General features: G+C 58.0%; 56 protein-coding genes and 3 pseudogenes (1 of these 59 cut by a window edge). 41 read left to right on the plus strand and 18 right to left on the minus strand.

Annotated elements, in window-relative coordinates; translation table 11 throughout:
• Positions 1-208 precede the first annotated feature (208 nt).
• A complete protein-coding gene (locus VD17_RS25420; protein ID WP_046056223.1) occupies positions 209-1,180 on the minus strand; it encodes an AraC family transcriptional regulator in 972 nt (323 codons plus the stop codon).
• A gap of 179 nt (positions 1,181-1,359) precedes the next feature.
• Between VD17_RS25420 and VD17_RS25425 the strand changes: the two genes are divergently transcribed.
• Together VD17_RS25425 and VD17_RS25430 are read left to right on the plus strand one after the other, a co-directional pair.
• Positions 1,360-1,629: a DUF4242 domain-containing protein gene (locus VD17_RS25425; RefSeq protein WP_033060295.1), complete on the plus strand. Its 270-nt coding sequence runs from the start codon at positions 1,360-1,362 to the stop codon at positions 1,627-1,629.
• Between the two features lie 37 nt (positions 1,630-1,666).
• The gene (locus VD17_RS25430) at positions 1,667-2,479 is read left to right on the plus strand and encodes a class I SAM-dependent methyltransferase (protein WP_046056224.1); all 813 of its coding nucleotides are present in this window, start codon (positions 1,667-1,669) and stop codon (positions 2,477-2,479) included.
• Between the two features lie 135 nt (positions 2,480-2,614).
• On the opposite strand, the gene VD17_RS25435 is transcribed toward VD17_RS25430, so the two are convergent.
• Entirely contained in the window at positions 2,615-3,541 is a 927-nt protein-coding gene (locus VD17_RS25435) for a universal stress protein (protein ID WP_046056225.1), read from the minus strand.
• Positions 3,542-3,680: 139 nt separating this feature from the next.
• Positions 3,681-5,306 (minus strand): methyl-accepting chemotaxis protein, encoded by a 1,626-nt coding sequence (locus tag VD17_RS25440; RefSeq protein WP_046056226.1) that lies wholly within the window; start codon positions 5,304-5,306, stop codon positions 3,681-3,683.
• 485 nt (positions 5,307-5,791) lie between these two features.
• Here VD17_RS25440 and VD17_RS32735 point away from each other — a divergent pair, with 485 nt between their 5' ends.
• Positions 5,792-6,298 (plus strand): hypothetical protein, encoded by a 507-nt coding sequence (locus VD17_RS32735; protein ID WP_080932069.1) that lies wholly within the window; start codon positions 5,792-5,794, stop codon positions 6,296-6,298.
• A gap of 208 nt (positions 6,299-6,506) precedes the next feature.
• On the opposite strand, the gene VD17_RS25450 is transcribed toward VD17_RS32735, so the two are convergent.
• Together VD17_RS25450 and VD17_RS32325 are read right to left on the minus strand one after the other, a co-directional pair.
• A complete protein-coding gene (locus tag VD17_RS25450) occupies positions 6,507-7,154 on the minus strand; it encodes a helix-turn-helix domain-containing protein (protein WP_046056227.1) in 648 nt (215 codons plus the stop codon).
• Entirely contained in the window at positions 7,151-7,312 is a 162-nt protein-coding gene (locus VD17_RS32325; protein WP_008156931.1) for a hypothetical protein, read from the minus strand. Before VD17_RS32325 ends, VD17_RS25450 begins: the two co-directional genes overlap by 4 nt.
• Before the next feature lie 293 nt (positions 7,313-7,605).
• Between VD17_RS32325 and VD17_RS25455 the strand changes: the two genes are divergently transcribed.
• From VD17_RS25455 to VD17_RS25480, 6 genes are read left to right on the plus strand one after another with little or no spacing between them, the layout of a single operon-like run.
• A complete protein-coding gene (locus VD17_RS25455; protein WP_046056228.1) occupies positions 7,606-8,694 on the plus strand; it encodes an AMP-binding protein in 1,089 nt (362 codons plus the stop codon).
• Between the two features lie 9 nt (positions 8,695-8,703).
• Positions 8,704-9,504: an ABC transporter ATP-binding protein gene (locus VD17_RS25460; RefSeq protein WP_046056229.1), complete on the plus strand. Its 801-nt coding sequence runs from the start codon at positions 8,704-8,706 to the stop codon at positions 9,502-9,504.
• 2 nt (positions 9,505-9,506) lie between these two features.
• Positions 9,507-10,388: a branched-chain amino acid ABC transporter permease gene (locus tag VD17_RS25465; RefSeq protein WP_046056230.1), complete on the plus strand. Its 882-nt coding sequence runs from the start codon at positions 9,507-9,509 to the stop codon at positions 10,386-10,388.
• A gap of 22 nt (positions 10,389-10,410) precedes the next feature.
• Positions 10,411-11,478: a branched-chain amino acid ABC transporter permease gene (locus VD17_RS25470; protein ID WP_046056231.1), complete on the plus strand. Its 1,068-nt coding sequence runs from the start codon at positions 10,411-10,413 to the stop codon at positions 11,476-11,478.
• 52 nt (positions 11,479-11,530) lie between these two features.
• Positions 11,531-12,862, plus strand: coding sequence for an ABC transporter substrate-binding protein (locus tag VD17_RS25475; protein WP_046056232.1), 1,332 nt, complete (start codon positions 11,531-11,533; stop codon positions 12,860-12,862).
• Positions 12,863-12,868: 6 nt separating this feature from the next.
• Complete coding sequence (locus VD17_RS25480; RefSeq protein ID WP_046056233.1) at positions 12,869-13,651, plus strand: ABC transporter ATP-binding protein; 783 nt, start codon at positions 12,869-12,871, stop codon at positions 13,649-13,651.
• On the opposite strand, the gene VD17_RS25485 is transcribed toward VD17_RS25480, so the two are convergent.
• The gene (locus VD17_RS25485; protein ID WP_311132811.1) at positions 13,648-14,127 is read right to left on the minus strand and encodes a hypothetical protein; all 480 of its coding nucleotides are present in this window, start codon (positions 14,125-14,127) and stop codon (positions 13,648-13,650) included. The genes VD17_RS25480 and VD17_RS25485 overlap by 4 nt on opposite strands.
• 266 nt (positions 14,128-14,393) lie before the next feature.
• On the opposite strand from VD17_RS25485, the gene VD17_RS25490 reads away from it, so the two are divergent.
• From VD17_RS25490 to VD17_RS25500, 3 genes are all read left to right on the plus strand, one after another.
• Positions 14,394-14,603, plus strand: coding sequence for a hypothetical protein (locus VD17_RS25490; RefSeq protein ID WP_033058718.1), 210 nt, complete (start codon positions 14,394-14,396; stop codon positions 14,601-14,603).
• Positions 14,604-14,926: 323 nt separating this feature from the next.
• On the plus strand, positions 14,927-16,081 hold the full coding sequence (locus VD17_RS25495; RefSeq protein ID WP_046056234.1) for a hypothetical protein: 1,155 nt from the start codon (positions 14,927-14,929) through the stop codon (positions 16,079-16,081).
• 74 nt (positions 16,082-16,155) lie between these two features.
• Positions 16,156-17,274, plus strand: coding sequence for a glycosyltransferase 61 family protein (locus tag VD17_RS25500; protein WP_046056235.1), 1,119 nt, complete (start codon positions 16,156-16,158; stop codon positions 17,272-17,274).
• Between the two features lie 32 nt (positions 17,275-17,306).
• Here VD17_RS25500 and VD17_RS25505 read toward each other — a convergent pair whose 3' ends face one another.
• Positions 17,307-18,524 (minus strand): DUF3422 domain-containing protein, encoded by a 1,218-nt coding sequence (locus VD17_RS25505; RefSeq protein WP_046056280.1) that lies wholly within the window; start codon positions 18,522-18,524, stop codon positions 17,307-17,309.
• 123 nt (positions 18,525-18,647) lie between these two features.
• Positions 18,648-20,327 (minus strand): thiamine pyrophosphate-binding protein, encoded by a 1,680-nt coding sequence (locus VD17_RS25510; RefSeq protein ID WP_046056236.1) that lies wholly within the window; start codon positions 20,325-20,327, stop codon positions 18,648-18,650.
• Between the two features lie 298 nt (positions 20,328-20,625).
• Here VD17_RS25510 and VD17_RS25515 point away from each other — a divergent pair, with 298 nt between their 5' ends.
• From VD17_RS25515 to map, 4 genes are all read left to right on the plus strand, one after another.
• Positions 20,626-21,207, plus strand: coding sequence for a TetR/AcrR family transcriptional regulator (locus tag VD17_RS25515; protein ID WP_046056237.1), 582 nt, complete (start codon positions 20,626-20,628; stop codon positions 21,205-21,207).
• 137 nt (positions 21,208-21,344) lie between these two features.
• Entirely contained in the window at positions 21,345-22,595 is a 1,251-nt protein-coding gene (locus VD17_RS25520; protein WP_046056281.1) for an MFS transporter, read from the plus strand.
• Between the two features lie 82 nt (positions 22,596-22,677).
• Positions 22,678-22,944 (plus strand): ParD-like family protein, encoded by a 267-nt coding sequence (locus VD17_RS25525; RefSeq protein ID WP_046056238.1) that lies wholly within the window; start codon positions 22,678-22,680, stop codon positions 22,942-22,944.
• Positions 22,941-23,732 (plus strand): type I methionyl aminopeptidase, encoded by a 792-nt coding sequence (gene map / locus VD17_RS25530; protein WP_046056239.1) that lies wholly within the window; start codon positions 22,941-22,943, stop codon positions 23,730-23,732. The genes VD17_RS25525 and map overlap by 4 nt, the downstream gene beginning before the upstream one ends.
• Before the next feature lie 13 nt (positions 23,733-23,745).
• Here map and VD17_RS32330 read toward each other — a convergent pair whose 3' ends face one another.
• Positions 23,746-24,090 carry a hypothetical protein gene (locus VD17_RS32330; protein WP_046056240.1) on the minus strand — a complete coding sequence of 115 codons (345 nt, stop codon included), beginning with the start codon at positions 24,088-24,090 and terminating at the stop codon, positions 23,746-23,748.
• On the opposite strand from VD17_RS32330, the gene VD17_RS31855 reads away from it, so the two are divergent.
• From VD17_RS31855 to VD17_RS25590, 12 genes are all read left to right on the plus strand, one after another.
• Positions 24,071-24,316, plus strand: a complete 246-nt coding sequence (locus tag VD17_RS31855; protein ID WP_440130584.1) for a hypothetical protein — start codon at positions 24,071-24,073, stop codon at positions 24,314-24,316. The two genes, VD17_RS32330 and VD17_RS31855, sit on opposite strands and share 20 nt — an antisense overlap.
• 148 nt (positions 24,317-24,464) lie before the next feature.
• Positions 24,465-25,376, plus strand: coding sequence for a LysR family transcriptional regulator (locus VD17_RS25540; protein ID WP_046056241.1), 912 nt, complete (start codon positions 24,465-24,467; stop codon positions 25,374-25,376).
• A gap of 219 nt (positions 25,377-25,595) precedes the next feature.
• Entirely contained in the window at positions 25,596-26,405 is an 810-nt protein-coding gene (locus VD17_RS25545) for a transporter substrate-binding domain-containing protein (RefSeq protein WP_046056282.1), read from the plus strand.
• A 53-nt stretch (positions 26,406-26,458) separates the two neighbouring features.
• Complete coding sequence (locus VD17_RS25550; protein ID WP_311132812.1) at positions 26,459-27,280, plus strand: amino acid ABC transporter ATP-binding protein; 822 nt, start codon at positions 26,459-26,461, stop codon at positions 27,278-27,280.
• 11 nt (positions 27,281-27,291) lie between these two features.
• Positions 27,292-27,963, plus strand: a complete 672-nt coding sequence (locus tag VD17_RS25555; RefSeq protein ID WP_046056242.1) for an amino acid ABC transporter permease — start codon at positions 27,292-27,294, stop codon at positions 27,961-27,963.
• Positions 27,964-27,973: 10 nt separating this feature from the next.
• Positions 27,974-28,639: an amino acid ABC transporter permease gene (locus VD17_RS25560; protein ID WP_046056243.1), complete on the plus strand. Its 666-nt coding sequence runs from the start codon at positions 27,974-27,976 to the stop codon at positions 28,637-28,639.
• A gap of 37 nt (positions 28,640-28,676) precedes the next feature.
• Positions 28,677-29,558 carry a dihydrodipicolinate synthase family protein gene (locus VD17_RS25565; RefSeq protein ID WP_046056244.1) on the plus strand — a complete coding sequence of 294 codons (882 nt, stop codon included), beginning with the start codon at positions 28,677-28,679 and terminating at the stop codon, positions 29,556-29,558.
• A 59-nt stretch (positions 29,559-29,617) separates the two neighbouring features.
• Positions 29,618-30,661, plus strand: coding sequence for a 4-hydroxyproline epimerase (locus VD17_RS25570; RefSeq protein WP_046056245.1), 1,044 nt, complete (start codon positions 29,618-29,620; stop codon positions 30,659-30,661).
• Entirely contained in the window at positions 30,658-31,956 is a 1,299-nt protein-coding gene (locus tag VD17_RS25575; RefSeq protein ID WP_046056246.1) for an NAD(P)/FAD-dependent oxidoreductase, read from the plus strand. The genes VD17_RS25570 and VD17_RS25575 overlap by 4 nt, the downstream gene beginning before the upstream one ends.
• Positions 31,953-33,434, plus strand: a complete 1,482-nt coding sequence (locus tag VD17_RS25580) for an aldehyde dehydrogenase family protein (RefSeq protein ID WP_046056247.1) — start codon at positions 31,953-31,955, stop codon at positions 33,432-33,434. Before VD17_RS25575 ends, VD17_RS25580 begins: the two co-directional genes overlap by 4 nt.
• A gap of 11 nt (positions 33,435-33,445) precedes the next feature.
• The gene (locus VD17_RS25585) at positions 33,446-34,468 is read left to right on the plus strand and encodes a proline racemase family protein (RefSeq protein ID WP_046056248.1); all 1,023 of its coding nucleotides are present in this window, start codon (positions 33,446-33,448) and stop codon (positions 34,466-34,468) included.
• 71 nt (positions 34,469-34,539) lie between these two features.
• Positions 34,540-35,250, plus strand: coding sequence for a GntR family transcriptional regulator (locus VD17_RS25590; RefSeq protein ID WP_046056249.1), 711 nt, complete (start codon positions 34,540-34,542; stop codon positions 35,248-35,250).
• A 1-nt stretch (position 35,251) separates the two neighbouring features.
• On the opposite strand, the pseudogene VD17_RS31860 reads toward VD17_RS25590, so the two are convergent.
• Positions 35,252-35,419: pseudogene (locus VD17_RS31860) on the minus strand (2Fe-2S iron-sulfur cluster-binding protein); the annotation flags it as partial.
• Between the two features lie 3 nt (positions 35,420-35,422).
• On the opposite strand from VD17_RS31860, the pseudogene VD17_RS32335 reads away from it, so the two are divergent.
• Positions 35,423-35,539 (plus strand): annotated as a pseudogene (locus VD17_RS32335) (proline racemase family protein); the annotation flags it as partial.
• Positions 35,540-35,645: 106 nt separating this feature from the next.
• Positions 35,646-36,659: a GlxA family transcriptional regulator gene (locus VD17_RS25595; protein ID WP_185753219.1), complete on the plus strand. Its 1,014-nt coding sequence runs from the start codon at positions 35,646-35,648 to the stop codon at positions 36,657-36,659.
• Positions 36,660-36,708: 49 nt separating this feature from the next.
• Here VD17_RS25595 and VD17_RS25600 read toward each other — a convergent pair whose 3' ends face one another.
• The gene (locus VD17_RS25600; protein WP_185753220.1) at positions 36,709-37,149 is read right to left on the minus strand and encodes a hypothetical protein; all 441 of its coding nucleotides are present in this window, start codon (positions 37,147-37,149) and stop codon (positions 36,709-36,711) included.
• A 641-nt stretch (positions 37,150-37,790) separates the two neighbouring features.
• Here VD17_RS25600 and VD17_RS25605 point away from each other — a divergent pair.
• Entirely contained in the window at positions 37,791-38,666 is an 876-nt protein-coding gene (locus tag VD17_RS25605; protein WP_046056251.1) for an alpha/beta fold hydrolase, read from the plus strand.
• On the opposite strand, the gene VD17_RS25610 is transcribed toward VD17_RS25605, so the two are convergent.
• Together VD17_RS25610 and VD17_RS25615 are read right to left on the minus strand one after the other, a co-directional pair.
• Complete coding sequence (locus tag VD17_RS25610) at positions 38,640-39,407, minus strand: metallophosphoesterase (RefSeq protein ID WP_046056252.1); 768 nt, start codon at positions 39,405-39,407, stop codon at positions 38,640-38,642. The two genes, VD17_RS25605 and VD17_RS25610, sit on opposite strands and share 27 nt — an antisense overlap.
• A gap of 68 nt (positions 39,408-39,475) precedes the next feature.
• Positions 39,476-40,687, minus strand: coding sequence for a diaminopropionate ammonia-lyase (locus tag VD17_RS25615; RefSeq protein ID WP_046056253.1), 1,212 nt, complete (start codon positions 40,685-40,687; stop codon positions 39,476-39,478).
• A gap of 138 nt (positions 40,688-40,825) precedes the next feature.
• Here VD17_RS25615 and VD17_RS25620 point away from each other — a divergent pair, with 138 nt between their 5' ends.
• Positions 40,826-41,302, plus strand: coding sequence for an Lrp/AsnC family transcriptional regulator (locus VD17_RS25620; protein WP_046056254.1), 477 nt, complete (start codon positions 40,826-40,828; stop codon positions 41,300-41,302).
• A 33-nt stretch (positions 41,303-41,335) separates the two neighbouring features.
• Here VD17_RS25620 and VD17_RS25625 read toward each other — a convergent pair whose 3' ends face one another.
• Entirely contained in the window at positions 41,336-42,253 is a 918-nt protein-coding gene (locus tag VD17_RS25625) for a LysR family transcriptional regulator (RefSeq protein WP_046056255.1), read from the minus strand.
• A gap of 109 nt (positions 42,254-42,362) precedes the next feature.
• On the opposite strand from VD17_RS25625, the gene VD17_RS25630 reads away from it, so the two are divergent.
• The 4 genes and pseudogenes from VD17_RS25630 (at position 42,363) to VD17_RS25645 (ending at position 46,047) form a co-directional block, all read left to right on the plus strand.
• On the plus strand, positions 42,363-43,202 hold the full coding sequence (locus VD17_RS25630; protein ID WP_046056256.1) for a HalD/BesD family halogenase: 840 nt from the start codon (positions 42,363-42,365) through the stop codon (positions 43,200-43,202).
• 151 nt (positions 43,203-43,353) lie between these two features.
• Positions 43,354-44,322, plus strand: a complete 969-nt coding sequence (locus VD17_RS25635; RefSeq protein WP_046056257.1) for an ABC transporter substrate-binding protein — start codon at positions 43,354-43,356, stop codon at positions 44,320-44,322.
• A gap of 130 nt (positions 44,323-44,452) precedes the next feature.
• Positions 44,453-45,570: pseudogene (locus VD17_RS25640) on the plus strand (S-(hydroxymethyl)glutathione dehydrogenase/class III alcohol dehydrogenase).
• A gap of 93 nt (positions 45,571-45,663) precedes the next feature.
• Positions 45,664-46,047 (plus strand): VOC family protein, encoded by a 384-nt coding sequence (locus VD17_RS25645; protein WP_046056258.1) that lies wholly within the window; start codon positions 45,664-45,666, stop codon positions 46,045-46,047.
• A gap of 175 nt (positions 46,048-46,222) precedes the next feature.
• Here the strand turns inward: VD17_RS25645 and VD17_RS25650 are convergent, their stop codons facing one another.
• The 3 genes from VD17_RS25650 to VD17_RS25660 all read right to left on the minus strand — a co-directional run bounded on the left by VD17_RS25650 (position 46,223) and on the right by VD17_RS25660 (position 48,143).
• Positions 46,223-46,621, minus strand: a complete 399-nt coding sequence (locus VD17_RS25650; protein WP_046056259.1) for a DUF488 domain-containing protein — start codon at positions 46,619-46,621, stop codon at positions 46,223-46,225.
• Between the two features lie 131 nt (positions 46,622-46,752).
• Positions 46,753-47,469: a phosphatidylcholine synthase gene (pcsA, locus tag VD17_RS25655; protein WP_008155506.1), complete on the minus strand. Its 717-nt coding sequence runs from the start codon at positions 47,467-47,469 to the stop codon at positions 46,753-46,755.
• Positions 47,470-47,717: 248 nt separating this feature from the next.
• Positions 47,718-48,143 carry a GNAT family N-acetyltransferase gene (locus tag VD17_RS25660; protein WP_046056260.1) on the minus strand — a complete coding sequence of 142 codons (426 nt, stop codon included), beginning with the start codon at positions 48,141-48,143 and terminating at the stop codon, positions 47,718-47,720.
• Between the two features lie 171 nt (positions 48,144-48,314).
• On the opposite strand from VD17_RS25660, the gene VD17_RS25665 reads away from it, so the two are divergent.
• Both VD17_RS25665 and VD17_RS25670 read left to right on the plus strand, forming a co-directional pair.
• Positions 48,315-49,040: a tellurite resistance TerB family protein gene (locus VD17_RS25665; protein WP_046056261.1), complete on the plus strand. Its 726-nt coding sequence runs from the start codon at positions 48,315-48,317 to the stop codon at positions 49,038-49,040.
• A 278-nt stretch (positions 49,041-49,318) separates the two neighbouring features.
• Positions 49,319-49,762: a hypothetical protein gene (locus VD17_RS25670; protein ID WP_046056262.1), complete on the plus strand. Its 444-nt coding sequence runs from the start codon at positions 49,319-49,321 to the stop codon at positions 49,760-49,762.
• Between the two features lie 67 nt (positions 49,763-49,829).
• Here VD17_RS25670 and VD17_RS25675 read toward each other — a convergent pair whose 3' ends face one another.
• The gene (locus tag VD17_RS25675; RefSeq protein WP_046056263.1) at positions 49,830-50,273 is read right to left on the minus strand and encodes a cupin domain-containing protein; all 444 of its coding nucleotides are present in this window, start codon (positions 50,271-50,273) and stop codon (positions 49,830-49,832) included.
• A 194-nt stretch (positions 50,274-50,467) separates the two neighbouring features.
• On the opposite strand from VD17_RS25675, the gene VD17_RS25680 reads away from it, so the two are divergent.
• The 3 genes in view from VD17_RS25680 to ligD are tightly spaced (at most 10 nt apart) and all read left to right on the plus strand, a layout consistent with a single transcriptional unit that may run on beyond the window.
• Entirely contained in the window at positions 50,468-51,853 is a 1,386-nt protein-coding gene (locus VD17_RS25680; RefSeq protein ID WP_046056264.1) for an iron-containing redox enzyme family protein, read from the plus strand.
• Positions 51,854-51,863: 10 nt separating this feature from the next.
• On the plus strand, positions 51,864-52,856 hold the full coding sequence (locus VD17_RS25685; RefSeq protein ID WP_046056265.1) for a methyltransferase: 993 nt from the start codon (positions 51,864-51,866) through the stop codon (positions 52,854-52,856).
• Positions 52,853-55,375: the 5' portion of a DNA ligase D gene (gene ligD, locus VD17_RS25690; RefSeq protein ID WP_046056266.1), read on the plus strand. Its footprint extends 69 nt past the window's final position; 2,523 of the gene's 2,592 nt are visible here — the first part of the coding sequence; its start codon is at positions 52,853-52,855; the stop codon falls past the right edge of the window. Before VD17_RS25685 ends, ligD begins: the two co-directional genes overlap by 4 nt.

Raw genomic sequence — 55,375 nt, forward strand, 5'->3', positions numbered from 1 at the left:
ACCCCAACCTGCCCCCACCGCTGAACCCTGTAGCAGCTGCGGAGCCTGCGAGGCTGCGTTCGGCTGCGCAGCAGTCGTAAACCCGGCTTGCGTGGTGTTCCTGATGCACCGCGAATTCTGATTTTACGACTGCTTCGCAGCCGAACGCAGCCTCGCAAGCTCGACAGCTGCTACACCGAACGCAGAGTTGCTACGGTTGGTGGTGCGTTCAGGCGTGGGGCCGAGACGTTACCTGATTGCGCCGCCACGCCGCCGGTGGCGCTCCATACTCTCGACGAAACGCCCGACTGAACGCCGTGTCAGTCTGGTAGCCCACCTCTTCGGCAATCCGCATCAACGAGCTGTTACTGCTGCGTAACAGGTTGGCCGCCAGTAGCATCCGCCATTGCGTCAGGTACTGCATCGGCGAACTTCCTACCAGTTGCTGGAAGCGCTCCGCCAACACCGACCTTGAAGTGCCGGCAGTGCGCGCCAGTTCATCCAGCGTCCAGGCGTGACACGGTTTTTTGTGCAACGCGTTGAGGGCGGCGCCGACAATCCGGTCGCTCACACCCGCCAACCAACCGGTGCGACCTTCGCCCTGTTCGTGCATGTACAGGCGCAGCACTTCGATGAACAGCACCTCGGCCAGTTTCGCCAGCACACCTTCGCCGCCGGGGCGGGGCGAACGCGCTTCGGCGAGCGCATAACGGACCGACGATTCCAGCCAGATACCGGCATTCGAGCCGCGCACATTGACTCGGACCACCGCCGGCAACCCGGTCAGCAACATGCCGGCCAGACGGGTATCGCACGCCAGATAGCCGCACACCAACCGTGTTACCGCGCCGCCACCGCCATAGCTCAATTGCCGTGGACGGCGCGCCAGCACCACATCCAGCCGCGCCCCGGTGGCAGGTGCGAGCCCGGGTTGAGAGCTCATGCGATGGGCATCCCCCTGAGGGAAAACCACCACATCGCCGGCCGTCAGCAGGAGCGGGGGATCATCACCCAGTTCGACATAACACTCGCCTTCGGTGATTAAGTGGAAGATCACCACGCGTTCGGCGCCGGGCTCCAGAAACGGCGCCGCCGTGTCAGCGCTGGGCGATTGGTAGCACCAGGGGGCAGTGAACCTGGCATTGATGAAAATCGCGCCGACCAGGCGGACGACGCGCAGCGTCTGGGACAGGGCGTCCATGGGTTTTTCCGTGCGGGCGGATTCTTTCGATTGTGAGCCTGTGGCTGCAAACCGTGAAATCTCCGGACGATCGGGCAGGGTTGGCCGACGATCGGGCAGGACGCCAGCGTTGCCCGGCGCGATAGTTGGCACACAGGGTCTGCCGACCCTGTCATCAATAACAAGAATGAGAGGTTGCCATGCCTAAGTTCGTTATAGAACGCGAGATTCCGGGTGCTGGAACACTGTCAGAAAGGGATTTGAAAGCGGCTTCGCAAAAGTCCTGCAGGACGTTGCGCGACTTGCCAGAGGTGCAGTGGCAGCAGAGTTATGTCACCGGTGACAAGCTCTACTGCGTGTACATCGCGCCCAACGAAGAGTTGATCAAGGAACACGCCAGGCAGAGCGGTTTCCCGGCCAACCGCATTTCCCAGGTCACGGCCATCATCGATCCCACCACGGCCGAATAAGCCGGGTTGCATTCCAGCCCGCAACGGAGCGGAATTCATGAGTACACCCATTGATCTTACTGCCTTGAAAAACCGTCAGATGGCCTCTTGGGCCAGTGGCGACTATGCCGTGATCGGCACCACTTTGCAGATCGTCGGTGAGCAGCTCGCCGAGGCCTGCGACCTGCTTTGCGATGAACTTGTGCTCGACGTGGCCGCCGGCAACGGTAACGCGACGCTCGCCGCTGCGCGCCGTGGTTGCCACGTCACCTCCACTGACTACGTGGCCGCACTGCTGGAACGCGGCGAAGACCGGGCCAGGGCAGAGCGTCTGGAAGTCACGTTTCAAGTGGCCGACGCTGAAGCCTTGCCGTTCGAGGATGCGAGCTTCGATGCCGTGCTTTCGACTTTCGGGGTGATGTTTACACCAGACCAGCCCAAGGCTGCCGCGGAACTGGCGCGGGTCTGTCGTCCCGGAGGGCGGATCGGCCTGGCGAACTGGACGCCCGAAGGGTTTGTCGGTCAGATGTTCAAGACCCTCGGCCGCCACCTGCCGCCACCGCCTGGCGCTCAACCGCCTTCGCAGTGGGGCACCGAAGCCTGGCTGCACACGCAGTTCGACGAACGTGATTTTCTGCTCCAGGTGACGCGCAGGACCTTCAACTTCCGTTACCGCTCGGCGGCGCATTTCATCAATACGTTCCGCACCTGGTACGGCCCGGTCCACAAAGCCTTTGCGGCGCTGCCTCCTGAAAGCGCCCAAGCGCTGGAAAACGACCTGACCGAACTGATCAACCGCATGAACAGAGCGGGAGAGAAATCGCTGGTGGTGCCCAGTGAATACCTGGAAGTAGTCATCACCCGGCGCTGAACTGCCAACACAAAACCCCTGTGGGAGCGAGCTTGCTCGCGATGAGGGACTTTCAGTCAACATTGATGTTGACTGAAAGTCCGCCATCGCGAGCAAGCTCGCTCCCACAGGGTTTTGTAGTGGCCGGTAGATCAATCACTCATCCAGCCGCTCGGTGTACACCACCCAAACACTGCACGGCATTTTGTACAGCAGATGCTCCACCGTACTGCCGATCAGCCGGCCCACGCCGCGATGACCAATCCGGCCCATGACAATCACGTCAACGTCATAGGCATCGACATAGCGGGTGAGGACCTTGGCCGGGTTGCCCATGATCATGTGCCGCTGCTCCGGCGCGATGCCGTTGCGCTCGGCCAAATCGTTGAAGGCATCCTCCTGGTAATCGAACACGGTCCTGGCCTTGCCCGACGAGAAAAACGCCGACCCGTTGTCGAAGCCGAATTCGTCGGCGCTGATGGATGAAAGGTCATAGGCGTAGACCACATCGAGCTCGGCATTACAGGCGCTCGCCAGTTTCGCCGCCTCGTGAAGGATCCGGTCGTTGAAGGTTTTGTAATGGTCATCGCGATGAAAGGGGTCGACCGCCGCGACGATCTTTCGCGGCAAGGCGTGCACGGCGTGGCTGACGAAATGCAGCGGCACCGGGCATTCGCGCAGCAAATGCACATCGAGCGGGGTAAACATCAGCCGCGACAGCAGCGATTCGTGCTCCAGCGCCTTGATCAGTACGTCCATCGGCTGCTCTTTGAGGTGAATCAGGATTTCCTCCAAGGGGCGTTCGACCCACGCCACTTCGGTGGTGACGTGGACCCCGATTTTGCGCAAGGGGCGGGCCTGTTCCTCAAGCCATTGGCGGTGGCGCTCGACGTAGCCCACGCGCATCTGTGCCAGAGCCTTTTCGTTGACCAGACTGGCGGTTGCCAAGCCTTCCAGATAATCGAAGGCGACGATGTGCAGCGCGGCGTCTTCGGCCTTGGCCAGTGCGGCGGCCCTGTCGAAAGCGGGGCTGTGTTCCATCAGCGGTGATGCAACCAGCATGAAGCGGGATTGACCAGACATGACGAACCTCCCGTGGATTAGCCGCCCGACGTGCGGCTCGTGCGTCGTACACCCAGTCTCTAAGTATTGACCATGATCAACCTCCCGTCCGTAAACGGGTGCAGTCTGAGGTTCGTGCTGCAGGTCCTTCCTGGATCATTTAGAAACTGAACCGCTGCAGAATAACGCCCAGTCCGTCGGACATCGCCTTGAGTTCCTGGGTGGTTCGCACGATCCCGCTTTGGGCGGCGGCGTTTTCTTCCACGCTTTGCGCCACTCTTTCGACGTTGCAGGCGACTTGCTCACTGGCGGCGCGCTGTTCCTGCAACGACAACGAAATGAAGCTGACGGCCGCAAGGGATTCGTCCAGTGCACCCTTGATCCTGCTCATGGAATCGCCTGCGCTTTCGACCAGTTTCTGGCCATGGGTCACGCGCTCGCAGCCTGCGGCCATGCTGTCTTTGGCTTTGACCATGCCGTTTTGGATGGCATTGACCAAGGCAACGATTTCCGTGGTGGATTGCGCTGTGCGGGCGGCCAGGCTGCGCACTTCATCGGCGACCACGGCGAAGCCACGACCTTGCTCGCCCGCGCGTGCCGCTTCGATGGCGGCATTGAGGGCCAGGAGATTGGTCTGTTCGGCGATGCCTCGAATTACCCCGACAATCAGGCTGATGTCGTTCGACTGAATCGCCAGTTGATCGATGTCCGATGAGCTCTGTGCAACCAGGTCGGCAATCTGTCCCATTTCCTGGATGGAGGCTTGCATCACCGCCATGCCTTCGCCAGTGATTTCGCCTGCCTTCTGCGCAGTGCTCTGGGCCTGTCGAGCATTGTCGGCGATGTGAGTGATGCTCACGGAAAGCTCTTCGACCGTGGCCGCCATGGAGGAGGCGGTCTCGCTTTGCAATGCGGCGCTGCTCAATCCCTGTTCGGAGGACGCAGACAATTGCAGCGTGGCTCCCTCGATCTGCTCGGAGGCCTGGCTGATCTTGCCAATCATGTCGCTCAGGCTGTGGCGCATGGTCTGGACGGAGTGCAGAACGCCGGTCGACGGCTGTTGCTGATCAAGCTGCGTTGCGGCCAGTTTTCCCTCGGCGATGTTCGAGCTGATGGCGGCCAGTTCTGCGGGTTCTGCGCCGAGCTGGCGGCCCAACAGCCTGGAGAAAAAGAACGTATAGGCGACGCCCGCGATCAGCGCCAATACCAGAATCAGCAGACTGGTTCTGAGGTTGGCGGTGTAGGCGATCTGGTTATGTTCGAACTGGTTCTTGGCTTCCACCAGTTGAACCTCGATCAGTTCGGAAAATTTGTCTGACAAGGGGTCAATCAGCGGATACAACTGCTCGGTCGCGAAACGTGCAAGACCCGCGTCGTCGTTCTGGCGCAGCATGCCCTGCAAGTTTTGCAATGGCCCGCGGGTGGCTTCCATCAGTGGGTTGATCTGCACGATCAGGCGCGTTTCTGCCGGAATCAGTTGCGTTGATTTATACGCTTGCCACGTCTGGTCGATCTCTCGCTGGGCCTGCTCGATCCGACTCAGTGACTCAGCTTTGGTGAAGTTGCCATTGCGCGCCTTGTGGGTGGCATCGACGATGTTCACGGCGTACAGGTCGGCGATTTTTTTCAAGTCCCGCAAGGGCACGACTCGATCGAGATAGACGGTCTCCAGGCTGCGTACCGCCGATTGCATACCAAAGAGTCCAAGTCCGCCGACACACAACAATCCGAGCAGTAACGCACTGGTGAGTAGAAGCAGATGAGTTCTGATTTTCCAGCTTTCCATAGTCCGTAATTCCTAGATCATTCTATTCAGGTGGGCAATCGAGAGGGCAGAGTCTGTGACTTCAGTGCGCAGTGAAGGCACATTGGCATCATGTTCTGTATGGACGAAAAAAGCCGCTGCGTTACCGGCGTGTATTTACGAATTTGCGACGTTCGATCATTGCCAGGATTCTGCCGAGTCACTGACATTGAGCCGCTGAACTGAAAAAACCGGATCCTGTTTAGATCGATTATTTCTTTCGGTTATTTATATAGCTGTTGTTTGCATATCCATTACCTATAAAGCCGCGTCATGGCTGTGCAGGTATTCGTGATAACAGCGGCTTGTTCGTTGTAGCAGCCATTGTTGCCCTGAAGGCCGCACTAGGGCGGTTTCAGCATCCAATTTTGCTGCTCGGTCATCATCTTGTCGCCTCTGCGTCAGTCCTTAGAATCGGCTCCATCAGCTTCGTCCAACTATTTAATGATTCAAGGAGCAACACCAAGATGAATGCCATGCCCATGCAAATGCCGATGAACACCACCCTGCCAATGATGCCGATGATGGGCATGCCGATGATGATGGCGACCATGACCTGCGAAATGATGGACGACGGCATGATGTGCAAGATGATGCCGGCGGCGGGCATGGACATGGCCATGTTCAAGAACAGCGCTGAAATGATGCAGATGATGATGAACTGCGGCATGCCGATGATGATGCATTGCGGCAACATGAGCATGATGTGTATGTCCCAGGCGAGCATGGCCATGCCGATGATGAGCACCATGATGCCAATGCCGATGATGGGCATGCCGATGCCATCGATGAAGTGCGTGATGGAATGCACGTTGATGGCCGACTGCATGATGTGCAAAATCATGCCGATGGCGGGCATGAACATGGACATGATGAAAAACTGCTGCACCCTGATGATGAAAATGATGAACGACTGCAGCATGCCGATGATGATGAGCTGCAATGGCATGCCGCTGATGTGCTGCACCTGCTGATCCCTGAAGCATAAAAAAGCCCCCGCGGTCATACAGCCGCGGGGGCTTTTGCATTCCAGCAAACACCACAGATCCCCGTGAAGAAGAGATCCCTGTGGGAGCGAGCTTGCTCGCGATAGCGGTGTGTCAGTCAATGAATATGTTGAATGTTAAGCCGCTATCGTCGGAACGCCGCCCGGAGCAAGCTCGCTCCCACAGGGGATGTGGTTCAGTCCAGGCGTTCCGGGTACGTCACCACCAGATAGGCCACCGCCTCACTGTCGGCCGGGTTGCGGTAGCGGTGGGGCTGGTCGGCATAGAACAGGATCGAGTCTCCGGTGGAGAGCAAGTAGCGTTCATCGTTGACACTGATTTCCAGCACGCCCTGCGACACCACCAGGTTTTCCTGCACGCCGGGGCCATGGCCCTCGGAGACGTCTTCGCCTAGCGGGCTCAGGCGCAGTTCGTAAAACTCCGATTGGCGCGCTACGTCGAACGGGAACAGCGCGCGGCTGACAAAGGCGCCGCTGGCACTGACCAGGCGTTTGCTCTGGCTGGCCGACAGCACCGCCACGCCTTCGAAGGCCCGGTGCTCAAGAAACGCGGCCACCGACACCTTCAAGCCCTTGGCAATTTTGCACAGCACCTTGATCGACGGCACGCTGCGCCCGGATTCGATCTGCGCCAGCATGGCCCGGCTGACACCACACTGTCGGGCGAGGGCGTCGAGGGACAGATGACGCTTGCCGCGCAGACGTTGCAGGTTCTGTGCGACCCGTTCGCAGATCGGGTCTTCTCCCAGTGGTTGCAGGTTATTCAAATCCAGCACGGGCTCGTCGGCGCTCGCCAGAAAGCGCGAGGGTTGCTGCGCGTTCATGCGTGACGCGTCTCGGTGGCTTTAGCGGCTTGCACCCACTGAAAAGCCTGTAAACCTGCATTGCGTGCATACATTTCCCACATGGCCCGCGCCCGTTGCTGAGCCTGTTTGCGTTTGCGGTAGCTGGCGAAGTCGATGAGGTTGTCAGTCGGATTCATGGGGCACTTCACTGTGGTGATGAATGACGGGATGAGCTGAGAGTACGCGGATATTTTTATAACGATAAATACTGATTTTGTATTTATTAATGCCTTTTGGTTCTTATTAAAGCGACGTATCCACTCAAGTGAACGCAAGTGTTGGTGAGGCAACAGGGTTTAGGCAGGCTGTGCTCAAGCGATACAGGGGGCTGGATCGATAGCTTCATTTAACACATTGATAAATAAGTAATTAGTGGCTGGCACGGAGGCTGCAATGGCTGTTGGCAAACAGCACTCCGAAGGATGGCCACATGACCCATACATTGCCCCAGGCCCTGTTGCTACAAGCCGAAACCCGAGGTTCGGCGATCGCCCTGCGCTACAAACGCCTGGGCATCTGGCACGTCCGCAGCTGGCGCGAACTGGCAGAGGATGTCAGGCGACTCGCCGCTGCTTTACATCAATGCGGATTCAGTCGCGGCGATGACTTGCTGATCATCAGCCAGGCACGGTCCGAAGCGTTGTTGCTGGCACTGGCCGCGCAGTGGCTGGGTGGCAGCGTCACGCTGCTGGACCCGGATCTCGACAATCGACTGCTGTTGACCCGACTGAAACCGGCCTTTGTGTTGGCCGAAGCCTTGGACGCCGTGCAGCAGGTACGCAGTATCGATACACCGCCACGGGTGTTGCTGTTCCTGGACGGGCGTGGACTGAACACGGCCGAAGATCGCGGACTGAATGCTTATGCCGAGTTGTCCGTTGGCGTAACGACGCACGCACCCACGCCGGTCAGTGATTCGGCGGCCACGGCGTTTGTTTTCCATCCCGCCAATGGTCAGCCCCAACACTTGAGCCATGGTCAGTTGCTGGAGGGCGCACGCAAATTGGTGGCGCGAGAGTCGCTGAGCGCCAGCGAAGAAGCGCTGGCGGCCCGGGTGTTTGCCGCCAGCGGTCAGGCGCGTTACTTGCTGGCGCCGTGGCTGAGCGCCGGCTTCTGCCTGAACTTCCCTGAGGCCCTGGCCACACGCGACACCGATCGCCGGGAGCTCGGGCCGACGCTGGTGCTGGGTACCCGCGAATCCTATGCCCGCCTTGAGTTCTGGACCCGGGAGCGCCTGCCGTTGCCAGGCACCTTCAGTCATCGTGTGTACCGCTGGGCGATGGTGCCGGAGGTGAACAGTGTTCGCCGCTGGCTCGCTCACTGGCTGATCCGCCGACCGTTGCTTGACGTGCTGGGCATGAGCCGCCTGCGCGTACCGTTGTTGGTCGGGCCAGCGCTGAGCCCAGAGAGCGCCGAGTTCTTTGGTGCCCTGGGCATCCGCCCAGGCAACTGGCAGGAGCCATCCACCCCTCGGGCACTGGTCGATGCGCCAGCCCACCTGATTTCTCAATCCGTCTGACGAGCCCCCATGAGCGCAATCACTGAATCCGTATTACTGCGGCTCGATGACATCTCCCTGTCGTTCAAGGGCGTCAAGGCCATTACGTCCATCAGCTTCGCTGTGAAGACCGGGGAAATCTGCGCGCTGATCGGCCCCAATGGCGCGGGCAAGAGTTCGCTGCTGAATGTGATCAATGGCGTCTACCAGGCCCAGAGCGGCAGCGTCAGCTACGCCGGGCAGACGCGTCGACGCATGCGTCCGCACCAGGCTGCCGAGCGAGGCATTGCGCGGACCTTTCAAAACATCGCGTTGTTCAAGGGCATGAGCGTGCTCGACAACGTGCTGACCGGTCGCAACCTCAAACGGCGCAGCAGCTGGGTCGAGCAGATGCTGCGCCTGGGACGTGCCCCTCGCGAGGACGACGAGCAGCGCCGCCACGCCGAAAAGGTCATCGAGTTTCTGCGCATCCATCCCTGGCGCCATGTACTGGTGGGCAAGTTGCCGTATGGATTGCAGAAGCGTGTCGAACTGGCCCGAGCCCTGGCCGCAGAACCTGAGTTGTTGCTGCTGGATGAACCGATGGCCGGCATGAACGCGCAAGAGAAGGGTGAGATGAGCCAGTTCATCCGTGACATCAACCGTGAGTTCGGCACCACCGTTGTGCTGATCGAGCACGACATCGGTGTGGTCATGGGGCTGTGCGATCACGTGGTGGTGCTCGATTACGGTCGCAAAATTGGCGATGGCACCCCTGAGCAAGTGCGCGCCAACCCCGACGTGATCGCGGCCTATCTGGGCACGCGGCGCACCCGCACGGAGCGCCACTGAGCATGGAATTTTTCTTTGAAGTACTGATTGGCGGGCTGCTGGCCGGCGTCATGTATTCCTTGGTGGCCATCGGTTTTGTGCTGATCTACAAGGCCTCCGGTGTGTTCAATTTCGCCCAGGGCGCGATGGTGCTGTTCGCCGCGCTGACCTTTGTCAGCCTGCTCGAACGCGGCTTTCCATTCGTTTGGGCTTTTATCGCCACCCTGGCGAGCATGGTGGTGTTGGCGTTGCTGGTCGAGAAAATGGTCCTGCGGCCCTTGGTCAATCGCCCGCCGATCATCCTGTTCATGGCCACCCTCGGGCTGTCGTACATGATCGAAGGCCTTGCGCAGTTTCTTTGGGGGGCTCAGGTCCACGGCCTGGAATTGGGCATTGCCGATGAGCCACTGGAAATCCGCGGCATGTTGCTCTCGCAATTCGACCTGTTCGCCGCGGGCACCGCTGCCACCCTGGTGATTGCATTGTCGCTGTTGTTCAACAAGACCCGGGTCGGTTTGTCTTTGCGGGCGGTGGCCGATGATCCGCTGGCCTCCCTGGCGGTAGGCATTCGCCTGCCACGAATCTGGGCGCTGGTGTGGGCGGTGGCGGGTTTCGTCGGGCTGGTCGCGGGGCTGCTCTGGGGCGCTCGTCTTGGGGTTCAGTTTTCCCTGTCGCTGGTGGTGCTCAAGGCGTTGCCAGTGCTGATCATCGGCGGCTTCTCCTCGATGGGTGGCGCCATTGTCGGCGGGCTGATCATCGGCGCGGCGGAAAAACTCGCCGAGATTTACCTCGGCCCGATCATCGGCAGCGGGATCGAAAACTGGGTGCCTTACGTCCTTGCGTTGCTGTTCCTGTTGGTGCGGCCTGCCGGGTTATTCGGCGAGCGGGCAATCGAGCGGGTCTGATTTTCTTTCAAGGAATACTTCCATGCTGTATCGAGAAGCCGGTCAACTGAGCACCACCTACGCGGCGCAGCGGCGCACATTTCGCTTGCGCCAGGACCGCGTGGGTCTGTGGCTGCTATTGGGCTTTGCGTTCTTCGCGGTGCCTTTGCTCGGCAATGACTATTGGTTCAGCGCGATTCTGGTGCCGCTGCTGGTGCTGTCGCTGGCGGGGTTGGGTCTGAACCTGCTGACCGGCTATGCCGGACAACTCTCACTGGGTTCGGCGGCGTTCATGGCGGTGGGAGCGTTTGCGGCCTACAACCTGCAATTGCGAGTGCCGGGGTTGCCGTTGCTGGTGAGTTTTGCCCTGGGCGGGGTGATCGCCGCGCTGGTGGCCGTGCTCTTCGGTTTGCCGAGCCTGCGGATCAAAGGTTTTTACCTGTTGGTGGCGACCCTGGCCGCGCAGTTCGTTGTCGAGTGGGTGCTGACCCGGTTCAGCTGGTTTACCAACGACAATGCCTCTGGGGTCATCACCTCGCCACCGCTGCTGATCGCCGGGCTGGATTTCAGTTCGCCCCGTGGTCGTTACCTGTTGACCCTGGCCGTGGTGGTGGCGCTGTTCTGGCTGGGCAAGAACCTGGTGCGCAGCGAGTTGGGGCGCAACTGGATGGCAGTGCGCGACATGGACACGGCCGCGGCGGTGATCGGCATTCGTCTGTTCAAAGCCAAGCTGCTGGCGTTTGCCATCAGCGGCTTCTACCTCGGTGTTGCCGGTTCGCTGTGGGCGTTCGCCTATTTGGGCACGGTGGAGCCCCACGGCTTCGATCTCAGCCGCTCATTCCAGGTGTTGTTCATCATCATTATCGGCGGCCTGGGCAGTGTGCTCGGCAACTTTCTGGGCGCTGCGTTCATCGTGCTGTTCCCGATTCTGTTGGCCAATGTCTTTGGGCTTTTGCCCTCGGGGCTGATTGATTCCGGGCAGTTGGAAAACATTCAGAAAATGCTTTTCGGCGCGCTGATCATCGCCTTCCTGATCAAGGAACCCGAAGGACTGGCGCGGCTCTGGCAGCGTTTTCGTCAACGGGCGCGGGTCTGGCCGTTGCGTTATTGACTCCTTTTATCCCTGACAAAACACCATCGATCTCACACGAGGAACTGCCCTTATGACTCACCGTAAACCGCTGCGCCGCCTGGCATTGGGCCTGGCCTTGCTGACTGCCGGGCTCAGTGCCGGCGTCCAGGCTGCCAACGAACAGTACTTTCCCTTGCAGAGCTATCGGGTCGGCCCGTACGCCGCCGGTGGCACCGGCTTCTTCGGCGGGTTTATCGATTACCTGCAATACGTCAACGCCAAGGGCGGGGTCAACGGGGTCAAGTTGACCTGGAGCGAATGCGAAACCGAGTACGTGGTGGAGAAGGGCGTCGAATGCTACGAGCGCCTTAAAGGTGGCCTCAACGGTGCGCCGGCGGCCGCGACCAATCCGCTGTCGGTGGGCATTGCCTACGCGACACTGGATCGTTCGACGGCCGACAAACTGCCGCTGATCACCATCAATCATGGCCGCACCGATTCCACCGATGGCAGCGTCTTCCCTTACGTGTTCCCGTTGCAGCTCAACCCGTATTCGGAAGTTTCGGCAATCATCAATTACATCGGCCAGCGCGAGGGCGGGGCTGACAAGCTCAAAGGCAAGAAAATCGCCGTGCTCTACCACGGCTCGCCGTATGGCAAGGAAACCAACGGCGTACTTGAAGCCCTGGCGAAAAACGCCGGTTTCGAGCTGACCCTTCTGGAAGTGCCGCACCCCGGCAACGAGCAACAATCGCAGTGGCTGAATATCCGTCGCCTCAAGCCTGACTGGGTGATCCTGCGCGGCTGGGGAGTGATGAACCCAGTGGCGCTGAAGTCGGCGCAAAAGGTCGGTTACCCGGCGGATCACATCATCGGCAATATCTGGAGTAACTCGGAAGAAGACGTGGTCCCGGCCGGTGCTGCCGCCAAAGGGTTCATCTCGATCACCACCCACCCTTCGGGCACTGATTTCCCGGTGCTGCAAGGCATCAAGCAAAACGTGGTGGACGCCGGCAAAGGCAACCTGGCCGATCCGAAGCGCTTCGGCACCGTGTACTACAACCTCGGCGTGGTGAACGGCATTCTCAACGTCGAGGCCCTGCGCCTGGCACAGGAAAAGTATGGCGATAAACCACTGACCGGTGAGCAAGTGCGCTGGGGCTTCGAGCACCTGAACCTCGACGATGCGCGTTTGCAGGCCTTGGGCGCCAAAGGATTGGTGCAGCCATTGAAGCTGTCGTGTGCCGACCATGAAGGCGGCGGCGCCGTGCGCTTTCAGCAATGGGATGGCCAGCGCTGGAACCTGATCAGCGACTGGGTCCAGGCTGATCGCGCCTTGTTGCGGCCGATCATCGAAGCCTCCGCCGCCCAATACGCCAAGGAAAAAGGCATCACCCCGCGCAACTGCAGCCAGGAGCAATAAGGTCCGATGAGCCAGAGCCTACAAGCCGACCCGCCATTGCTGAGCGTGGAGCAGGTCGAAGTTTTCTACGAACAGTCGATTCTCGCCTTGCGCGGCGTCACGCTGCAGGTCGGCAAGGGGCAAATGGTGGCCCTGCTCGGGGCCAACGGGGCGGGCAAGAGTACGACGCTCAAGGCGATTTCCAGCCTGGTGCGGGCCGAACGTGGTGAAGTGGTCAAGGGCCGAATTGTCTATCAGGGGCAAGTGATCACCGATGCCGACCCTGCCAGCCTGGTGCTGGCGGGGCTGGCCCAGGTGCTTGAAGGGCGGCATTGCTTCACCCACCTGAGCGTCGAACAGAATCTGCTGATCGGCGGATTTGTCGGGCGGCCGTCACGCAAGGTGCTGAATCAGCGTCTGGAGCGCATCTACGATTACTTCCCGCGTTTGCGCCTGCTGCGCAAGCGCCTGACTGGCTACACCTCCGGTGGGGAACAGCAAATGGTCGCCATCGGCCGGGCACTGATGTCCGAGCCGCGTCTGTTACTGCTGGATGAACCGTCCATGGGCCTGGCGCCGCAGGTGGTCGAGGAGATTTTCGAGATTCTCGCCCGGCTCAACCGCGAGGAGGGTTTGAGCCTGTTGGTGGCCGAGCAAAACATCAACATCGCCCTGGATTACGCTCAGTACGCATTTGTGCTGGAGAACGGCCGGGTGGTGGATGAAGGTTCGGCGGCCGGGTTGGCTGCGCGCGAGGATATTCAGAACTATTACTTGGGGGCCGTGGGGCAGGGCACTGTTGAACACTAACTGCACATGACGCTAACGGCCTTCGCGGCGCGTCGCAGTTCTAGTTTAACGTCGACCGGTATCCGCTGTTTCACGAGTCGTTGCTCGAGGAATGTCTGATCGCCTCGGGTATCAACCTGAGCGTCGATAGCCGCATCCTCTGCTTCTATGGTGGCCGCGTGAGCCTCTATGACCGAGTCGACTTCTGCGTCGTTCCTGGCGGCGTCGAGCGCACCAATGAGTGTCGCCACTTCGTCTTCTTCAGCCTTGCCATAGGCTTCTACAGACAGTCCGGCAGCCAATGCCCGCGCCCGGATCTCCACACCTTTGAGCGTCTGCTTGGCCTGTCCGCACAGCATTTCGTGTTTTTGGCTTTCGACGATTTTCCATTGGAAAAATCCATACATCATCGTGCCGAAAATCGCTACGGTGATACCACCGATCAGGATCCGTTTCATGGCTACAGAACGTCCGGGGATTGAGAGTTCGGTGGACATCGCTTCGTTCTCTATTCGAGGAAATGAAAGCGTAGCACCGGAACCGGCTCAGCTCCGCCCAAAGTCAATGCAACTGTAAATGCAAATACACATGCATTGGCGAGGGAGAGAACGGCGTGTCTTCAAAATTATGCCCTCGGCGATCAGCTTGGGCAACGAAACGTACCGGCGGTCAGACTGCCTGAATTTTTCCCTCCTGGCGGTACTCCACCGTCCGAGGAGCAGTCGCTCCTTAATGGCGGTGTAATCCGCCGGGGGAACACGTAATGCCATCGGTCGAAGACTTCAGAATCCAGTCTCACGCTTTCCTGATCGAGCTGGACGCCGCAACGATGGGCATGATGACGCTGGTTTCTTCCAAATGTGTTTCAGGACCCGAATGGGAAGAGGCAACCAAACGGCATCACGATGCTTACGAGATTTGGAATGCCTTCCTTAATGTCTCTACTTCAAGCACTGAGTTAGTCACTCCGTAAATTATGTTGGGCGCTGACTAAGGACGATTGTGCGGGGGACATGCCACGTCAGTTAACAGGGGCGCGACCAGGGGGTCGATCGACAATGCCATACTGACGACGCTTCTACTGAGTCTGGAATAAAAATTGGCGTCATGAAATAGACGACTGGCGCCCCCCTATGTCGCTTGCAAAGTCGCTACCTTGATCTTTACTAGTCACTGAACGTGAGAGCGCTCCTCATAAAATATATCTTTTATATCAAGGCTTAAGCACGCCTTTTGAAGTTCCGCCTTGATCTTTTTCTGATCCACCAAAAATAAAGCTCAAAGGATGACGAAGAAATGAAAAAGAACGTGGCGGAAGTTATTCGCAAACTCATATCGCCTTCAATGCGATATGAAATAAGAAACGCTTCAAACTGGTTACGAGATATTTTTGGACGTGCGTGTTTCTGGCGCTGGGAAATTGCCAGGTTCAGAGCGCAGAACGAAAGTCCTTACGAAATTCTCTATATCGGAAGGAAAAAGAAGCGGGAGATGGCCAAGCTTCTCATAAGGGGAAAGTCCCAAGGTGATTCCCCTATGGTCGACGGTGAACCGGGACCTGGCGCGTCGAGTCATGTGGTAGGGGTCAGTGAAATGCCGACCTCAGGGGCCTTGTCTGTACCCTTGTATCTGAGTGCCGTGGTACCGCTGGGGCGATCCATCGAGGAGATCACCACAAAATACGATAGCGAATTGCGTCGAAATATACGCAAGAACCGACCGCGCTACCGAATGGTCCGGACGCTGTTGGATGAAGACATTGAAATGGCAGACAGGGAAATGCTTCGACCTTATGCCACGGCAAGGCAAGGCATCCACGCTGCGCAATTTGCCACGCAGGAGGTTTTCAGGATCGCCAAGACTGTCGGCCGGCTCGACCTGATCATGCTGGAAGACGAGGTTGTTGCATGCCACCTTGGCTGCGTAATAACCCGGGGCGGAAAGCGCTACTGGAGCACGCTACGTTTCGGATATACCGAGGCGATATTTTCAGATGCCAAAAAACTGCGTGAAGTGAACTCGATTACCACCTTCATGGCACTTGAATGGGCAATAGAGAATGGCTTCGATTATTACGACATCGGTCTTTGCCTGGCGCGACCAGATGACGGACTTCTGAAATGGAAAAGAAGGCGTGGCGGCGATATTGATTCCCTGGGAAACCACGCTTATATGTTTGTGCGGCTGCCCAAGACAGGGGCAGCCAAATTCCTCTGGGACACGCCGCTATTCGCTGTCGAAGGAAAGGAAATGACCCTTCACCTTGGCTTGCCGGACGGGCTAAGCGATGAGGAGGTCGCCAGCCGTTACCATGAAATGGTATTTGGCGGACTGCACAAGATTTATCTGTATTGCGCCAAGAGTTCGGGCGAACAGTTTCTCGAAACCTTGCGTAGTCGCTACGCCAGTTTGCAGACCCCACCCATTATGAAAAGGATTGCATCCAGCTGAGCAATGTCCACGACTGAAATAAGCAGAGCGCTTCGCGTCTGGCTATTGACCCTGTCCCGCAGGGAGGACTCTTCATGGAAAGTGATGTCTCGCCAATAAGCACGTCGACCACTGGCAATCGAAAAAAATGGACCCTTGCCGCCTACCGGTATATGGCAAGAAAAAGATTCGCACGAAACGCGGAGATCAACTTGAAAAGCCTGGCGGCGAAAACCTGGAATGTTGCTCCGGGTGGGACATCGTATTCTCCGCCTGCATTCTTTCTGCCCAATCAAATGGACCGTGTCACAGGATGGGAGGCGAAGCGCTTTTATCCTTTCGAGCATCCCGCTCGCACAATGGAAGGGCTGGGCAACGTAGTACAAGCTCCGACACGTGGCTACCTGATCAAGGATGTCTGGCTGATCGATGGAGCGCTCTACAAGAACAATGCAAGTCACTGGTTGTCTCTCAAGCCTGGTTTGTTTCCGCGAATTCACGTGGAAAACGAGATCGAGCGCGGGGCCGCCTACTGCACGCAAAATGGAAACACATGGTTTGGCACATGGTTGATGGAAGATTGCCCGACCTATTCATTGGCATGCGACGAAGGCGTCCCGGTAACTACCGCGCCATCTGCCAGATTTCCTCTATTTACCCAGGCCCCCGCCTATGAGGACTGGTTTGATATGAAACCGCTTCGCCTGCACAGTGCGTTTTTTCATGAGCTCGTGCTGTTCGACGATGTGAGCAACAATCAAAGCAGGCACTTACGTTTCCGTGCCATGGGTGAAAAGCTGCTGTCGCACGTGAGCTATGACACTCACCCTGGCGTGTTCATTCTGCGGGGTGGCGACGGTGACTTGCGTTTATTGCGCAATGAAATTGAGCTCGCTGAACATCTGCGCAAGACCAGAGGGTTTCGCATCATCAATCCTTTGAAAACCGATGTTCCGACGATAGTGGCGACGTGCGCCGGGGCGCGGACCGTGGTGGGGGTCGAAGGGAGCCAGCTTGTACATGGTGTCAATGTACTGCCGCAGGGTGGTTCGTTGTTGGTACTGCAGCCACCGAATCGTTTCGTCAGCTACTTCAAGTACCTGACGGATCGCGACAACCAGAATTTTGGCTTTGTGGTTGGAACGCCAGAGGGCGATGGCTTCACAATCGACATTCAAGAGGTTGAGCGCACACTGGACATGCTCCCATCCTGATGGGTGATGGCGCCTCCCAGCGATTCACCGTATCAGTGCTCTTTGACTTTCTTGATGCGGAAAATAATCAGCGCAAGGATGGCGATCGCGAGGGGCGTCATCGCCAGCATGGCATCCCGTGGGGCCACCTCGGCGCCGAGCAGGTGCAACCCTGAGTAGCCAAGCTTGAGCAGGTTCAGCAGGTAGTAAGTAATGGCGATAATCGACAGACCTTCGACGGCGCGCTGGATCTTGATCTGGGCGTCGGCGCGGGCGTTCAGGCTTTTGAGAATTTCCGAGTTCTGCTCTTCCATTTCCACCTGAACCCGGGCTTGCAACAGGTCGCCCAGGTTGGCCACGCTTTTCGCCAAGTGCTCCAGGCGTTGTTCGGTGGCGGTGCAGTACCTGACGGTGGGTTTGAAGCGGCGTTCGATGAACACCCCGAGGCGCTGGCAATCGCCGACGTGACTTTCCCGCAATTCGCCCAGGCGTTCGTACACGAGTTGCGCATAGGCCTGGGTGGCACTGAAGCGGTGGCGGGTTTTCGCGGTACTGCTGACCACTTGGGCTGACAGGTTGGAGATGTCCGCCAGCAGGGCTTTCGCGTTGCCGCTGTCAGCGTCGGCGTTACGCTCGGAGAGGGTGACCAAGGTCTTGTCAAAGACATCGAGTTGCGCGCTCAAGGTCTTGGCCATGGTCAACGACAGCGAGGCCATCATGCGGTAGGTCTCGATTTCCAGCAGACGGCGGATCATCCGCCCTTGGCGGTAAGCGTTGAGGCGTCGGTTGATGAACAGGATGTGGTTGTTGCCATCCTCGCTGAGACGAAAATCGCTCCAGACCACCGCATCGCCACCGCCCACGCAGGAACCGCACGGGTCCTTGAAGCCGTAGCCAGCGAGGTCAAGGCCGGCTTCGCCACGCACGACGATCTGCACCGAGTTGATCAGCTGCGGCAAATGCGCTTCGACCTTCTGCGCCAGCGCCTCGGGCAGCGATGTCCAGGACAAGTCATCGCAGGATGACGTGACCACCAGGGTCAGGGTGAAGAACTCGGCGTGGCGTTCCCATTTCAGGGCGTGGCCATCGAGTTGGGTGATGCCCTGGGCGGCATGAGGATCGATGGGAGCAGGACAGCAGCGCTCCAGCAGCGCATTGCACTCCGGTTCTCCGCCAAGGAAGGCCAGATGAAACACATGGGCCGGTTCGTCGAAATACAGTGACGGACGCGCGTGCAGTTCGTTGTGCAGGGTTTGTCTTTGCGGATGCATGCTGTTCAGGCCATTGATCGACTGCTGTTGTAGGTGGGACAGGTCGATGAACTGATGAGTCACACGCTCAAAAAAAGGCGCCTTGTAAATCGTGAGTCAGGCGCCAAAAACGGTAGAAACGGGTTACTTCTTGCTTGATTGCTCTCTGATCTGAGTCAGGCTGAGTCGAGGGGTCAATGCTTCAGGGTCGACTCTGACCTCAATCAAGGATGGCCGGGACATTTCGAGGCAGCGTTCAAACGCTGGCGCAAATTCCGACGTGGCGGTGACCACCTCGCCATGCAGTCCATAGGCTTGGGCGAGTGCGGCGAAATCCGGATTGAGCAATTCAGTGCCTGACACGCGTCCAGGGTAATTGCGTTCCTGGTGCATCCTGATGGTTCCGTACATTCCGTTGTTGATCACAACGAAAATCACATTGGCCCCATATTGCGCTGCAGTCGCTATCTCCTGGCCGTTCATCAAGAAACAGCCATCCCCTGAAAACGAAACCACCACTCGGTCCGGGCACGTCAGTTTGGCGGCCACCGCCGCAGGAACGCCGTAGCCCATGGAGCCATTGGTAGGGCCTAACTGAGTGCGGTACTGGCGGAACTGATAGAAGCGTTGAAGCCAGACGGCATAGTTTCCGGCGCCATTGGTCAGGATCGCGTCGTCTGGAAGACTGCGATTCAACCATTCAATGATTTCGGCCATTTGCACATCGCCAGGGGAGGGCGAGTGTTGCAGATTGTCGCGGTAGTTTTTGTTGAGGGTGCGCGTCCATTCACTCTTTACCTGGCTGATCACCGCTGGAAGCGTTGCGGCTGATTTGGCAAAGGTCGACATGCTGCTGTTAATCGCTAACGCAGGTTGGTAAACCCGTCCCAATTCCTCGATGCCTTGGTGAACATGGATCAAGGTTTGCTTCGGCACCGGGATGTCCAAGGCCGCATATCCACCCGTTGAAACCTCACCCATTCTGGAACCCACGACCAACAGCAGGTCTGCGTTTTTTACCGCTGAGGACAACTGCGCTGACGCGGCGAAACCAAGATCGCCGACATAGTTCGGGTGTCGATTGTCGAACAGGTCCTGGCAGCGAAAGGAGGCGGCAACCGGGATATTTTGCTGTTCAGCAAAAAGCCGGATGTCGTGCACTGACTCGGTGTCCCAACCGCTGCCACCCAGCACCATCAATGGCCGCTCTGATCGCTCAAGCAGTTGCTGCATGGCGGCCATTTGCTCGGCTGCCGGGGTCATCAATACGCGTTTGAACGGCCCGGCGTCACTGACTTCCGCCATTTCGGTCAGCATGTCTTCCGGCAGTGCGACCACTACAGGCCCAGGCCTGCCATTGACCGCTCGATGGAACGCCTGGCTGATCAGTTCGGGAATTCTGCGGGTGTCGTCTATTTGCACGACCCATTTCGCCAAGGGGCCAAACATCTGGCGAAAATCAACTTCCTGAAAGGCCTCGCGATACTGCTGATCGCGAGCGACCTGGCCAATGAACAGAATCATCGGCGATGAATCCTGGAACGCTGTGTGAACGCCAACCGAGGCGTTCGTTGCTCCCGGGCCTCGGGTCACGAAGCAGATGCCTGGCTCTCCAGTGAGCTTGCCGTAGGCTTCTGCCATATAGGCCGCCCCACCTTCCTGGCGGCACACCACCAGATCGATTTCTTCTTGCACGTCATGCAATGCATCGAGAACCGCGAGGTAGCTTTCTCCCGGAACACAAAAAGCTCTTTTGACGCCATGGATGCGTAAGGCATCCACCAATATCTGACCTCCGCTACGACGAGAAATGGTTTTATTCATTGTTATCTCCTGAGTCGAATGGTGCGGTGTGAAAGGGTGAATCGCTCTCTTTCTGACAGGTACTGACTCGATCAATTGGAAGAACAACGGCTAACGTCTGCGCCACGAATTCTGAGCATCATCGAGCAGGGGGACAAACGATGATTGCTCAGCACTTCATTCCCTCAGCTATTGAAGTCGGGCTTCAAGTCGCCAGGTTTCCCGGTGAGACAGAGTAGGTGGATGACTCATACCCTCCTTGACGGGCGAAAAAGAACTCCGTACCTTTCTGGAACGATCATTCCAGAGAAGTAATCAGATGCGTCCCAAGGAATTTGAGCAAGACGAAATTGTCGACGCTGCCATGCAGGTTTTTTGGCAACTCGGCTATTGCGCCACGTCGATACAGCATCTGGTTGACGGTACCGGATTGTCTCGAAGCAGCCTCTACAACGCCTTTGAGAACAAGCATGGATTATACGAGCATGCACTGCGCCGGTATCACGACCTGACTGCCACGAACGTAGCGCTGCTCCAGGAGTCTGGATCGGTCAAAGGACTGATCCAGCAATTGCTGATGAGGATCGTGAATGATGAGCTCAGCGATACCGGGCAACGTGGCTGCCTTGTCGCCAATGCCACACTGGAACTGGCCGGCCAGGACGAGTCCGTTGCCGAGTTGGTTTCGCGTAACTTCCTGCGTCTGGAGAAAGCGTTGGAGCGCGCGCTCATCCGTGCCCAGGCAGAAGGAGAAATCGCCATGCATAAGAACCCTCGAGCGCTCGCACGTTTTATCGTGAACACGATTCAGGGCCTGCGGGTATTGAGTAAAGGCAGTGCTCTCCAGAATCGTCGGCAACGCTTGCTGGATGTGGTTGATGTCGCGCTGGATTCGTTATAGCGCAACGATTGTTTGGACGTCGCGAACGCGATGCCTGGCATCGGCCAGGATTTTTTTGTCCAGTACTGGAACGATCATTCCAGGTGGCCGATCAGGAAACAGAAAATGAAGTCTTTATCAGGGATACCAGGATGACCATGCACCGCGACAATGGATTGATAACAACAAGGCTCGACGAAACATCTTCTGCGCAAAAACTGCCTGTGTGGAGATTGTTGGCATTTACGATGGCTGGCTTCATCACCATCATGACGGAAACCATGCCAGCCGGCCTGCTGCCCCTGATCGGGCAGGGGCTGGGCGTCTCGCAGGCCATGGCGGGTCAGTTGATTACGCTGTATGCCCTGGGTTCGGTGATGGCGGCGATTCCGGTCGTTGCTGCTACGCGAAAATGGCGCAGGAGGCCGTTGTTCCTGATGGCGATCGGCGGGTTGCTGGTCTTCAACACCGTGACGGCATTGTCCTCCCACTATGTACTGACCCTGGTCGCGCGCTTCATCGCCGGAATGGCGGCGGGCGTGATATGGGGACTGTTGGCCGGTTATGCACGCCGCATGGTGCCTCATGATTTGCAGGGACGGGCCTTGGCGGTGGTCGGTATCGGTCAACCCGTTGCGTTGTGTCTCGGTGTGCCCCTGGGCACTTGGCTGGGTGCTCTGTTTGATTGGCGTGGCGTGTTCTGGATCATGTCAGCCCTCGCGTCACTGCTGTTCGTGTGGGTGCGATTTGGCGTACCTGACTACGCCGGACAAACTGAAGGTCAGCGTCAGCCGATCCGCAGCATTCTTCTGACTCCAGGGCTGCGTTCGATACTCTTTGTGATTTTCGTTTGGATACTTGCGCATAACATCCTTTATACCTACATAGCGCCATTCCTGGTTTCCGTCGGACTTGGCCAGCGAATAGACCTTGTGCTTCTACTTTTTGGTGTCGCCTCTATCGTCGGCATCGCAGTCACTGGAATGTGGGTGGATCGCGGGTTGCGCGCGCTGACGCTTCTGAGTCTGGCGGTCTTCGCGATGGCGGCGCTGGTGTTGGGAATGGCAAGCACCTCGCCCGGCCTTGTGCTCCTGAGCATTGCAATCTGGGGGCTGACGTTCGGTGGGGCGCCAACACTGCTACAGACGGCCATTGCCGATACCGCTGGTGACGGCGCCGATGTCGCGCAGTCGATGCTGGTCACCATTTTCAATCTGGCAGTGGCAGCGGGTGGCATTGTTGGTGGGTTGTTGCTGGAGAAGGAGGGACCCAGTTCTTTTCCCCCAACGCTGCTGATTTTGGCGCTGCTCGGTCTGGTCGTCGTTTGGCAAGCCAGGGATGTTGGCTTCAAGGCTGGCCATCGAGCAAATTCGCTCGGATCTCTTACACAGGAAGCCGGAAAAATCTGAGTCACTGCAAGTCGTGAAATTGCAATTTCACACGACTACCGACTAATATACGATCCATATACATTTCATATTGGATTGGGCAGTGGGTATCGTAAAAATTTCAGAAGCCATGCACGAGAATCTGCGCGTCGCCAGCGATGGGTTGAGTCGCTCGATCAACGCACAAGCCGAGCACTGGATGCGCATCGGGATGCTTGCGGAGTTATATCCCGACCTGGACCACAGCGACATCTGCCGCTTGCTGATTCGTGCCGAACTGGCTGGCGGCCTCGATGTAAAACAGCTGTGCGCACTCGCCGATTTTTCGCAAAGCGCCCAGGTTGATGCAGCATCAGGAGCCAAGCAATGAAGGCCAATGTCAGGCTCAATACCCCGGCAGAAATAGCCATGTCTCGTGCTGCGGGCACGCTGGCCGCCGAGGTCCTGGCCATGATTGCTCCGCATGTCAAAGCGGGGGTCACCACCGACGAACTCGATCGTCTCTGTCACGACTACATCGTCAACGTGCAGAAAGCCATTCCGGGGAATGTCGGCTATCACGGCTTCCCGAAAACCGTGTGTGCATCGGTCAACCAGGTGGTCTGCCATGGCATTCCTTCGGCCACGCCACTAAAGGATGGCGACATCGTGAATATCGACATTGCCGTTATCAAGGAGGGTTGGTACGGCGACACCAGCCGCATGTACTTCGTGGGTGATCCCAGCCCGGATGCCCGACGCCTGGCAGAGACGACCTATGAAGCGATGTGCGCAGGTATTCGCGTCGTCCGCCCCGGCGCTACGCTGGGTGACATTGGCCACGCCATTCAGAAGGTGGCCGAAAGAGACGGATTCAGCGTCGTGCGCGAATACTGCGGTCATGGTATCGGCAAGATTTATCACGATGAGCCGCAGGTCCTTCACTACGGCTACCCAGGCCAGGGCCTGAAACTGAAAGCCGGCATGATCTTCACCATTGAACCCATGTTGAATGCTGGCAAACGCCATGTGAAAACGCTGGCTGATGGCTGGACCGTGGTCACCAAGGACCACTCACTCTCGGCTCAGTGGGAACATATGGTTGCAGTCACTGACGACGGCTTCGAGGTTCTGACCCGTTGGCCCGACAGTGTCGATGGGTATCCCGCCATCGTTTAGGCGCTTGTGTCCATCACACGCCGCTTCTGATCATCGGCGCGTATAGATCACCATCAGAATGGCCCCTTGTACCGAGCCCGCACTGTGTGCCGCGTCGGGGGCACGGCAACAGTAGTCGCCGACGTTCAGCGTTCGATCCCGTGACAATCCCGACCAGCAACGCCGCCTGCACCGACCAGATGGCGATCATCTTCGACACTTGGGTCTGGATCGGCGCCTTCAGCCCTGGCAAGTCGATGTCATAAACGCTGCCATACCAGTGCGGAATCCAATACGTAAAGGGCGCCATTAACGCGGCTCGTGAGGAGTTCGGGCTCAAACCGGGCAACGACATTTCAATCGTCGGTTTCGATGACATTGCCCTGGCCTCCTGGCCGGTCTTTTCGCTGACCACTTACGTTCAACCTGTTGGCGATATGGTGAGTCGCGCGGTCGGCATCATTTGCGCGCAATTGGAGAACCCTGATACGCCTGCGATTCAAGAGGTTCTGCGAGGCCAGTTACTTGTCCGCAAAAGTTCGAAAATCCCTGAGTCCGGCGTGAAACAGGGACCTGATTGCCTTGTGTGGCAACCGCTCGAATAGTCATCAACCGTCAAGGCCAATGCGGCCAATAGTGCGACGGCATAAAACGGCAGCCGCCAGCACTCCCGTGCACCCAAGAAGCTTGCGGCCAATCAAAGGGTGAGTTAAAGCTGAAAGTAATTACGTTTACATTCGGAAAAACTCACCAATGAGCAAGAAGACCCCCCTGAGCCAGGTCAGCGATTTCGATTTGCGCCTGCTCCGGTTGTTTAAGACGGTGGTGCAATGCGGCAGTTTTTCCGCCGCTGAAAGCACTTTGGGTATCAGTCGTTCAGCGATCAGCCTGCACATGAGCGACCTGGAAAAGCGCCTGGGCATGCGGCTATGCCAGCGCGGGCGCGCCGGGTTCGCGCTGACCGATGAGGGCAGGGAGGTGTTGCGATCCAGTGAAGCGGTGTTGGCGGCGATTGAAGGTTTTCGCAGCGAGGTCAATCAGTTGCACAGCCAACTGCGCGGGGACCTGAACATCGGCGTCATGAACAACCTGGTCACCCAGCCGAAAATGCGCATCACCCGTGCATTGAAATCACTGCGTGGCCAAGGGAATGGCGTCACGGTCAACCTGAGCATGAGCACCCCGGGGGAGATCGAGCGAGGTCTGCTGGACGGGCGCCTGCATGTAGGGGCAATCCCTTTGATTACGCCACTTTCAGGGCTTGAATACACGCTGCTCTATGAGGAGCGCTCGAATCTTTATTGCAGCTCGGAGCATCCATTATTTGGTCGTGCGCACCAGGTGACAAATGATGATCTGCGGCATGTCGATGCGGTTGTCCCAAGTTACCGAATGACTGCCGAGGCGATCGGGCTTCATCAACTGCTGGAGTGTGCGGCGACCGCCACGGACCGCGAAGGCATCGCTTTTCTGATCCTCACTGGCAGCTACATCGGTTTTCTTCCCGACCATTTTGCCGCTGGCTGGGTGGAGAAGGGTTTGATGAAACCCCTTGCGCCACAGCGCCTGTATTTCGATGCGCCACTGGCTGTAGTGACCTCGAAAAGTCGCCGCCCGAGCCTGATTCTCGATCACTTCCTCGAAGCCATTCAGCAGACTCTTTAGCTTTCCCCCTCCCCAAAGCGGTCGTCCGACCGCTCGGTCATTTTTCTCATAAATCTTTTCGACACGTGTTGACAGTTCAATTCATTCAAAACTAATCTGCATACAGCGCTGCACACATGATGGCGCACAGTGATGTTGAGTTTGTACCTTCCTGCCTACAAGAACGAAATCATCGGAGAGGTCAAAATGGCTCGGTTCCTTCCTCGCTCCATCCGCAACATGCTCGTTTGTGCATCCGCTATTGGTGCGTTGCTCACTCAGGTCCCAGCCCAGGCGGCTGATGTTTCACTGTGGAAAGACATTCAGAAAACGGGAGTTCTACGGTGTGGGGCTGCCGTCGCGGCGCCTTATGTCATGCGCGACGCCCGTTCTGGTGAATACAGCGGTTACTTCGTGGACCTGTGCCGCGACTTCGGCGAGAGGGTGCTGAAGGTGAAAGTCGAGTTCGTCGACACGAACTGGGACAACCTTGTGGCGGGGTTGCAAGGTGGCAAGTGGGACATGGCCATGGCGCTCAACCAGACACCTGAGCGCGCGCTGGCTGTGAGTTTTTCGGTCGCCGCGACCGACTATCAAGTCTCGTTGCTGATCAATAAAGACAACCCGAAACTGGCCAATGTCGGTAACGCCATTGCGGACTTCGACAAACCTGAAGTGACCTTCGCGGTCATGTCCGGGACGGCTCAGGACAAGGCCATTTCGTCTGTGATCAAGCAAGGCAAGATCATGCGCTTGCCGGGTATGGATGAGGTTCGTCTTGCCGTTATGTCCAAGCGCGCTGACGTGTTGGTCGATGCCAGCGACACCAATCACCTGTTTGCCGTGGCCAACCCAGGCTGGTCGAAGGAAGTGCTGCCCAAGCCCGCCCTGGCCAAGCAAGGTGTGGCGTTCGGTGTTCGACGAGATGTCAGCGCCGCAGACTTGCAGACGTTGAACATCTATCTCACGCAACGCCGTGAGACCGGTGAAATCGATGCGCTGGTCGATAAGGCCTCGCAACTCGCCAACGCCGATAAAACCCCTCAGTAAAAACCCGCCGATGTCGAGCGCGCAGCGGGCTGCGCGCTCTCGGAGAATGTTCGATGAAAGCTTCCAATCTAGCGGCGGTGCCGCTACGGCCTCTGCACGCCTGCGAATCGAAGAGCGGTGAGTTCATTACGCTGCGCGACGTCTATAAATCCTACGGCGAAAACCTGGTGGTGATGGACCACCTGGATCTGGATATGCGGGCTGATGACCGCCTGGTCATCATCGGTCCCAGCGGTAGCGGCAAAAGCTCTTTGCTGCGGGTCATGATGGGGCTCGAGAGTATTCAGGGCGGCACCATTCGATTCCAGGGTAAACCCTATATCGATGGCAATGCCCGAGGCAAAGGCAAGCCAATGGATTACTCGCTGCAAACCCAGGTGGGCATGGTGTTTCAGCATTACACGCTGTTTCCGCACCTCTCCGTGCTGGGCAATCTGATCCTGGCACCGATGAAAGTCCATGGTTTGAGCAAGAGTCAGGCAACCGAGAAGGCTCAGGCACTGCTGGCTCGCCTGGGCCTGGAAAGCAAACTCAACGTTTACCCCAGCCAGTTATCGGGTGGCCAGAAACAGCGTGTGGCGATTGCCCGGGCCTTGATGCTCGAGCCCAAGTTGATGCTGTTCGATGAGGTCACTTCTGCACTCGACCCCGAGATGGTCATCGAGGTGCAGAACGTGATGCTGCAGTTGGCAGAGCAGAAGATGGCAATGATCATAGTCACCCATGACATGCACTTCGCCCGCCATATCGCGACCCGCGTGGTGTTTTGCGCCAACGGCAAAGTGGTCGAGCAAGGCCATCCCGATCAGTTGTTCACTCAGCCCAGGGAACCGCGCACCCGCGAGTTTCTGGAAAAAGTGCTGCACCTGGACTGAGGAGCGCGACCATGAATTATCAATTCGACTTCAACTTTCTCAACGGCAACTTCGGTCTGTTGTGGGATGGCTTGAAAGTCACCCTGCAGTTGGCACTGGTGTCGAACATTGTCGGTCTGGTGCTCGGCTTTGGTCTGTGTCTGCTGACCTTGAGTCGCTGGTTTTTCCTGCGTTGGCCGGCACAGCTGTTCATCGAGTTCTTTCGTTGCACACCGGTGCTGCTGCAAATCGTCTGGTTCTTTTACTGCGTGCCGATGCTTTTCGACGTGTTCATCGACCCCATTACCATGGGCGTGCTTGCGCTGGGCCTGAACCTCACAGCGTTCAACGCCGAAGCCTATCGAGCGGGCGTGCAGGCAGTACCGCGTGAACACCTGGATGCCTGCGTTGCATTGGGCCTGCGCCCCTGGCAGCGAACGCTTTACGTGATTCTTCCGCAAGCGTTGCGAAGTGCCGTACCGGTGTTGATGACCAATGGCATCTCGATCCTTCAGCAAAGTGCGCTGGTGGCGATCGTCGCCGTGGCGGACCTGATGTACGTCGGCAAAAGCATCGCGACCGAAGCCTACCGTCCGCTGGAAACCTACTCGCTGATCGCGCTCATCTACTTCGCCCTGTCGCTGCCCATTGCTCAGTTCGTGCAGTGGCTGGAACGTCGTCAGGACGCTGCGCTCGCGCGCTGAGGAGACTGTCATGAATCTTGATTTTACCGTGGTGTTCTCTTACTGGCAGGCCTTGCTGCAGGGGCTGGCGCTGACGCTGGCGTTCACCGTGGGGTGCGCCATTCTGGGCAGTCTGTGCGGTTTTCTATTGAGCTTGCTACGAGCTTCCCGTAGTCGCTGGTTAAGCGTACCTGCCGGTCTCTATGTGGAGTTGTTCCGCGGCACGCCTCTGCTGATTCAACTGTTCTGGGTGTTCTTCTGCTTCCCGGTGGTGTTCGGCATCGATGTGCCGCCCTACGTGTCGGTACTGCTGGCGCTGACCCTGTACATGACTGCCATCACCAGCGAGACCTTCCGCGGCGCCCTGAAATCCATCCCCGGCGAACAACACGATGCGTGCGTCGCATTGGGCCTGGCCTCGTGGAACAAGACGATCTTCGTGGTGTTTCCCCAGGCCTTGCTGCGGGGCATTCCGCCGCTGCTCTCCAATGTGGTTTCGCTGTTCAAGGAGAGCGCGCTGATTTCCTCGGTGGGCATCGCCGACTTGATGTTCGTCGGCCAGAACATCTCCAACAGCACGGCCCGCCCGGTCGAGTTTCTCTCCGCGGTGGCTGTGATCTATTTCCTCGTAGCGTTCCCGTTGACCCGCCTGGTCGGCGTGATCGAGACGCGGATGCTGCGACGTTATGCGTACTAATCCAACCCTGTCATCCAACTTAAGTGGAGTGTCTTCAATGACTCAACTCAAAGGCATCCTGCCTGCTCTGGTCACGCCTTTCGACAAGGCCGGCAATGTCAATTACGACATGCTCTCCAACATTATCGAGTTCCAACTCAAGGCTGGCGTCAAAGGTTTCGTGCCGCTGGGTTCCACCGGTGAGTATTACGCCCTGACCAATGAAGAGCGGCGTCAGGTTCTGGCGACCGTGCGCGAAGTAGTGGGCGACCGTGGTGTGCTGATTGCCGGTGCCAATGGGTCCTGCACCCGTGAGGTCATCGAACAGGTCAAGCAGACCCGCGATGCGGGCTACACCAACCTGCTGATCGCGCCACCGTATTACGCACTGCCATCGCAGGAAGAGCTGATCGGTCACTACCAGGCGATTCTCGATGCAGCGCCCGATATCAACGTGGTGTTGTACAACTACCCGGTACGCACCAACGTCGAAGTTGGCTTCGGCGTACTGGATGCCTTCAAGGACAACGAGCGCGTGATCGGCATCAAGGAAAGCAGCGGCAACCTGCTGCGCGCCATCGAAATTGGCGGCACCTACAAGGACAACTATCAGCTGTCGTGCGGTTCCGATGACCAGGCGCTGGACTTCTTCCTGTGGGGCGCTACCAGCTGGATCTGCGGCCCGGCCAACTGCCTGACTCAACAGGTCTGCGATTTTTACACCCAGTACACCAGCGGGGATCTGGCGGGTGCCCAAGCCATCGTGCGCTCGCTGTTCCCTGTATTGGCGGACATGGAATCCGGCAAGTTCATTCAGAAGGTCAAGTACGGCTGTGAATTGGCGGGTTTTGAAGCCGGCAACGCGCGGATGCCGCTGCAACCACTGACCACCGAAGAGAAGGCCAGCTTCCGCAAGGCTTTCGAACTGGCTCAAGGTTAAGGGTGCCTGCCGCATCGGTCGCCACGCACGGCCGATGTGGCTCTACGGAGTGATATGACATGACCCGACACGTTTTCAACTGTATCGAAGGCCATACCGAAGGCATGCCGGTGCGCATGGTCGTCGCCGGAGCGCCGCAGCTTAAAGGCGCGACCATGAGCGAACGGCGCGAACATTTCACGGCCGAGTTCGACTGGGTGCGCCGCGCCTTGATGCTGGAGCCGCGCGGCCATTCGCACATGTCGGGCACGATTTTCTATCCGCCGATGCGTGCTGACAGTGACTTCAGCCTGCTGTTCATCGAGACCTCGGGCTGCCTGCCAATGTGCGGGCATGCCACCTTGGGTTCCATTACCTTTGCGCTCGAGACCGGGCTGATCGAACCCAAGGTCCCGGGGACCGTGGTGGTCGACGTTCCGGCGGGCCAGATTCACGCCACCTATACCCGTAGCGGCGATAAAGTCAGCTCGGTGTGTTTCACCAATGTGCCGTCCTTTTTGCTGCACCGTGATCTGACTATCGACTTCCCACCACTTGGGGTGTTGAAAGTCGACATCGCTTACGGCGGCAACTTTTATCCGATTATCGACGTGCAGCCCAATTACCCGGGGTGTGAACATTTCACCCCGCAGCAACTGCTGGAGTGGGGGCGAGAAATGCAGGATCTGGTCAACCTATCCGTGGACGTGATTCACCCGCAAAACCCGGCGATCAGAGGCGTCAAACACTGTATGTGGACAGGCGCGCCGTTGTCGACCGAGTCCCAGGGCCGAGCGGTGGTCATTGCCGGCGCCAGCCTCATCGATCGTTCGCCATGCGGTACCGGTAGCTCGGCCCGGGTCGCTCAGCGATTTGCCCGTGGCTGGATGGCCGAAGACGCTGCTTATCGCCATGAAAGCCTGATCGGCAGTTTTTTCGTGGGGCGTGTGGCGCAGCAGCTTCAATTGGAAGATGGCCGTCCTGCGATTCGTCCCAGTATCGAAGGACGGGCATGGATCACTGGCCGCGCCGAGTTTATTGTCGACGATACCCAACCTTGGTGGGACGGCTTCAGTCTGGAAGATTATGCCGCTCCGGCCTCTGCTCAAGAGACTTCCCAATGATACCTTTGCGCTCAACTGCACAAGAACCCGCCTTTCGCGAAATGGCCGTTGTGGTGGGCGGGGGCATCGTTGGCGTCTGTTGTGCCCTGTACCTGCAACGGGAAGGTTATGCGGTCACGGTGATTGACCCGGCAGCGGCGGGGGACAGCACCGCCAAGTGGAGTTGCGGGCAGATGGCGGTCAGCGAAGTTATTCCGCTGTCCAAGCCGGGGATTCTGAAAAAAATACCCGGCTGGCTGCTCGACCAGAAAGGGCCCCTGGCGTTAAGACCCGGCGCATTGCCCGGCATTTTGCCGTGGTTCCTGCGATTTTTGGCCTGTGCCCGGCACTCGAAAATTGTCGAAATTTCCGAGGACATGGCGACGCTTACGCATCATGTCTATGAAGACTACGCGCCCTTGCTGGACGCGTGCCCGGACAAGACCCTGATGGGGAAGAGACCGATCATCGAGGTGTTCGACTCACCATCGGGTCTGGATCATGAGCGCCCTCATCTTGAGCTGCGCAAAACCCTGGGCTTCAAATCCGAGGTGCTGGACCGTGCCGCTATCTCGGACCTCGAACCTTCTCTGGCGGGTAAATTCAGCCACGGCTTGCTGTTTCCGGACTGGCGCGCGGTCAGCGACACCCAAGGCTTCATCGCGGCACTCACGCAAAGCTTTATCGATCAGGGCGGCGTTCGTGTGCGTGCTCAGGTCAAACACATCGATGAAGTGGCCGACCGTGCCAGCGGTGTCACCCTCACCAACGGTGAACGCTACGCTGCCGACCATGTGGTGATTGCCGCGGGAACCGGCTCACGGCAGTTTTTCGAACAGATCGGCGCTCAGGTTCCCTTGGCTGGCATCGCTGGCTATCAAGTGCTGTTGCCGACACCTGGGGTGGAAGTCCGCCACTCGGTGATCTACGCCGATGGCGGGTTCTGCTTCAGCCCGATGACCCGAGGCCTGCAGATCGGCGGAACCATCGAATTCGCCAGCCCGAATGCCGAACCTAATTTCAAACGCGCCGACATCATTCTTGAGAAAGCCCGAAAAATTCTTCCTCAGTTGCAACTGGACAACATTGAGTACGGCGTCGGCTATCGCCCGTTTCTTCCCGACACTAAACCGGTTATTGATCGCAGCAGCCGGCTATCGAACGTGTTCCTGGCGTTTGGCCACGGCCAGCTCGGCCTGACATTAGGTGCGACGACCGGGCGACTGATTGCCGACATGGTCGCCGGTCGCACACCCGCCCAGGACTTGAGCCCTTTTAGCGCCAGGCGCTTTGCCCTATTTGGAGACCACGCATGAAATCCTATGATCAGCTGTACATCGACGGCCAGTGGGTTCGCCCGAAGAAAGGTGGCACGTTTGACACCATCGACCCCAGCAATGAGTCAGTCATCACCCAGGTCGGAGCAGCAACGGCAGAAGATGTCGACCTGGCAGTAAGCGCCGCGCGCCGTGCTTTCGATGAAGGTCCGTGGCCGCAAATGACCGGCGCTGAACGTGCGACGGTTCTGCGGGCAATCGCCAGTGGTATTCGCGAACGCCAGGACAAACTTGCCGAGCTGGAGGTCCGAGACAACGGCAAACCATTGCCTGAAGCCCTTTGGGACATTGGTGATACGGCGGGCTGCTTCGACTTTTACGCCGACCTAGCCGACGATCTCGATGGGCACCGTGAACAGCGCATTTCGCTCGCCGATGAACGCTTCACTTCCATCGCGCGCAAGGAGCCGATGGGTGTCGCCGGGGCCATCATTCCCTGGAACTTCCCGATGCTGATGGCCGCCTGGAAAGTGGCCCCAGCCTTGGCTGCCGGCTGCTGCATGGTGCTCAAACCATCGGAGCTGACGCCGTTGACCGCCCTGGAACTGGCGGACATCGCCCATCAGGCTGGTTTACCTGCCGGCGTGCTCAATGTCGTGACAGGGTTGGGGCAGGAGGCCGGCGCACCGCTGAGCGAGCATCCGGGTATCGACAAACTGGCCTTCACCGGTAGCGTTCCGACAGGCACCAGGATCATGCAAGCTGCCGCCCGAGATATCAAAAACATCAGCCTGGAGCTGGGTGGCAAGTCTCCCTTCATCATCTTCGACGACAGCGATATCGAAGCGGCCGTCGAATGGATCATGTTCGGGATTTTCTGGAACCAGGGTGAGGTGTGTTCGGCGACGTCGCGGGTGCTGGTCCAGCGTGAGCTGTATGAGCCTTTGCTCAAACGCCTGGTGGAGCAGACCCAGAGCCTGAGCATCGGCAACGGGATGCGCGAAGGCGTGCTGCTTGGCCCGCTGGTAAGCCGGGGCCAGTACGACAAAGTCCTGGAAGCCATCGCCCGTGGTCGGGAGGAGGGTGCAACATTGCTTACCGGCGGTACCCGCCCGGCGAACTGCGACAAGGGTTATTTCCTGACACCGGCGATCTTTGCCGACGTGCCCTATAACAGCTGGATCTGGAAAGAAGAAATCTTCGGGCCGGTGGTGTGCGTTCGTCCTTTCGACGATGAAGCTGAAGCACTGCGTAGCGCTAACGACTCGCGCTTCGGACTGGCCGCTGCGGTCATGTCGCGAGATCTGGAGCGAGCCGAACGCGTCGCTCGGCGGCTGCGAGCGGGCATCGTCTGGATCAACTGCTCGCAACCAACCTTTACCGAAGCCCCGTGGGGCGGTTACAAACAAAGCGGTATCGGACGCGAACTGGGGGAGTGGGGGCTGAACAACTACCTGGAAACCAAGCAGATCACCCGCTATGACAGCGAACAGCCGTGGGGCTGGTACATCAAGTAAAGGAGCCCGTTATGCGCTGGAAAAAAACGCTGCAAATGGCCGATGTGCATTGCGAAGGTGAGATCGGCAAAGTCATCACCGGTGGGGTCATTGATATTCCCGGCAAGACCATGCTCGACAAGATGAATTACATCAATGAAGTCGACGACAGTCTTAGAAGGCTGGTGATTCTCGAGCCGCGTGGTTGCCTGCAAATGTCGGTGAACCTGCTATTGCCACCGACCCGACCCGAAGCCCAGGCCGGTTTCATCGTGCTGCAGGCGGACAAGGCTCATCCCATGTCCGGCAGCAACTGCATTTGTGTGGTGACGGCACTGCTGGAACTCGGAATGTTGCCGATGGAGGAACCCGTTACCACGGTCGTGCTCGACACGCCTGCCGGTTTGGTGACGGCCCGTGCCCTGTGCGAGGACGGGCGCTGCCGGAGCGTCTCGCTCGATATGGTGCCCTCCTTTGTCGAACAACTGGACGTCCCGATCCAGACGGCGGAATTCGGCTGCATCAAGGCGGATATCGCCTTCGGCGGTGTGTATTACGCGTTGGTGGACGTTGATCAGGTCGGTTTGACCATCGCCCCCGAAAACGCTCGTGAACTGGCGACTCAGGGTGTCCGCCTGAAAGGCCTGATCAATCAGCAGGTGAAGGTCAGTCACCCGTTGTTCAAAGAGCTCAACGAAGTGGCGTATGTGATGTTCCGCAATCGCCTGGACAAAAGCACCTACCAGACCTGCACCACGCTGCCACCAGGGCGGGTTGACCGGTCACCCTGCGGGACGGGCAGTTCCGCCAATCTGGCGACCTTGAGTGCACGAGGTTTGGTCGAAGTGGGGGACAAGCTCACTTCACGGTCCACCATCGGCGGTGAGTTTCAGGTTGAACTGCTGGGGTTGACGGAAGTGGCGGGGAAACCCGCGGTTCTGCCCAGAATCACCGGGCGGGCCTGGATCTACGGGTTGCATCAGATCGGGGTCGACCCGGACGATCCCCTGGCAGAAGGCTTCATGCTGAGCGATACCTGGGGTGAAGGTTTTTAACTATCCCCAGACGGGTGTTAAAGTTGCAGGCTGGTCGGATAACTGGCCTGCACCGCTGAGAACATGACCTTATGAGCAAAGAAACGACTGAAGTCGCCAGTGGTGCGAAACGCCATGGCGGTCGCTATATCTACGAAGAATTGCGCAAGCAGATCCTGACGTTGAAGCTCAAGCCGGGCATGCCGCTGGACGAGGTCTCTCTAGCCGCCCAATTTGGTCTTTCCCGGTCTCCAGTGCGAGATGCGCTTGCCCGTTTGATCAGCGAAGGGTTGGTCACCATTCTGCCGAACCGCACGCTGTTGGTGACGCCCTTCGAAATCGAAGAATTCCCCAATTATATTTCCGCCCTGGACCTGATTCAGCGCGCGGTGACAAGGCTTGCGGCCCTGCAGCGCACTGAAGATGATCTGGTGCGTATACGTGCGGCCGACGCAGCTTATCTGCATGCGGTCAGTACCGGAGACTTCCAGGCCATGTCCGAGACCAACAAGGCCTTTCACATGGCGATCGCCGAAGCCGGGAAAAACCCGTACTTCATCAGTTACTACGAAAAGCTGTTGGGTGAAGGCCAGCGCCTGCTGCATCTGCACTTCGACTACATCATCAGTGCAGCTAGTAAGACAACACGATTAGGTCGAGACCACGATGAAATCGTGAATGCCATTGAGGCGCGCAAACCCGATGAAGCCGAGAATGCGGCGCACGAGCATACGATGCTTTTTCAACGACGGTTTCTGGCTTACATGCAGCAGAACCTTACTGAGAAAATGTCAGTGGGTTAGCTTACAAATCGATCACAAGGTTTGACGTAGGTTTACTGCAACAGAGCAAGCGCAGCCCTTTGTCGATTTCACGCTGGCGGATGCCGCCGTTGTGATTCATCTCCACCGTGCCTTGCAGCACGGCTGTTTTACAGGTGCCACATACCTCTTGGCTGCAGGAAGAGGGGACTTAATCGGAACGTTTGACGGCATCAGACCCAGTATCGGTGGCTGGACGCAGATTACCGGGCACAACACTATTTTCATCGGCGATAAGAACCCTCTACGTCACGGCTTTCAGCTGGCCTGATCAATCGTAAAATGGCGCTAGTGGTTTTGAAACTTCTACAGTTAGCATTGAGGTTTATCAACGCACCTAACGACAGGTTGGGTTACGTCACCAAGTAGGCCGAACATTGATCGAACGACGCCAATTTAGCGGAGGCATGAAGGGGAAAAATCTCCGCTATCTGAATGAGAACCCCAACGAGAAAACTCAAATGGTTCGGGCAGGATTTCTGTTGCTTGAGCATTTCTCGCTGCCCGCATTCACGCAAGCACTGGATACGATTGTCACCGCCAATCTTCTGCGACCCGGGTTGTTCTCTTCCCGAACGTTCGGCTTGACCGATGAGGAGGTCATCAGCGACCTGGGCCTGGTCATTCGGCCGGATACCCGTTTCGATTGTTCAGCGATCCACGACCTGGACCTTCTGGTCATTTGCGGCGGCTACAGGACAGAGCTCAAAGCGACGGATGACCTCATCTCCCTGTTGAGGGCCGCGTCAGACCAAGGTGTCAGTCTGGCCGGGTTGTGGAATGGCGCATGGTTCCTGGGAAGGGCAGGCTTGCTTGACGGATATCGTTGCGCGATTCATCCCGAACATCGCCCCGCGCTCGCGGAAATCTCCAAGGCGACGCATGTCACCAGCGAGCCCTACGTCATTGATCGAGACCGGCTCACGGCTTCCAGTCCCTCGGGGGCATTTCACATGGCGCTGGACTGGATCAAAGGTCTGCACGACAAAGCCCTTGTCGAGGGTATCGAGGACATCCTGGCTTTCGAGGAGTCACGGTATCGGCGCATAAAACCGACTGAAAATGTCTGCGTGAGTGCGCCGTTACGCGAGGTGGTGAAGCTGATGGATGCCAACCTCGAGGAGCCTCTGGAGTTGGAGCAGTTGGCGGTTTACGCAGGCCGTTCGCGTCGACAACTCGAGCGCTTGTTCAAGGAGCAACTGGGCACAACGCCGCAACGGTATTACATGGAATTGCGGATTACCGAAGCGCGTCGCTTGCTCCAGCACACGGAGCTGTCCCAGGTGGACGTGCTGGTTGCGTGTGGTTTTGTATCGCCGAGCCATTTCAGCAAGTGCTATAGCTCGTACTTCGGATACAGGCCTTCCAAGGAAACGCGACTGGTCAAATAGCACTGCTTTTTGAGTCTGTGCTTACTCCTGATTTGCGCAGCTTTTTTGGTTACGGACGGCGGCTTGCCCGGTAGGTGTATCGCAAACCCATCAACAGAAACAGGGTGATCAGGGCGAAGGCCAACCCACGAGACATCGCCGGTTTAACCAATGGCACAAGGTTATCTTGTTGACAGGCTGCGCTATCGGCTTCCACGACGGTGATTTGCCCGTAGTCTGTCAGGTGCAGCTTTTCGCTATTCAGGATCGCCGACTGTTGCTCCAGATCCAAAGCCTGATACTTCCAGAGCGTTGGCGATCCTTCTCGGCAATAGGTGAACGTTTTCGGGTTTGACGCGGCAATAATACAAGCGTCGTTGATACCCCGTTTTTTCAGCGTTTCAGCAGCCGACCTTGTGAAGTCCAGGTCGAGGACGGGAATGATCCCTGTGGCAGAAGCCGCGACCGAAACCAAAAGGGTGCCCGCGAAGCAGATTGTTGAAATTTTCAAGGTAGGGTTCTCCTTGTTGATTTTTTATTTTTATATTTGCGCGCGGAGCGTGGCCAGCCTGTCTTTAATGAAGTTCGGCAATCAATAAGCCAGCCAGCTCTGGCGGGCCAAAGTCCCCAACCTTGGGGGTGTTCCTGAAAGTGGAGCGGTCTGCCTCAGCACCAGCGCTCGCCTGCCAAGCCCTGGCAGGCATAAACACTCGACATTCCGCAAAGATGGCCAGGCCCCGCAAAGAGGCCAAAGCAAGGCCTGAGCCAATAGCCAGGTATTTCGACGAGACCGATGACTCGGGGGCGTCTGCGGAGCTTTCGACCGTCACACCTTCTTCGACGCAATAACTCGTCTGCGTTCTTGCAGACGAGGAAATCCCTGCTTAACTCTGAACATATGGTCAGCCAGTGACTCATTAGTCACGGTGGCCATCCGAGCACCCTCGCGCTGTTGTCGCTTGTCCGTGTTTCCAGATTAAGCCCGAGGAGGCCTATGCGTTGACGTTTGAAAATCACCCTGAGTTATTAGTTATTAATGTATTGGCCTGGCACTTCACTGTCAGGTCCACGTGTTCTGCTGTCTGCGACAGGGCCCTGTGGGCATCCCAAACGCTGTGCGCTTAGTCCAATGGGTTCAAGGAAGTAAATGTCATGATGCCGAAAACTGCCATCGTCGAGATCTGCGGGAAGTACAAGGTTTATACCGAGCACTATCTCAACACTGCCGCTGATAAGACCATCATTCTGGTCAACGGCTCACTGGCAACGACCGCATCTTTTGCCCAAACGGTGCGTTACCTGCAGCCGCGATTCAATGTGGTTCTCTACGACCAGCCCTACGCCGGTCAGTCGAAGGAACACAACCTCCACGGCCAACCGATCCGAAAGGAAGACGAGGCCGCGATACTGCTGGATTTAATCGAACACTTTGGTGCGCACCACGTGCTGTCCTTTTCCTGGGGCGGTGCGGCCACTTTGTTGGCGCTGGCTCAACGGCCGCGACGTATCGAGAAGGCGGTGATCAATTCATTCGCAGCGCGTATCAATACACCGATGCGCGATTACCTGGAGAGCGGCCTGAACCACCTCCAGGCTTGTGACCGCCTCAATGTCGGTCGCTTGATCAACAGCACAATCGGCAAGCACCTGCCGTCGCTGTTCAAACGCTTTAATGACCGCCATGTCAGAAGCCTGGACGAGCATGAGTACAGGCAGATGCATTTCCACGTCAATGAGGTGCTGACCCAAGACACCCATTGCTATGTCGCCTGTGCCGCGGCCATCGAAATACCGCTGCTGTTTGTCAACGGCGAATGGGATGAGTACACCTCGGTCGAAGACGCCCGGCTGTTCGCCGATCATGCGGCTCAGTCCCGGTTCCATACCATCAGGAACGCCGGGCACTTCCTCGATATGGAACATGCAGCGGCCTGGCAAGACACCCGGCAGGCCTTGCTCGGTTTTCTGGACCCGGCTTCCAGGAGGCAAGGCCGCGTTGCCTCAGAGATCCAGGTCAATCACGTATGAGCGATTAAATTCCGGGTTTTCATTAATGCCATTTTTGGCATAGCCCCGGGGGTTGCAAATGACGCGAGTGTTGCCCACCTGGTAGTCAAAGCTCCCATGGGTATGGCCATGCAGCCAAAGTGCCGGCTGCCAGACTTTGATCCGGTCTTCGAGGTCTGAAACAAAACTCGCGTTAATCGGCGAATTCTCAAACAGCGGGCTTATGCTCAACCGTGTCGGTGCAAAATGCGAAACCACCACCGTGGGAGTGGTGCTGTCGCGGGTGAAGCAGTCTTCCAGCCAGGCGACTGTCTGTAAAAAAATCAGTTGGGAAATTGCCGGGCTGAACAGGTCTGGAAAATCTGGCGAGATTTTTATATGGGTGAAGTCCCGCATGAGCTTCGTAGCCAGATCAACACCCTGTGCCCGATGCTCCGCAGAATCGAAAAGTCGATAGTCAGACCACAGCGTGCAACCCAAAAAACGCACGCCGTTGTGGACATACTCCGAGCGTTCCAATACGTGGATCTGTGTGCCTTGCGACAACCTGTTCAAGTGCTCGTAGGTAGAGATCAAGTCGCTGCCATAAAACTCGTGATTCCCTGCCACGTACACGATCGGAACAGGGCACGATCTGGCCCACTCAATGGCCATGGCCGGTCGGGAGATGTCTCCCGCGAGGACGACTATGTCGGCATCCACATCGGGAAAAGGTAACGCGTTGACGGACAAATGGATGTCTGACAGCAAGGCGATGCGCATCGATCAACTCCTACCTGTTTTGAATGGCAGCCCATTCTACTGACAAGTTGATTACCTCCTGCCACACCTTATTTGCGTTGCAGCCAGATGTGTTGGCGTTGCAGAACCGATAGAGCCGTCTCTCCCACCAGTTCGCCGTAAACGGCAGGCGCGGTGGCGCCTTCGGTGCTGATGAGCAGAACCCGTGAGCACTCATCAATGCCCACTTCAGCGGCCAGGTGGGGCGACTTGAGCAACTGGATCAACCCCGCGAGCCCGGCCACCGCCGACTCACCGGCCACCAGCGGAACGTCCCGATCACTGCCCCGCGCCAGCCTGCGCATGGCGTTGACGGCATCCTCATCTTCAATCGTCATGAAATGGTCGATGCTGGTCTGCAGGAATTTCCAGGCCAGGGGCGAGGTTTCACCGCAGGCCAGCCCGGCCATCACGGAATCCACCGAGCCTCGGGTTTTCGCCGCATGGCCGGCGAGGGCGCTTTGGAAGAGGCAGTCGGCCTGTTGCGGTTCGACAACAATCATCGCGGGCCGCGCTTTGCCATAAAGCTCCCAGAAGTAACTGGCGATTCCAGCCGCCAGACCACCTACGCCCCCCTGAAGGAATACGTGAGTGAAGGTTTGGCCACTGACCTGCTCAACGATTTCCGCTGCAATAGTGCCGTAGCCTTGCATCACATCCCGGGGAATGTCTTCGTAGCCCTCGTAGGAGGTGTCGGACACCACTTGCCAGTCGTGCTCGACAGCCAGCGCGGCGGCTTCATCTACCGATTCATCGTAGTTGCCGGGGACTCGCACGATCTGCGCACCATAGGCGGCGATGGCCTGTTCCCGTTCGATGCTGACGTTGACGTGCAGCACAATGACGCAACGGCAACCGACGCTTTGTGCCGCCGCGGCGAGGGCACGGCCGTGGTTGCCGTCGGTGGCGCTGATCACCGTAAAGTCCTTCAAGGCGTCGCGGTAATCGCCCATCAGCAGGCCACGGGGTTCGAAAGGGTGTTCGGGGAACAGGCGCAAGATTAACCGCACCAGGGCAATCGATGCGCCCAGCGCTTTGAAACTCCCCAGCGGCGAACGGCTTGACTCATCCTTGATCAGGAGCTCGGCGATACCAAGATTGGCGGCCAGGTCTGGCAGGCTGAACAAGGGCGTGCTGGCGCGGTTGAGTGTGTTCCAGTTCGCCAGCCAGGTGCGGCTTTCGGCGGCTGTCTGAATGTTCAGGATGGCCTTGAGGTCATCGGGATAGGTATTACGGCTGGCGTTGGGGTTGGCGATCAGCATCGTCGGCTCCAGGTGGTGGGCAGCGGAGTGAAATAATATCTCGCCGCTGTCACACTAATTTCTTGAAGTTGGCACCGTCGCCGCACTTTAATTACCCATTCATGCGGTTTACATCAATTTTATTGCGAGCCCCTCACCATGAGTCTCGATGCCTTCGACCTGAAGCTGATTGCCGAAGTCCAGCAAGATGCCGGCCTTTCCCAAAGCGAACTGGGCGCGCGGGTCAATTTGTCCTCGGCCGCCGTCAACCGCCGCCTTAAACGCCTGACTCAGGACGGCTTCATCAAAGGCACTGTGGCTGTGGTGGATCAAGAGAAACTCGGCTACCCGCTGACCATCGTCGCCCAAGTCGAAGTGGAGAGTGAGCGTCTGGATTTGCTGGATGCCATGAAGCGCAGCTTCGCCAACTGCCCGCAGGTGCAGCAGTGTTACTACGTGGCCGGGGAGTGGGACTTTGTGCTGGTGCTGGCGGTGCGCAACATGGAGCAGTACACAGAACTGACGCGTGAGTTGTTTTTCGAGAACAACAATGTGAAGCGGTTCAAGACGCTGGTTTCCATGAGCAACGTCAAGGTGGGATTGCAGGTGCCGGTGGAGGAGGAGACCGGCCACTGACTATGTTGCCCACGCTCGTCTCGGGCTTTCTGGCTAGGCATAGCCATTCTCGGATTTCCCAGCATGTTTAATCCAACTGGTCAGCTCGGTGACCAGTTGATTGACTTCACTGCCTTCGGGCTCGGAGGGGCGAATAATCGCGTTCCAGGCGATATCCAGCCCGTCATTCAGGGCTGCCCATGCAAGCTCTCCGCGCTCAAGACTGGGCGTCACCAAGTCGCGTTGCAAAATGCTGATTCCGTATCCCGAGCGCACCAGTTCGACGATGGCTTCAATCAACTCCACGGTAATCATTCGGCGCGGCAAAATACTCGCGGGCGCGAAGAACCGGTCATATTCCCAGCCGCTTGCGCGGTCCGTTGAATACGTCACCAGGTTGTAAGTTTTGAAGTCTTCGGCATAAATGTTTTTCCTCTGCGCCAGTGGGTGATCGGTTGCCATGATCGCAATCAGGTCGTCACGGAAAAGCGGCAACTTGGCAACACCACTCGGCACCATACCGTCATCAATAATCGACACATCGAGCCTGCCTTGCATCAGGCTGGCATAAACATCGTTACGGGGCACGGTCACCAGTGTTATTTCGATGTCTGGACGAAGACTGGAGTAATGCTTGATAAATTTTGGAATCCAGCGAAACGGTCCGTATGAGGTGACACCCATACGCACAAAGGCGGTGACCCCGCCTGCCATGGATCTGGCCTCCGCCTCCGCTTCGTTAAGAATCGCGATGATGTCCCTTGCTGCTCGCTCCAGGCGCACACCCGCAGGGCTGAGTCGCAACTTTCCCCCTGAGCGCTCTGTCAGGCTCACGCCAAGCCGGCGTTCCGCCTCCCGCATGCGATGACTGACGGCTGAAGGTGTCAGCCATAGACGCTCGGCCACAGCGGTCACCGAATCGACTTCCGACAGGGTTTGCAGCATCACGAGGTGATCCAGGGTGAGTCTCATAGGTTATGACCTGAAAATAATTCACAAAATAGCGTAAAAATATGAGCGTGACTTGTTTTTGCCTCCGATGCAATCTGACTCCAGCAAGAGCCACCGGAGACCAATAATCATGCCTATGCTGCCTCTCACACCCGCCGTAACCCTGGGCGATGTCATCGACCTAGAGCGTTATCCCATTACCGATCGAACCCACCCCGCTTATCGGGCGCTGGTTACTCAAAGCCAATCATTGCTCGGCCAGGAAGGCGTCGCGATCTTCCCGGGATTTGTCCGTGATGAGTCGGTTGCAACGATGGCGGATCAAACGCTTGCACTGCACCCGCGCATGTTTCATTTCCGGGAAAACCACACGGTTTATTTCAAACCTCAAGAGGAAAGCGTTGATTCAGGGCATCCCCTGCGGCGTTTGATGAAAACCGAAAAAGATACCGTCGCCTACGCGGATATTCCTGCCGACAACTTGATCAGGCGGATCTATGAATCGGACGAAGTGCTTTCTTTCATCAAGGACGTGTTGGGTCTGGGCACGCTCTATCGCCATGCAGACCCATTAGCTGCACTTAACTTGCAGGGCTTTACGACGGGACAGCAATTGGGGTGGCATTTTGATCGCTCCGACTTCAGCGTCACGCTGTCACTCCAGGCCGCAAGTGCCGGCGGGGATTTTGAATATGTACGCATGCTTCGCAATGAGGACGACGACTGTTATGACGCGGTCAGGCAATTCCTTGATAACCCCGACACCCAGCAGATAGAGGTTCTGCCTCAAGTGCCTGGAACACTGACATTGTTTCGCGGCCGCTATTCACTGCATCGTGTTACGCCGGTGGTGGGGGACAGGTTAAGACTCAACGCTGTATTGGCTTACGTGGATCAGCCAAATGTCGAGTTCAGCGCCTATGCCCGTCAATTGTTTTACGGGCGCACCACGGTAGAGCCTTTGAATTAAGTTACCAATCAACAATAAAACTATTCACTCACTCCATCGCTTCACGTGTATGCACAGGCACCTGTCCACGTTAGATCTGATGGCACTCGCTTGCCTCTTTTGTAGCAAGCAAGAGCTCCCTGCCCCCCATAATGTTTCGGAGCGTCTGATCATGAAATACAAGAAGAACTTGCTGGCCTCGTTACTCACCCTCGGCTTACTCGTCGGTAGCGCTTCAAGTCAGGCTTCAGGGTGGTGTGAGTCAGGCAAATCGGTGAAATTTGCCGGTCTGAATTGGGAGAGCGGGATGCTCCTCACCGACATCATGATGATTGTTCTCAAGGATGGTTACGGTTGCGCAACCGACCAGTTGGTGGGTAACACCATCATTCTGGAGACCGCCCTGGCCAGCAACGACATTCAAGTATTTGGCGAAGAGTGGATGGAACGTAGTGAAGTCTGGAAGAAAGCCGCGGCCGCTGGAAAGGTCATTGCAGTTGGCTCACCGATCATCGGTGCAGTCCAGGGCTGGTACGTGCCGCGCTATGTGGTTGAGGGGGACGCTAAACGCAATAAACCCGCTCGCGCTCCAGACCTCAGGTCGGTTGCCGACCTGAGCAAATACCCAGATGTTTTTCGAGACTCGGAGGAGCCTTCCAAAGGACGTTTCTACAATTGTCCTGCGGGGTGGATTTGTGAACAGGACAATACCGAGATGTTGAAAGAGTACGGTCTTGAAAGCACCTACACCAACTTCCGCCCGGGGACCGGCGCTGCACTGGATGCGGCTGTGCTGTCCAGCTATAAGCGCGGTGAACCTGTGCTGTTCTACTACTGGTCACCGACGCCGCTGATGGGGCAGATCGATGCGATAAGACTGGAAGAGAAACCGGGGGTCGACAAAAACGTCATCACTAAAGTCGGACTCTCCAAAGCTTTTCATGAGCAGGCGCCAGAACTGGTTGCGGTTCTGGAGAAGGTCAACATTCCCATCGATCTGTTGAATCAGAACCTGGCGAGGATGACCAAGGAACGCATCGAGTCCCCCAAACTGGCCAGGATTTTCCTCAAGGAACACCCGGAAGTGTGGCACGCCTGGGTCAGTGAAACCGTCGCGAAAAAAATCGACGCATCGCTCTAATCGGCAAAGGGGCAAGGACGCCTGCCCTGTGTAACGTCCCTCAGCTTCATCTGCGTAAACACAACCTCAGTACCGATTTTTCTTGTTTCTACAAAGAGGCGGCGCCTCTTTGCGCCCGGGAATTATGAATATGATCAAATCACGAGCTGCCGTAGCTTTTGCAGCCAACCAACCCCTGCAAATTGTCGAAGTCGATGTGGCTGCACCACAAGCCGGGGAGGTGCTGGTACGCATCATCGCAACCGGTGTCTGCCATACCGATGCGTTTACCCTGTCCGGCGCTGATCCTGAAGGCCTCTTTCCGGTGATTCTGGGTCACGAAGGCGGCGGTATCGTCGAGGCAATCGGCGAGGGTGTCACTTCAGTGGTGGTGGGCGATCACGTGATCCCGCTTTACACCCCGGAATGCGGGGAGTGCAAATTCTGCATATCCGGCAAGACCAACCTCTGCCAGAAAATTCGCGCGACCCAAGGCAAAGGCCTGATGCCAGATGGCACCAGCCGTTTTTCCTACAAGGGCCAACCGATATTTCACTACATGGGCACTTCGACCTTCTCCGAGTACACGGTACTGCCAGAAATCTCGCTGGCCAAAATCTCGAAGGAGCTCCGCTAGAGAAGGTTTGCCTGCTCGGTTGCGGTGTCACGACCGGTATTGGCGCGGTGCTCAACACGGCCAAGGTGGAGGAGGGCGCCAGCGTGGCCATTTTCGGCCTGGGTGGCATCGGCCTGGCAGCCATTATCGGCGCCACCATGGCCAAGGCGGGTCGAATAATCGCGATCGATATCAACCCGGCCAAGTTCGACATCGCCAGGCAATTGGGCGCCACCGACTTCATCAATCCGAAGGATTACGACAAGCCGATCCAGGACGTGATTGTCGAACTGACCGAAGGTGGTGTGGATTACTCCTTCGAATGCATCGGCAACGTCAACCTGATGCGAGCGGCCCTCGAGTGCTGCCATAAGGGCTGGGGCGAGTCGGTCATTATCGGGGTCGCCGGTGCGGGCCAGGAAATCAGTACCCGACCGTTCCAGCTGGTGACCGGTCGTGTTTGGCGCGGTTCGGCTTTTGGCGGTGTGAAAGGTCGCAGCGAACTGCCCAGCTATGTCGAGAAGTCTCAACAGGGTGAAATCCCGTTGGACACCTTTATCACCCACACCTTGGGGTTGGAGGACATCAACAAGGCCTTTGACCTGATGCACGAAGGCAAGAGCATTCGCACCGTTGTTCATTTCGATCGCTGACTCAGCCGGCTTGGCGATGGCCGCCGGGGCGAGTCTCGCCCTGACGAAACTGCAATACCCACCCACCACGTTTCTACCAAAGAGAACATCACAATGAGCATCTTCACGCACGTCACCGTCGGTACCAACGATCTGCAAAAAGCCCGCAGCTTTTACGACAATGTGCTCGGAGCACTAGGCCAGAAGCGTATCGCTGACCTGGATGACAATGGCTCGATCTGGGGGCAGAACGCCCCGTCCTTCTTCGTGCTGAAACCGGCCAACGGCGCTCCTGCCAGCGTGGGCAACGGCGTCACTGTCAGCTTTGAAGCACCGGATCGAGCCGCCATTGACGCGTTCCACGCCGCCGCTCTGGCCAGCGGCGGAACTGACGAAGGTGCGCCGGGGCCACGAGGCTGGGCCCCTAATGCTTATGCCGCTTACGCCCGAGACCTGGACGGTAACAAGCTGGCCGCGTACTGCTTCAAGCCCGCTTAAGCTTCAGGCACGGCATCAACCGGGCGCGTCATTTATCCTCATGACCAGGTGAATCTCCCGTAGTGTCGTCGTCACTTTCGACAGCCTGTTGGTGAACATGCCTATTGTTCGCGCAACAGGCTGGTTGTGGCGACTACACGCTTATCGATGCTTGCGACGAAGACCTGGCGTTGGCTCAACAAAGCGCGGATGTGAGCTGCGCACCTCGCGCCTTTAACAACTCCCGCAACACCGACCGATGGCAATGCGCTTCATCTTCGCAATAACAGCCAATGGCCAGTGACGTTTGGTGGGACAACGCCGCCAACAAATCGAGCAGTTGGCTGGGCGCCGGCTGGTTCATTTCGGTCTTGAACTTGCGCTTGAACACTTCCCACGCCTTGGCGTCTTCTGCCGCTTTGGCTTCTGCGATCAGTTCTACACTGGGAGACAGCAGCGGCTGCCACACGTCATAAAAATCACGGCTGGCAAACTCGGCTTTCGGCACGCCACGCGGCGGGCGACGTACCGTGCCCAGGCGCAGGCCTTCATTGGCAGTACGCGGTGAACCGAGGCGCACGATATGGATGGGCATGGTCGATGTGTTTCCCTCAAACCTGGAAGAAAGTCCTGGGGCTTTGTCTTTTCTTCCATTGAACAACCGCAGAGACGGCGGATATGACCGACTTCATGCAGGAGAAGCCGGCCACTCTCGACATTCCTTTATCACCGCGAGTTTTCGAACCACTCCAACGCCGTGCGCCAGATGCAGATCCCCAGGAAGTAAGCCGACATCAGCAGCCAAAGCCCCATCACCAGCGGGTTGATCACCGGATGGTTGACCACCAGCGACAAGCTGCACAGCAGCCAGATGGCCGTTACGGCGATGTTGATCGGCATGAACTTGCGCACGCGGAACGGGTGGAGGAACTTCATACGGGTCACGGTCAACAGCGCCAGGCCAATGATGGTGAGAAGAGTGATCCACGGCGACGGGGCGATGATGTACAGGCACAGGGCGACCACGTTCCAGGCGGCGGGGAAGCCCTGGAAGTAGTTGTCTTTGCTCTTCATGTTGACGTTGCAGAAGCAAAACAGCGACGAGACCAGAATCAGCGACACGGACAGCAGCAGCGTGTAGTCCGGCAAGGGGATGTAACGATAAATGAACAGCGCGGGGATAAACACGTACGTCAGGTAGTCGATGACCAGATCGAGGATCGAGCCATCGAAACTTGGCAGTACCGACTGGACATTGACCTTGCGTGCCAACGCACCGTCCAGCCCATCGACGATCAGGGCGACGCCCAGCCACAGCAGGCAGTTTGTGGCCTGGTTTTCCAGCAGGGCGAGGGTCGCGAGGAAGGCAGTGACCACGCCGGTGGCGGTAAAACCATGGGCGCCCCATGCTTTGAGCCTGGCGATGTGTAGAGTGGATATCACGGGGGCGTTCTCCGGAAAGTGAAGCAAGCCTGTTATCACCCCTTCAATTGGGGGTGTCGGCAAACCAAGTCAGGTTGCATGTATCGACCGGGTATCCGGGGATAAGGTTCACCATCTGTAAATCTTAGCTGGGCCGCACAAAAATACCCCGGATAAATCCGCAGGTATTAAATGAAACATCGGCGCAGGGCGATAGCTTTTATTCAAGCGCGGTAATCGGCGGATTGATCGAGGACAGAGAGGCTTATTCACAGCGCCTTGCTCATGAACACCCGACTCGTGCCTGGCGGGTCGCAGGGCACTTCGCCGAAGCGCTGCCAGCCGTGCTTTTCATAGAACTGCGGGGCCTGGAAACTGAGGGTATAGAGCACCGCCGAGCGGCAACCGCGACGACGGCCTTCGTCCTCGTACGCGTTGAGCAGTCGAGAGCCGAGCCCGGAGCCGCGCAGTGACTCGGGCAAGTAGAAAAGATCGAGAAACAGCAGACCGAGCGACGTACGCCCGGTAATACCGCCCAGCACCTGATGGGTATCCGGATCGCGGACCGTGACCGCCAGCGACTGGCGGTCGTTGATGCCGGTCATCTGATCATTGAAGGCACTCAGCCCGGCGCTGAGTACGTGCTCGACTTCAGGTTCGATGATGTCGCTGACGACAATCAGGTGGCGGTCCATGTGTTCGTTGATCCTCTGGGCATAGGGTTTGCGAGGGTAGAACACTCGCAGCCGATGGTCATCAGGGTCAAGCGCAATAAGGGTTTCACGTCAGCCAAACGGTGGTGGCGCATTTGCCCGCGAGGACTATCGTTGCCTGACTGGATCACTCCCATCGATGAGGACATCGTCATGAACACCAGCGATCTGCTCGAGCAATTACTAAGGGCCGGCCAAGGCTCAATGTCGCAACAGGGTGGCGGTGTCGCGTCAGCCCAAGGTGGTCTCGGCGGTCTCGGTGGATTGCTCGGCGGCCTGTTGGGCGGTGGTGCCGGGTCAAGCGCCGGGGGCGGTGGCCTGGGTGGTTTGCTCGGTGGTCTGCTGGGCGGTGGCTCAAGCATGGGCGGTTCGACCCAGACCCGTTCGGGTGGCGGCACCAATTACGCGGCGCTGGCTTCGCTCGGAATGATGGCATTCCAGGCCTATCAAGCCTGGCAACGCAGCCAGGCCTCGGCGCCGCAACAGGCACCGCGCACTGTCGACCTGTTGTCCGGCCCGGAAGTCGAGGACCACAGCCATGCGATTCTTCGTGCATTGATTGCGGCAGCGAAGGCCGATGGTCGGATTGATGACGCCGAGAAGCAGATGATCAGCGCCGAAATCGGCCGCCACACGGATGACCCGGAGCTCCAGCAATGGCTGGATGACGAAGTCGCGCGGCCGCTGGACGCCGCCGATGTGGCGCAGTCGGCCACGGATTCCGGCATGGCGGCGGAAATGTACCTGGCCAGTGTGATGCTGGTGGACGATCAGCAGGACGCCGAACGCCGCTATCTGGATGAACTGGCTGCGGCGCTGAACATCGATCCAGAGCTGCAAGTGCATCTGGAGCAGCAGGCCAAAGGTGGCGTGGCTTGATGATGCTGGTCAGTTAAGGGTGTGAACACCGCAACCTCTGTGGGAGCGAGCTTGCTCGCGATTAGGCCGGTACATTCAATATTGATGTCGCCTGACACTCCGCCATCGTCGGAACGCCGCCCGGAGCAAGCTCGCTCCCACAGGTTTTGCGTTTTTTTATCTGCTCAGCGTGATCGATTACTGCGACCGAGCATCGGAAAAATCCCGGGTTTTCCCCTGTCGGCTAAAATTTATCGGGGGATTACTTCAACGCGTCCTTTCCAAGCGGGAGTTTCACGATGAAAATCGTATCTTCGCTGACGTTAGTGGTTGCGGTCGGGTGGATCCTTGGGTGCTCCACAGTACCTGACCCTCAAGTCATCAACGTTCCCTTGAACGCTACTTCCACAAATGCCGGGAGTATCGCCCAGACGACCATGATGCCCAGTGGCAGTGCGACCGTGTTCTGGTTTGCCGTCAAGGGCAAGACCATGGGCAGCGTATTACCAGGTCGTTTGGAGGCCTACATCTATCCGGGAAGTTGTGCGAGCCTGGGTTCGCAACCAGCCTTTGACCTTAACGACGGCCCTAATGCGAGGTTCTATTCGCCGTCATCGCTCCAGTATTTCTACAAAAGCGCACCTGTAGCCGTCGATACGCTTCGAACGGGCGGCTATGCATTGGTTGTGCGTGAAAATCCGGCTGATGGAAATCAGAATGCTTTCTGCGGGAATCTGAGCTGAAAACAGCCGATCTTGCCCTCGTTTCTACGCGGAGTCTGGAAACGAGGGTACTGGTCTCTACCGGGTATCAGGCGTTTTTCGGCACCAGAAACGTTACGCCGAAGCGCTCGGCGATTGCCAGTATCCGCGGCAAATCCTGCGGCACTTTGAGCTGATCCACCGCGGCAAAGAACTGACCCCCACGTGGATCAGATACCACGCCGATCATCTTTGCCGTCGGGCTGATGTTCTTGTAAGCATGAATAGTCCCACCGGGGATATGCACATAACCGCCGGGGGAAACGGTGGTGACCTTACCCGCAACCGTCACTTCCACCTGCCCGTCAATGACATAGAACGCTTCGTCCCAAGGGTGAAAGTGCAGGGGAGGCCCGCCGCCTAGGACGCCTTCCTGGATATGCATTTCAAAAGGCTTGCTCAGATCCCCGCCCGCCAGAATGGTGATGGCCTCACCCACGACATTGACCGGGTCGGGGGTTTTTTCGGGCTCGATGACATGAACCGTTCGCATGATTGCTCTCCGAAGGGTGTGTCCACACTCGCTGAGTATATTCACTTGATCTGGCGTCGCGTGCCGCGCCACTTGCCCGTCTGTCCGGGCGATTTCAACGCCGATGGAATTTTCTTCCGGGGGTGTCGCTCTGCTGATGTAGAGACGTGCTGATTCAGCGTCCTGCCACTGGCCTCAGACCGAGAGACGACCCCATGACTGCCCTGACACGACTTGAAGCCCAGCCGGCTCACGAACGCACGATCCTGACCACCGGCAGCATCAAAACTATCTACGAACAGTTATTGCTGAGCGACGATATCGAACACCAGCGCGCACTCGGTAAAACCTTTCTCGAGGCTCAACTTGCGCAGGCAACGGACCTGCCCGAGGAGATGCCGCGAGACCTGTCGGCGCTGCAAACCTTTGTCGAACAGCATTGCGCCGACGTGGCTCGCCAATACGCCGATTACCTGCAACAGCGCAAGGACGGCGGGCCGCGGCAGTTCTTCACCAACAAGGCGCACGCCTTGTTTTTCCTGCAAGCCGTTGCCCCGACCAAACTGGTGGACGGTGCGTGGCTGTATGGCCTGCTGCGGCACTGGCATGACCCGCGTTTCGAAGGCCTGATTTGCACCTATCTGGAAGAGCTGGGCGACGGCTACCCCGCGCAAAATCATGTGGTGATCTACCGCAAGCTGCTGGCCGAACATGGCTTGCTGGACAACGCGTTCATCCCGGATGAGCGTTACTTGCAAGGCGCGGTGCAATTGGCGCTGGGTTACTGCAGCGACGATTTTTTGCCGGAAGTGATCGGCTATAACCTCGGTTATGAACAGCTGCCGCTGCATTTGCTGATCAGCGCCTATGAACTCAGCGAGCTGGGCATCGATCCGTATTACTTCACCCTGCACGTGACCATCGACAATGCCAGCACCGGCCACGCGCAAAAGGCCGTGCAATCGGTGCTGCAATTGTTGCCGGTGGAAGGCGACCGTGAAGGCTTTCTGCGCAGGGTGGCGTTGGGTTATCGGCTCAACGATCTGGGGCAGGGCAGTCGCGCGATCATCGAATCGTTCGACCTGTACGGCGAGTTGCTGAACATGCTTGAACGCAAGCGCCCGTTTGGTCAGCACATGCATTCTGACTATTGCCGGTTTGAAGGCAAGACCGTCAATCAATGGCTGTCATCGCCGGAGCAGTTGCCTGGCTTTCTCAGCGCCATGGAAACCAAGGGCTGGATCAAGCGTCACCAGGACCCGCAAGTCAGCCGTTTCTGGCAATTGATCGAGGGTGACGGCGCGGCCATGTTCGGGGTGTTCAGCCCTTACGAAAAACAACTGCTGCACGACTGGATTGCCGGGGACTGGAGGCCTGAGCGAGCGCCGGCAGCGGTTCGACGTGGTAGCAGTGCCGCGACCGAACCACCCGTGCCCGTCAATGACCCGGATATCCAAAGCCTGCACGCTACACTTAAAGGGCTTGCCGCCGACGAGCAAATGCAGGTCTTGATTCCGTGGCTGTCTGCCCATCGGCACGCCCACCCCGCAGGCCTGATGGCCACGCGACGGTTCATCGAACTCAAATCCGGTTTTCGATAGGGAGCCCTCCATGAATCAGGAAGAACAACTCAGTGCCGCCGATCTGGCCTTGTTGCAACTGGGACGCCGCTTGCAGGCTGACGGTTACCGTTTCATCACGCCCACGCCGCTGACCCATCAGCGGGTCAATGATCGCGTCTTCGGGCAAAGCGCCCGGACCCTGCGCGAAGTATTCGGCTGGTCGCGGCCGTTCGAGCCCGGACTGTTGTCGGTGGATGAGCAGCGGCAGTTGCAGCAGGCGGGCGTCCTCGAGGAATGCAATGGTCGACTGAAAAGTCATGTGCGCTGGTCAAGCCTCGATGACCTGTTGTTCGTGCATTCGGGTTACCCCACTGATGCTGCTGACGCGGTGTTCTTCGGACCCGACACTTATCGTTTTGCACAACTGATTCACGCCCATCTGCAACAGAGCTTTGCGCCGATCAGACGCGCCGTGGACATTGGTTGCGGCGCTGGCGTCGGAGCGATTGTGATTGCCCGCGCGCGCCGTGAGGCCGAAGTGCTGGCCGTCGACATCAACCCGTTGGCGTTACGTATGACGGCGGTCAACGTCGCGCTCGCCGAGGTGGCCAACGTCAGCATCGAGGCCAGCGATGTGCTGCAGGACCTCGACGGCCACTTCGACTTGATCGTCGCCAATCCGCCCTACATGGCCGACCCGGCCGAGCGTGCTTACCGGCATGGCGGCGGGGCGCTGGGGGCGCAATTGTCGTTGCGCATTGTCGAGCAAGCCCTGCATCGGTTGGCCCCCGGAGGGTCCCTGGTGCTGTACACCGGCGTGGCGATGATCGATGGTCTCGACCCGTTTCTGGATGCGGTGACTCCGTATCTGGAATCGCCGATGTTAGGCTGGACTTACCGCGAGCTCGACCCCGATGTGTTCGGTGAAGAACTGTTGACCCCTGGCTATCAGCGGGTGGAACGCATTGCCGTCGTCGCCCTGACTGTCACGCGTATCGGGCCAGGCATCGGGGGCACCGTCACGTCAGCCGCTGCGCCATGACCAGGAGCCTGGACGATTACAATCGCATGCGCGATTTCTCGGCGACCGCTGAACCGGCCGCCGGTAAACGTTCGGGCAAAAAAACCGCGAAAGACCATGCCTTGCAGTTCTGCATCCAGAAGCACGACGCCTCGCGCCTGCATTACGATTTTCGCCTGGAGCTCGACGGCGCACTGAAAAGCTGGGCGGTGCCCAAAGGTCCGTCACTGGACCCCAAGGTCAAGCGCCTGGCGGTGCACGTCGAAGACCATCCGATTGATTACGCCACCTTCGAGGGAAGCATTCCCGAAGGGCATTACGGTGCCGGCGAGGTGATTGTCTGGGACCGGGGGGTGTGGATTCCTCAGGACGACCCGGCCGAGGCCTACGCCAAGGGCAAGCTTAAATTCGAGCTGAAAGGCGAGAAACTCGGCGGCCTGTGGAACCTGGTGCGCACGCACATGCCGGGCAAGCAGGAGCAGTGGTTTCTGATCAAGCATCAGGACGGCGCGGCCAAACCCGAAAGCGATTACGACGTGGTCGCCGCCGAGCCCGACAGCGTGCTCAGTAACCGGACCATCGTGGCCAAAAAGCCGAAGACCGCTGCCAATCCAAAAGCCATCAAAAAACCGGCCGCCCCGGCGCGCAAGGAAAAGTCGGCGTCATTGACGGGCGCCCGCAAAGCCAAATTGCCGGAGCTGCTCAAACCAGAACTGGCGACGCTGGTCGAAAAAGCCCCGGGCGGCGAGTGGAGCTATGAGATCAAGTTCGATGGCTATCGGATCATGGCGCGCATCGATCACGACGAAGTCAAACTGTTCACCCGCAACGGTCACGACTGGACCCACAAACTGCCCCGGCAAGCCGAGGCGTTGGCGGCACTGGGTCTCGAATCCGCCTGGCTCGACGGGGAAATGGTGGTCGCCGACGAGCAGGGCGTGCCGGACTTTCAGGCCTTGCAAAACGCCTTCGACTCGGGCCGCAGCGGCAACATCGTCTACTACCTGTTCGACATGCCTTACCTCAACGGCGTGGACCTGCGCGAGGTGCCGGTCGAGGAGCGAAGGGTTGCGCTGTCGACCGTGCTCAACCCTAACAAAGACCCGCTGTTGCGCTTCTCTGATGCCTTTAGTGAAGAACCGGAAGCCCTGCTTAACAGCGCCTGCCAAATGCAGATGGAAGGGCTGATCGGCAAGCGTCTGGGCTCGCCTTACGTGTCGCGGCGCAGCAGCGACTGGATCAAGCTCAAGTGCAAGCATCGGCAGGAATTTGTGGTCGTCGGTTTCACTGACCCGAAAGGCTCGCGCAATGCCTTCGGTGCGCTGCTGCTGGGGTTGCATGACCGCGACAGCGGTGAGTTGCGTTACGCGGGCAAGGTCGGCACCGGGTTCAACGAGACGACGCTCAAGCGTATTTACGAGCAACTGAAACCGCTGCAAACCAAAAAGGTTTCGGTGGTCAATCCGCCGAGCGGTTTTGACGCCAAGGGTGTGCACTGGCTCAAGCCCACGCTGCTGGCTGAGGTCGCTTTTGCCGAAATGACCAAAGAAGGTTCAGTCCGTCATGCAGTGTTCCATGGCCTGCGTGACGACAAACCTGCCGACGACATTACCGAGGAGCGTCCGAAAGCCGTGAAGACTTCAGCCGCGAAAAAAACCACTGCCGAAAAACCTTCCACCCCTGCCAACAAGAAAGCAGCGCCCGCACCCTCACAAATCGGCCTGGGCGAGGGCAAGGTCCGAATCACTCACCCGGACCGGGTGATCGACGCCAGCAGCGGTACCACCAAAGTGCAACTGGCGGAGTATTACGCCAGCGTCGCCGAATGGATTTTGCCCGAACTCAAGGACCGACCCGTGGCGCTGGTGCGCGCACCGGACGGCATCAACGGCGAACTGTTTTTCCAGAAGAACGCCGAGCGCCTGGCCATTCCGGGGATCACCACCCTGGACAAGGCACTCACCGGCCAACCGGTGATGATCATCGACAACGCCGAAGCCCTGGTCGGCGCCGTGCAGATGAGCACTGTCGAGTTGCACACCTGGAACGCCACCTCGGACAACCTCGACAAACCCGACCGCTTCGTCCTCGACCTCGACCCGGACCCGGCGCTGCCCTGGAAAAGCATGGTCGAGGCGACTCAGCTGACCCTATCGGTACTCGATGAACTGGGGCTCAAGGCGTTCCTCAAGACCAGCGGCGGCAAAGGGATTCACCTGGTGGTGCCACTGACCCGCAAGCTGGGTTGGGATGAGGTGAAAGACTTCAGCCACGCGATCGTCAGCCACATGGCCAAGTTGTTGCCGGAGCGTTTTTCCGCCGTGTCGGGACCGAAGAACCGGGTCGGGCGGATCTTCATCGATTACCTGCGCAACGGTCTCGGCGCCACGACGATCTGCGCCTACGCCGTGCGCACCCGTGAAGGGCTGCCGGTGTCGGTACCGATCTTTCGCGAAGAGGTGGGCGAGCTCAAGGGTGGCAATCAGTGGAACGTGCACACTGTGCATGAACGCCTGGCCGAAGTCGGTGACGAACCTTGG

It is taken from the genome of Pseudomonas fluorescens (assembly GCF_000968015.1).
Lineage (GTDB): Bacteria > Pseudomonadota > Gammaproteobacteria > Pseudomonadales > Pseudomonadaceae > Aquipseudomonas > Aquipseudomonas fluorescens_W.

Excerpts from the sequence above, each read along its gene's own strand:
- VD17_RS25420 (WP_046056223.1), bottom strand. The coding sequence starts at position 1,180 with ATGGACGCCCTGTCCCAGACGCTGCGCGTCGTCCGCCTGGTCGGCGCG.
- VD17_RS25425 (WP_033060295.1), top strand. The coding sequence starts at position 1,360 with ATGCCTAAGTTCGTTATAGAACGCGAGATTCCGGGTGCTGGAACACTG.
- VD17_RS25430 (WP_046056224.1), top strand. The coding sequence starts at position 1,667 with ATGAGTACACCCATTGATCTTACTGCCTTGAAAAACCGTCAGATGGCC.
- VD17_RS25435 (WP_046056225.1), bottom strand. The coding sequence starts at position 3,541 with ATGTCTGGTCAATCCCGCTTCATGCTGGTTGCATCACCGCTGATGGAA.
- VD17_RS25440 (WP_046056226.1), bottom strand. The coding sequence starts at position 5,306 with ATGGAAAGCTGGAAAATCAGAACTCATCTGCTTCTACTCACCAGTGCG.
- VD17_RS32735 (WP_080932069.1), top strand. The coding sequence starts at position 5,792 with ATGAATGCCATGCCCATGCAAATGCCGATGAACACCACCCTGCCAATG.
- VD17_RS25450 (WP_046056227.1), bottom strand. The coding sequence starts at position 7,154 with ATGAACGCGCAGCAACCCTCGCGCTTTCTGGCGAGCGCCGACGAGCCC.
- VD17_RS32325 (WP_008156931.1), bottom strand. The coding sequence starts at position 7,312 with ATGAATCCGACTGACAACCTCATCGACTTCGCCAGCTACCGCAAACGC.
- VD17_RS25455 (WP_046056228.1), top strand. The coding sequence starts at position 7,606 with ATGACCCATACATTGCCCCAGGCCCTGTTGCTACAAGCCGAAACCCGA.
- VD17_RS25460 (WP_046056229.1), top strand. The coding sequence starts at position 8,704 with ATGAGCGCAATCACTGAATCCGTATTACTGCGGCTCGATGACATCTCC.
- VD17_RS25465 (WP_046056230.1), top strand. The coding sequence starts at position 9,507 with ATGGAATTTTTCTTTGAAGTACTGATTGGCGGGCTGCTGGCCGGCGTC.
- VD17_RS25470 (WP_046056231.1), top strand. The coding sequence starts at position 10,411 with ATGCTGTATCGAGAAGCCGGTCAACTGAGCACCACCTACGCGGCGCAG.
- VD17_RS25475 (WP_046056232.1), top strand. The coding sequence starts at position 11,531 with ATGACTCACCGTAAACCGCTGCGCCGCCTGGCATTGGGCCTGGCCTTG.
- VD17_RS25480 (WP_046056233.1), top strand. The coding sequence starts at position 12,869 with ATGAGCCAGAGCCTACAAGCCGACCCGCCATTGCTGAGCGTGGAGCAG.
- VD17_RS25485 (WP_311132811.1), bottom strand. The coding sequence starts at position 14,127 with ATGTCCACCGAACTCTCAATCCCCGGACGTTCTGTAGCCATGAAACGG.
- VD17_RS25490 (WP_033058718.1), top strand. The coding sequence starts at position 14,394 with ATGCCATCGGTCGAAGACTTCAGAATCCAGTCTCACGCTTTCCTGATC.
- VD17_RS25495 (WP_046056234.1), top strand. The coding sequence starts at position 14,927 with ATGAAAAAGAACGTGGCGGAAGTTATTCGCAAACTCATATCGCCTTCA.
- VD17_RS25500 (WP_046056235.1), top strand. The coding sequence starts at position 16,156 with ATGGAAAGTGATGTCTCGCCAATAAGCACGTCGACCACTGGCAATCGA.
- VD17_RS25505 (WP_046056280.1), bottom strand. The coding sequence starts at position 18,524 with ATGCATCCGCAAAGACAAACCCTGCACAACGAACTGCACGCGCGTCCG.
- VD17_RS25510 (WP_046056236.1), bottom strand. The coding sequence starts at position 20,327 with ATGAATAAAACCATTTCTCGTCGTAGCGGAGGTCAGATATTGGTGGAT.
- VD17_RS25515 (WP_046056237.1), top strand. The coding sequence starts at position 20,626 with ATGCGTCCCAAGGAATTTGAGCAAGACGAAATTGTCGACGCTGCCATG.
- VD17_RS25520 (WP_046056281.1), top strand. The coding sequence starts at position 21,345 with ATGCACCGCGACAATGGATTGATAACAACAAGGCTCGACGAAACATCT.
- map (WP_046056239.1), top strand. The coding sequence starts at position 22,941 with ATGAAGGCCAATGTCAGGCTCAATACCCCGGCAGAAATAGCCATGTCT.
- VD17_RS32330 (WP_046056240.1), bottom strand. The coding sequence starts at position 24,090 with ATGTCATCGAAACCGACGATTGAAATGTCGTTGCCCGGTTTGAGCCCG.
- VD17_RS25540 (WP_046056241.1), top strand. The coding sequence starts at position 24,465 with ATGAGCAAGAAGACCCCCCTGAGCCAGGTCAGCGATTTCGATTTGCGC.
- VD17_RS25545 (WP_046056282.1), top strand. The coding sequence starts at position 25,596 with ATGCTCGTTTGTGCATCCGCTATTGGTGCGTTGCTCACTCAGGTCCCA.
- VD17_RS25550 (WP_311132812.1), top strand. The coding sequence starts at position 26,459 with ATGAAAGCTTCCAATCTAGCGGCGGTGCCGCTACGGCCTCTGCACGCC.
- VD17_RS25555 (WP_046056242.1), top strand. The coding sequence starts at position 27,292 with ATGAATTATCAATTCGACTTCAACTTTCTCAACGGCAACTTCGGTCTG.
- VD17_RS25560 (WP_046056243.1), top strand. The coding sequence starts at position 27,974 with ATGAATCTTGATTTTACCGTGGTGTTCTCTTACTGGCAGGCCTTGCTG.
- VD17_RS25565 (WP_046056244.1), top strand. The coding sequence starts at position 28,677 with ATGACTCAACTCAAAGGCATCCTGCCTGCTCTGGTCACGCCTTTCGAC.
- VD17_RS25570 (WP_046056245.1), top strand. The coding sequence starts at position 29,618 with ATGACCCGACACGTTTTCAACTGTATCGAAGGCCATACCGAAGGCATG.
- VD17_RS25575 (WP_046056246.1), top strand. The coding sequence starts at position 30,658 with ATGATACCTTTGCGCTCAACTGCACAAGAACCCGCCTTTCGCGAAATG.
- VD17_RS25580 (WP_046056247.1), top strand. The coding sequence starts at position 31,953 with ATGAAATCCTATGATCAGCTGTACATCGACGGCCAGTGGGTTCGCCCG.
- VD17_RS25585 (WP_046056248.1), top strand. The coding sequence starts at position 33,446 with ATGCGCTGGAAAAAAACGCTGCAAATGGCCGATGTGCATTGCGAAGGT.
- VD17_RS25590 (WP_046056249.1), top strand. The coding sequence starts at position 34,540 with ATGAGCAAAGAAACGACTGAAGTCGCCAGTGGTGCGAAACGCCATGGC.
- VD17_RS25605 (WP_046056251.1), top strand. The coding sequence starts at position 37,791 with ATGATGCCGAAAACTGCCATCGTCGAGATCTGCGGGAAGTACAAGGTT.
- VD17_RS25610 (WP_046056252.1), bottom strand. The coding sequence starts at position 39,407 with ATGCGCATCGCCTTGCTGTCAGACATCCATTTGTCCGTCAACGCGTTA.
- VD17_RS25615 (WP_046056253.1), bottom strand. The coding sequence starts at position 40,687 with ATGCTGATCGCCAACCCCAACGCCAGCCGTAATACCTATCCCGATGAC.
- VD17_RS25620 (WP_046056254.1), top strand. The coding sequence starts at position 40,826 with ATGAGTCTCGATGCCTTCGACCTGAAGCTGATTGCCGAAGTCCAGCAA.
- VD17_RS25625 (WP_046056255.1), bottom strand. The coding sequence starts at position 42,253 with ATGAGACTCACCCTGGATCACCTCGTGATGCTGCAAACCCTGTCGGAA.
- VD17_RS25630 (WP_046056256.1), top strand. The coding sequence starts at position 42,363 with ATGCCTATGCTGCCTCTCACACCCGCCGTAACCCTGGGCGATGTCATC.
- VD17_RS25635 (WP_046056257.1), top strand. The coding sequence starts at position 43,354 with ATGAAATACAAGAAGAACTTGCTGGCCTCGTTACTCACCCTCGGCTTA.
- VD17_RS25645 (WP_046056258.1), top strand. The coding sequence starts at position 45,664 with ATGAGCATCTTCACGCACGTCACCGTCGGTACCAACGATCTGCAAAAA.
- VD17_RS25650 (WP_046056259.1), bottom strand. The coding sequence starts at position 46,621 with ATGCCCATCCATATCGTGCGCCTCGGTTCACCGCGTACTGCCAATGAA.
- VD17_RS25660 (WP_046056260.1), bottom strand. The coding sequence starts at position 48,143 with ATGGACCGCCACCTGATTGTCGTCAGCGACATCATCGAACCTGAAGTC.
- VD17_RS25665 (WP_046056261.1), top strand. The coding sequence starts at position 48,315 with ATGAACACCAGCGATCTGCTCGAGCAATTACTAAGGGCCGGCCAAGGC.
- VD17_RS25670 (WP_046056262.1), top strand. The coding sequence starts at position 49,319 with ATGAAAATCGTATCTTCGCTGACGTTAGTGGTTGCGGTCGGGTGGATC.
- VD17_RS25675 (WP_046056263.1), bottom strand. The coding sequence starts at position 50,273 with ATGCGAACGGTTCATGTCATCGAGCCCGAAAAAACCCCCGACCCGGTC.
- VD17_RS25680 (WP_046056264.1), top strand. The coding sequence starts at position 50,468 with ATGACTGCCCTGACACGACTTGAAGCCCAGCCGGCTCACGAACGCACG.
- VD17_RS25685 (WP_046056265.1), top strand. The coding sequence starts at position 51,864 with ATGAATCAGGAAGAACAACTCAGTGCCGCCGATCTGGCCTTGTTGCAA.